Raw genomic sequence first — 57,333 nt, forward strand, 5'->3', positions numbered from 1 at the left:
CGCGCCAGCGGCCCAGCAGCGCTTCGGGCGGGTCGTTGACGAACGCCTGCAGTGCGGCGTTCACCGCGCCGTCGAAGTCCTTCGCGGCGCCCGCGGTCATCGCGGTGAAGCCCTCGGGGTCGGACGCGGCGAGGCCCGCGATCTGGAACACGAACGCGAGATGGCCGACCTGGTGGGCGACCGTCCAGCCCGGCGCCGGGGTCGGCGTTGCCCAGCGGTCCGCTTCGAGCTCGGCGAACAGCGCGTCGAACTCGGCGGCTTCGGCGGTCAGCGCGGCGATCACGTCTGTCACTTTTCCGTCCTCTCACTCGATTTCACGTCATGCAGCAGCCGTTTCCCGAGCGAACGGGCGGCGGAAAGACTCGCCCAGGCGACCAGTTCGACCAGCGCGCCGTCCGACGGCTGATACCGCCGGAACGTGCCGACCACCGACTCGTCGACCTGGTACGAAGCGATCGCGGTGAGCAGCGCGAGCCGCGCGGCCGCCCGTTCGCTCAGCGGCAGTCCCGCGATCGCGGGCTCGACCCAGGACGCGCTCAGCGCGGCCGAGGTGCCCGGCCAGAACGCGAGTTCGCGTTGCACGACCTCACGCACCCGGGCGGGCACGGACTCGCGCGCGGCCGCGTCGACCGCGGCGGTCGCGCGGGTGAACGCGGCCTCGATGGTCTCGTTTCCCTTGGCCCAGTCCAGATCTCCCGGCGGGGGCGCGTCGGGCAGCAGCACCAGTGATGCACCGGGAGAGGCGTCACTGGGCTTCAAGAATTGACCGAGCACGGCTCGGGCCACCCGGCGCGCCGACGCCGGCACCGCTGCTGGAAGCGGCGACGGACCAAGGAAGACGTTGACCATCCGGTTCAGGTAATGGAACGTGACCGCCACGCCGATGAGCTCGGGCAGCAGCTCGGGCGCCACCGACCCGTCTCCCCCGCGCGCCCATTCGGCCAGCGCCCGCGTCGACGGGTCCCCGATCTCCTGGTCGCCGGAGATCGCGGCGGCGTCCTCGGCCCTGCCGAGCGAGCCGAGCGCCATGCCGTGCACCTCGACGCAGTACGGGCAGGTGTTCGCCCGCGACACCGCCGAGGCCACGACCTCTTTGTCGGCACGGGAAGCCAGCCCGCCCGCGACCAGCGACTCGCGCAGGATGGTCCAGCTCGCGGCCAGCACCTCCGGCGCTGGCGAGTGCAGCGCGATCGGCGGGGCGAGCATGCCGAAGTCGCGCTCGACCTGCCGATAGACCTCGCCGACCAGGCCAGCCGCGCGACGCGGCGGGACGGCCGTGACGTACCGGACCTCACGCAGCGCGCCACGCAGCGCGAGCCGGATCGGGGTGGGCGCCATGATCAGCTCCCGGCGACCGTGACGGGCAGGCGGATGACGCCGTCGCGGCCGGCCGTCTCGCCCAGTGGCGAAGGCGCCCCGTACTTGACGTCCACGCCCCGCTCCTGCGCCGCGCGCACGATGCCCGGCACCGACCGCTCGGCGAGCGCCGCGATGGTCATCGCCGGGTTCACGGTCAGCGCGCCCGGCACCGACGAGCTGTCGGTGACGAAGATGCCGGGGTGGTCGCGCAGCTCGTGGTTGGGGTGCAGCGCCGAGGTGGCCGCGTCGTCCCCGATCCGGCAGGACGCCAGCGGGTGCACGGTGTACGCGCCCACCACGTCGTTGGTCCACGGCGCGACCGTGGCCAGCCCGTCCTTTTCGAGGATCTCCTTGCACTCCGCGTCGGCGAGCGCCCAGCCGCGGCGGGTGTTCTCCGTCGGGTCGTAGCGCAGCGGGCCGCGGCCGAGCATCTGCTGGGAGATGCGGTACGCGTTCCCGGTCGGCGGCGGGGTGCCGAAGACGCCCTCGTTGTCGTCCTCGGTCATCTGGAAGATCGTGAGCCACGAGGCCCACTTCTTGATCATTTCCTTCTTCTCCGGGCCGAACCAGGCAGGCGAGTCCAAACCGGGAACCTGCGCCAGGATCGTCCCGAGGCCGGGCGGGAAGTACAGCTGCTCCAAGGAGAACCGCTCGTATTCCGGCAGCGAGCCGTCGAGCTTGTCCCAGTTGGCGACCGTCGGGCCCTTGCCGATCTGGTTGGCGGCATAGGCTTTGCCGTCCTCACGGGACAGTCCGAGCACCTCACGCACCCGGTCCTCGTTGAGCACCGCGGTGTTGAGCCGCTCGCCGTTGCCGGAGAAGTACCGCCCGACGCCGTGCGGCATCTTGCCGAGCGCCGCCTCGGACCGCTGCAAGATGACCGGGGTGGCGCCCGCGCCGGCGGCGAGGATGACGATCTTCGCGTCGATCGTGCCGCTCTCGTGGTGCAGGCGGTAGTCCTCGTCGTCGATGATGTTGTAGTGCACGCGGTAGCCGCCGTCTTCGTTGCGCGTCAGCTTCTGCACCTCGTGCAGCGGGCGGATCTCGGCGCCGTGCGCGATGGCCGCTGGCAGGTAGTTCGTCAGCATCGAGCGCTTCGCGTCGAACCGGCAGCCCGCCATCATCCAGTTGCAGTTGGTGCACTTGGTGTTGTCCACCGCGACCGGCGCCGGGTTCGCGGTCCGGCCGGAGTGATTGCACAGCGCGCCCCAGAGCCCGCCCGCGTACGAGACGTCGCTCCAGTCCTGTTTGTACACCGGCAGCGACTCGGAAACCCGGTCATACCAAGGATCCAGTGAGTCACGGGTGATTTCGGACGGCCACATGCGGCGGCCGATACTGCCGTGGCGCTCAAAGACGAACTTCGGCGCGCGCGGCATCGCGGCGAAGTACACCACGCTGCCGCCGCCCACGCAGTTGCCGCCGAGCAGGCTCATCCCGTCGCCGACGACGAAGTCGAAGATCCGGGTGTACGACGACCCGAGCAGGAAGTCGTGCTCGAACTCCTCGGTCTTCACCCAGGGTCCGCGCTCCAGCACGGTGACCTTCGCGCCGCCCGCGGCCAGGTGATAGGCGGTGATCGAGCCGCCGAAGCCACTGCCGACGATGAGGACGTCTGTCTTGTCGGTCATGCCGGGCTCCCCGAGGGTGTCGTGTCGGGGTGGAGTTCCGCGAGTTTGCGGCCGTAGCCGTACTTCGGGAACTGCCAGAGCCCGTCCTTGGTGTCCGAAAGCGTCCAGCCCATCGCCGTCAGGCCGGGGTGGCCCTGCGCCAGCGCGTCCGCGGTCTTGAGGTGCGGCGCGCTGTCGAAGGACATGTTGCAGAACAACGCGAGCGCGACCCAGCCGTCCTTCTCCGGGTGGCCGGGCGCGGTGAGCTTGGTGACCAGCTTGCGCCGGTACTCGTACGGCAGCGCGACGAACGCGGGCACGTCGGTCTCGAGCTCGATCTCCGACTCCGCGGCGAACGTCTTGGCGTGGTTGTCCAGCGACAGCACGAGGTATTCGAGCCCGCCGGTGACGCCCGTGGCGGGCTCCTGCAGGAGGGTGAGCGCGCCTGCCTCCACCGCGCCGGGGCCGATCCCGACACCCGCGATCGCGCGGTCGTCCGGTGAGCGCTTCTCACCGGGCAGCACCGTGTCCGCGAACGCCTCCAGCGTCAAGGTCTCTTCTTCGGTCACCGCTCAGCTCCTCTCCTGCTTGTGCACGGTCATCGGCAGCCCGCCGCGGACCCGCAGCGACAACATCGCCTCCGGCACCACCTCGTAGCCGGGCACCTTCGCGAGTTTCAGGTCGCGGGCGACCACGGCGAGCACGAAGGCGGCCTCCATCAGCCCGAGGCTGTTGCCGACGCAGAACCGCGGCCCGGCGCCGAACGGGATGTAGGCGTAGCGCGGCGGCCGCGGCACACCCGGAGCGAACCGGCCGGGGTCGAACTTCTCCGGGTCCGTCCAGAACCCGGGGTGCCGGTGCATCGCGTACGGCACCACGACGACGTCCGACCCCGCCGGGATGCGGTAGCCGTCGATGACGTCTTCCTCCTGCGCGATCCGCGGCAGCAGCCACACCGGCGGGTACAGGCGCATGACCTCTTCGATCACCGAGACGGTGAACGTCAGGCTCTTCAAGTCCTCATAGGACGGTGGACGGTCACCGAGCACCTCGACGGCCTCGGCGTGCAGCCGCTCGCCGACCTCCGGGTGCTCGTCGATCAGGTGGAACGCCCAGCCGAGCGTGCTCGCGGTGGTCTCGTGCCCGGCGAGCAGCAGCGTGATCAGCTCGTCGCGCATCCGCTCGCGGTCGTCGGACCCCGAGGTGATCAGCCGGGAGATGACGTCGTCGCGCCCGGCCAGCTCCTCGGCGAACCGCCGCTCGACCAGCTCATCGGCGATCCGTCGCAGGTCGTGGCGCGATTCCCGGAACTTGAGCTGCTTCTTGAGCGGCAGCCACGCCGGGACCATGCCGAGCGTCACCGCTTCGAACATCGCCTGGTCCTGCACGCCCTCGAACGAATGCCCGAGCGACTCGTAGCCGCCGAGCTCCGCGTCGAGCAGCGTCCTGCCGAGCACACCGAGCGTCAGCCCGGTCATCTCGTGCAGTATCTCGATCGGCTCACCGTCCACTTTGGAACGCAGCCGGTCGGCCAGCGCGCCGACCTCGGCGGCGACGATCTCCGCCTGCCGCGCGATCCGCTTGGGCTGGAACACCGGCTGCAGGGTCCGGCGCTGCCGCTTCCAGGTCTCGCCGTCACTGGTGAGCAGCCCGTCGCCGAGCGCGGCCCGCGCCTCACGCAGGCCGATGCCCTTGTGGTAGTTGGCCGCGTTGTCGGCGAGGACGTGCTTGGCCTGGTCGGGGTGGTTGACCAGGTACAGCGACTTCGGCCCGATGGCGATCCGGACCACGTCGCCGTACGCCGCCGACTCGGTCATCAGCGCGAGCCGGTCGGTGAACAGCTTCTTGAGCAGCCCGAAGGTCTGACGGCGCGGCGGGCCGGGCGGCACGGCACGTGCCGCCCGGCTGCCGCTGGCAGTGGTCATGCCGCGGCCGCGTCTTCGCCGGCCTCGGCCTTCCTGGCCGCGATGGCCGAGACCGGTGCGGTCGCGATCTGCGTGCGCTTCTGCTCGGCCTCCCACGCCAGCCTGGACTTGGTGTGGAAGTGCAGGCCCCACAGGAACAGGCCGCGGATGAGACAGACGGTCGCGGTCGCCAGGAACAGCCCGTACGCCACGTGCACGGCGATGAAGAAGCCGTACGCGACCGCGATGCTCGCGCCGAAGAGGAACTGCGCCGCGGGCTTCGACGGGGTCGTGCCGGGGTCGGTGACCATGTAGTTCGTGTAGAGCACGAACGCGATGCCGGTGCCCATGGCCAGCGCGCCGGGGATGGCGGTGTCGAAGATCAGCCCGCGCACCACGGCCTGCACCACGAAGAAGCTCAGCCAGCCGAAGATGAGCCACATGCGCTGGGTCAGCATCGCGTTCAGCACGGTGCCCGAGATCAGGATGATGGCCACGATCAGCCAGCCGCCCCAGGTCGGGATGTGCTCGGAGAAGTGATACGGCGGCGCGATGGACGCCCACGGGAACACCAGCAGGATGATGGTGATGCCGAAGTTGGACGGGTTCATGTAGTGCCGCATCCGGCCACGCAGCGGGGCACGGAAGATCCACTTCGCGCCGACGGCCACCACGACCCCGAACATCATCACCCAGACCCGGTCGTTGACGTAGGTCAGCATGTTGAGCGCGAGGCTGGTGATGTGCGCGGGCAGCAGGAACTCGAGGAAGCCCTTGACCCCGCCGCCGCGGAACCGGACTTCCCGCTCCTCCGAGCGGGCGCCGATGATCTCCAGCACGATTTCGGTGGTGTAGCCGGTGGCCAGCGCGATGAGCGGCCAGGCCCACGGCTGCTCGAAGCCGAGGAACAGGTAACCGATGATGTTGAAGACGCTGATCGAGATGGCGAACCGGCGCAGTGCGATGGTGACCTTCGGATCATGCCCCTTCACGGGTGTCTGCGTTGCCATGCCGATCACTTCTCCTTGGCGACGGAGCCGAGCTGGACGCTGTGCCAGCCGGGGGTCAGTTGCAGGTCTTGCTGGTGCAGAGCGCCGGCGCGGTCACGCCACTGCAGGTGCACCTGCTGCGGCCCGCTGACGTCCCCGAGTCCGATGTGGACCTGGTTGGTGCGGCGGCCGGAGTGGCCGCTGCTGCCGTCGACGCGGTCGATGTACTTGCGGCCGTCGGCCAGCGTGACCGTGACCTCGGCGCCGACCGCGGGCGAGCCGTTCTCGTTCGTCAGGTTGAGCCCGATGTAGCTGCCCTGCGACTTGCCGTTGTTGTGGTAGAAGACCGGCTGCTCGAACTGGCGCGAGACCGCGAAGTCCAGCAGGCCGTCGTCGTCGGTGTCACCGGTGGCGATGCCGCGGGTGGGGACCGGGACGGCGAGGCCGAGCTTCTTGGCGATGTCGACGTACCGGCCGTTCTGCGCCTTCGCGAAGAAGTGCAGCGTCTGGTCACCGCCGATGTCGTCGCCGAGGCGCGCGTTCGGCCACCAGAACGGGTTGGACAGCACGCCGTCGTTCGCGGTCGCCAGCTCCTGCAGCTGCGGCCAGCGGTTGACCTGGCCCTTGACGAAACCGGTGGCCTGGGTGATCACGGACTCGCCGGAGTTGTTGTAGTCGGCGATCTTGACGTCCCAGCCCCAGCCGGACCACGCGCTGCCGGAATGGCCGCTGGCGTCGGAGAACGGCGCCACGCCCTTCTGGAAGTCCTTGGTCAGCTCGGTGTTGTCCTTCGCGTTGTTCATCCACTGGAAGTTGGACTCCTGGATGCCCCACGAGGTGGTGATGTTGCTGACGAACGCGTCGAACATGCCGTCGTGGTTCAGGTCGCCGAAGTCGACGCCCATGCCCTTGAAGGAGTCGTTGCCGATCACCTTCGACTTCGGGTCGCCGGGGCCCTTGACGCCGTTGACGTTGACGAAGTCGATGCGGCCCGGCTTGGAGATGTTGTACAGCAGCCGGTCGGCGCCGAAGTCGTTGGCGATGTAGAGCTCGGGCAGGCCGTCGCCGTTGAGGTCGGTGGCGCTGGACGCGAGCGTCCAGCCGTGGCGGCTGTCGCCAGCCGGGATGGCCTCTTCGGTGCAGTCGAACTTCGCCGTCGGGGTGTCGCCCGCGGTGGCGCCGACGAAGCGGAAGATGAACTTGCCGCCACCGTTGAAGGCGTGGGACATCGACTGGTTCATCGTGATGCCGCCGCTGACCCGGTCGTCGAGCACCCGGCTGCCCTCGGGGAAGTAGTTCCCGATGAAGATGTCGAGGTGGCCGTCGCCGTCGAAGTCGCCGATGGTGGCCGAGTTGGTGTTCCAGATGTCGCCGTCGTAGAGCCCGTTGGTGATCTTCGGGTTCGGCACCAGCTCGACCGGCTGGAACGCCTTCGCGTCCAAGGTGGTCGCGTTCGCCTTCTTCAGGAACAGCACCGGGGTGCGGCCCCAGTAGTAGGCGAGGATGTCGATCTTGCCGTCCTCGTTGAAGTCACCCGGCACGCAGCCCATCGGGGCGATGTACGGGTTGGTCGACGGCGCCTCCAGCTCGAACGGCGCGTAGCGCTTGTCGCCCGCGCCGGGGGTCGGGGTGACGACCACCTGGTCGGTGCGGGTGTCGACGAGGCACAGGTCGTTGTTCTTGCCGTCGTTGTCGAGATCGTTCATCGCGATCGCGGAACCGACCGAGGAGATCCACGCCTCGATGTGCGCGTACTCCTTGTTCACCGTGCGGACCGCCTGGTTCTTCTTGGCGGCGGGCAGCGCGATGGTCAGCGGCGTGAACGAGTACTCCGAAGCGACCTTGTCCTGGTCGGCGGCCGAGACCTCCGGCAGCTTCCCGATCAGGAACATGGTGGCGATCAGCGCGAGCGCCACGATTCCGGCCAGCTGCTTGTGAAGCCAGCGAAATGTCGCGGTCATTTTCCAACACCTCCCAGTGAAAGCACTTCGTCGGCGATTTGCCGTCGCCAGTATTCGAAAGCGGGCAGCTCGCCGTCGACCGGATCGTCGGGGCGGACGTCTTGGGTGATCTTCGCCGCGAGCGCCGATTCGAGTCCACAAAGGATGTTCGTGGCGAGCTCGGTGTGCGGCACGTGCAGCCCGGCGGCGATCCTGGCCTCGGCTGCGAACGCGCTGCCCTGCGCCAGCTGTCCACGATGGACACCGGAGCGGTCGGCGAGCAGTTCCAGCTCGGCCTTTTCGACACCGCCCGCGTAGGTGGCGGCGAGTCCGACACCGGCGTAGAGATCACCGTGGCGGCTCGGGTCGAACCGGTGGAGCATGCTGGTGACCAGCTCTGCGTCGGTGCCGCCGATGAACCACAGCGCCCGGCCGATGCCCTGGTCGATCGCCCGGTTCGCGTACGCCGAGTACTCACGGCTCGGCCAGCTGAAAGCCGGGTCCTGGTACTGCTGGTCGATGTACTTGGCCGTCTTGAAGTAGGCCTGGTGGAAGCCGTAACCGTCGAGCAGCAGCCAGCGCAGCAACGGGTCGAACTCCGTCGGCGACGGCCAGCGGAAGCGCGGCAGCCGCGCCATCGCCCAGCCGACCCCGACGTAGATCAGGTAGTTGTGCGGCGCGCCCGGTCCATCGAGGATCTCCGTGACCCGCTTACGGCCGCCACCGGGCAGCCCGTCGAGCATGCCGAAGCCCATTCCGGCGCCTTCCCAGGCGAACCCGCGGAACCGGGGCGGGATCTCGTCGATACGGGCCGCGGCGTCCGCCGGAATGCGCGCTTCGACCGCGTGCCCGTATCCGTCGAGGAAAATCTTCCCCACCGTCTCCAGCAATTCCTGAGCGGCCGGGCTCTTCTTGTGGAAACCGCGTTTGTCGAGAGAGGTTTCCGATACGTCCGGAGTAAGGATACGGCGCCGTAAAGCGCGCCAGCCTGTGCCCAACGCACTCGCCCCCTTTTTCGGGTTCGGATGATTTCTGCTTAAATGCTCACATGCGCTGGGAGGCGGTAGCGTCTTCACTCTTGCGGGCGGATTTCTCCTGAATTGCGAATTCAGCCGGCGAGCCGCTGCTCGCCGATCGCGAAGTGATCACGGATCCGTTGCCGCCAGAGCTCATAAGCGGGCTCTGGCCCCTCGTGGGCCGTGACCTCGGTACTGTCGGCGATCTCGCGCGCGCGATCGACGGTCAGCCCGGCCAGCACCCGCGCGGCGAGTTCGCTGTGCTCGGGCACGAACCCGGCGAACGTGCGCGCCTTGATCGCGAAGACGACGCCGAGGCCCAGCTCATCGTGGTGCGCGCCGGACGATTCCCGCAGCCTCGCGAGGCCGAGCTCGTCGCTGCCGCCCGCGAAGGTCGCGGCCAGTCCGACCCCGGCCCACAGGTCGGGCCTGCGCTCGGCCGGGAACCGGTCCACCGCGGCGGCGACGGCACGGTCATCGGCGCCGTTGATGAACCAGAGTGCCCGCCCAATCCCCTGGTCGACGGCGCGCTGGAAGTACTCGGGCGCGCCCGCCCACGGGTACGGCGCCGAGACGTGCTGCTCGTCGACCCAGCGCTTCGTGTCGAAGTACGCCCGGTCGAAGCCGTAGCCGTCGACCGCGAGCCAGCTCATCGTCGGGTGATACGGCACGTCGGTCAGCTCGGGCAGCACCTTCTTCCAGAGCACCCTCGGCAGCCTGGCCATCGCGAACCCGATCCCGATGTAGGCCAGGAACACGTGCTGGCGGCCCGGCCCTTCGAGCAGCTTGGCCGTGCGGTCACGCTTGCGGCCCGGCATGACGTCGAGCAGCGTGGCCGCCATCGTGGCGCCCTCGTAGGCGAAGCCGCGCAGCAGCGGCTCCACCATGTCGAGGCGCCGTTCGATCTCCCAGAGCTCCGGGCCCTCGATCCCCCATTCGAACCCCGTGACGACCGACTGCGGGATCGTCTCGAGCCTGGCGGTCGCCTCGGTGGGCGTGACCGCGAAGCCCCGGCCGGCGAAGCCGACCGAGGCCAGTGACGGGGCGAAGATCCGCTTGCGCAGTACGCCCAGCAAACTCGGCATGTTGATCTCGTTCCTTCGGTTCAGGCGACCGCGCGCAGGCCACCAGGGCGCGGGACAGCCAGGCGGTTGCCGTACGGGGACGACGGGGAGGCGAGCGTGATGGCGATCGGCGGGTCGGTCGCCAGCGGCGCCCGCATCGCGATCTTGAGGTGCTCCGCGCGGCCGTCGCGCACGCGGACCGAGTAGGGCTGCATCGCGGTCGAGAAGCGCGACTGCGACGGGCCGGTCGAGTGCTCGCCGACCGCCATGACGACCCAGTCGCCGTCGGGCACGCCCTGTATCTCGAAATCGGTCGAGCGGACGCTGACCTTCCCGGTGAACGCGACAGGGCCACGTTGCGGAATGGCCTCGGCGAACACCCCGATGAGCACGTCGGCGGGCGGCGCGCCCTCCGGCATCACGATGCGACCCGTGATGACCCCGTCACCGACGGTCGACGAGGCGCAGTTGCGGCCGAGGTTGCGCAGGGTCGACAGCGAGGGCAGCCTGCGGAAGTTCGGGGCCAGCGCCAGCAGCAGCTGGCCGACCTCGGGCTCCCGGTACTGCGTCGGCGTCATGCCGACCGCGCGGGTGAACCTGCTGGTGAACGTGCCGACACTGGAGTATCCGACGCTGCAGACGATGTCCGAGACCGTCAGCGCGGTGGTCAGCAGCAGGCGCTTGGCCTCGAAGAGCCGGATCGCCGTGAGGTACCGGCCCGGCGTCACACCGGTCGCCTTCGCGAAGACGCGCGAGAAGTGGAACGGGCTGACGAACACCTCCGAGGCGAGCTCGGTGAGCGTGATCGGATCGAAATAACGCGCGTGCATCGACGCGATCACCTGCCGCACGGCCACCTGCAGCGAGGTGGGCGCGGAACGAATTCTGGGATCTTCCGGTCGTTGCTCCATATTTATCAAACCTCGTCAAACCTCGAATTCACGGGTCACTTCTGCCGGACTCCAGATAACCTGCCGCCGATTTCGAGGCACTTGACGAGCAGTTGAGTTTTGCTCCGCAGGGAGCAAGCCTTGCGGGCGGTCGGCACGAATGGAGAACGGACCGATGACGGACAGTGAGTTTTTCTTTACCCTCCGCTGATTATGCTTTTTGTGAATTCCACAGGTTCGCGCAATCCCGTACACTGGCGGCGCGGTGTGGAACGGAGGCTGGGGAGTGATCCGAATACTGCTTGCCGAGGATATGCATATGGTGCGCGGGGCACTCGTCGCACTGATCAATTTGGAATCGGACCTGAGGGTGGTCGCGGAGGTCGCCTCGGGCGACCAGATCCTGCGCGCGGCCAAGGAATGCAACCCGGACGTGGCGATCATCGACATCGACCTGCCCGGCAAGGACGGCCTCACCGCGGCGGTCGAACTGTACGAGCACCTGCCCAGCTGCCAGACGCTCATCCTCACCTCACTGGGCAGGCCGGGAACCGTGCGGCGCGCGCTCGACGCCAAGGTCAAGGGCTTTCTGCTCAAGGACGCGCCGTCGAACAAACTCGCCAACGCCGTGCGCTCCGTCGCGATGGGCCAGCGCGTGATCGACAGCGATCTCGCGCTCGCCGCGTGGGAAGCCGACGACTGCCCGCTGACACCACGGGAAATCGAGATACTGCGGCTGGCCGCGCGCGGGCGCACCGTCTCCGACATCGCGGCCGAGCTGTTCCTGTCGTCGGGAACCGTGCGCAACTACCTCGCCACGGTCGTCACGAAGCTCAACGCGCGCAACCGGGTCGACGCCATCCGCATCGCGACCGAAGCAGAATGGCTCTAATACAGTGTTTTCGCGAACCGCACTCCCCCATAGCAGACCGCCGCGACTCACATGACGGCAAAAATCACGCCGCGAGCACACATTCCCCGCGCACCGCACGGCTTCCGGCCATCGTGTCGTCCATTTGTGCACGCGTGTCGTCCGTCTGCGTACGCGCGTCGTCCATCTGTGCACGCGTGCCGTCCGGGCCGGCGTACGCAGATGGACGACACCCGTACATGGATGGACGACACGCGTGCCTAGACGGACGACACGCGTGCGTGGATGGACGACGCGAGTTAGGTGACGGCAAAAATCACGCCGAAAGCACGCATTCGCCGAGCGCGACCTCCGCGGGCCAAGTAAGTTCCAACGCACGGTCGACGCGGTCACCGGCGTCGAGCGGCACGGCGTGCGCCGCCATGCCCATGGCCTTCGCGGTCAGATACAAGGTCTGTTGCAGCGCACCGAAATGCAGGAGCGCGGTCGAGTAAGCGGCCCCGCCGAGTGCCCAGGAGGTGCGTTCCAGCCTGGCGGTCACGGTGACGAGCGCCGCCGGGCGGCGATGGCCTGCTCCCGCCACCATCGCCATGTCCAGCACGGCGGCGAGGTCGGCTGGCGCGTCATTGATCAACGTGACCGAATGCCCGAGTGGATCATAATGAAAGATCCCCTGCGGCAGCCCCTGGCACCGGTCGATGGTCAAATACAATTCGAGCTCGTACAGGCAGGCCACCGAAAAATACGGCCGCTGCGAGGCCTCGTGGCTTTCCTGCGCGGGCAGATGGGCCGGTCCCACTGAGCGGACCCGCGCTGCCCGGAAGAGCAGTTCACCCAGCTGCGCCACGGTGATCGGCCGGTCGGGGAATCGCGGGCAGACGTGGTCGGTCTCCAGCAGCTCGGTCAGCGGCGCGTCCTCGACCGCGGCCAAGTCGGGCTGTGGCAACGAGAACCGCCTGCCGCCGGGCACCGGCTTGACGACCGGCGGCGCGCTCGCGCGTGGCCCGCGCACGGATTCCGGGCGGCCACAGGCGAGTCTCGTCCGGCTGCGCGCGTGGAACATCAGCTCGTGGTGACACCAGTGCCGCAGATCTTCGTCGTCGTCTTCGGCGAAGTCCGCGTCGGCGCCGTCGAGCAGCACGACGCCCGCGGCGACGAGGTAGCGCACCGCGTCGGCGACCAGCTGCTCGGCCAGCCCGGTGCCGGCGACGATGTCGTGGATCGTGCACGACTCGGCGAAGGCCGTGGCGATGTGCACCGCCCACGGCCGCGACAGCAGCACCAGGAACGGCGCGTCGGGGCTTTCCAGCAGCATCCCGCCCTCGCCGGTGCGCAGCACGGCGAACCGCGAGAGCCGGATCGCGCGGTCGGCCGCCACCGGCTCCGGCCGGAAGACCGGGCCCGGCCCGACCGGGATCACCGACAGCAACGGCCGTTTGCCGTCCGGCAGCCCGAGCGAGTGCACGACCGAACCGCTGAGCTGGCGCAACACCCGGCGCAGCGCCACGAATCCCGGCGCGAACTCGCCGAGCCACTGGGCGCCCGCGGTGACGTTGCGCAGGCTCACCGGGCCGAGCGCCATCCGCCGCAACGATTCCACCGCCAGCACGCCGGCGTCCTCGACGCCGAACTCGCCCCACCGCGTCATCACCACGAGCGAGCCGTTCTCCCCGATCTCCACCAGAGTGTCCTCGGTGAGCGACCACAGTGGAATGGTCGCGGGCGGCTCCGGTGAATCCATTTACGAACCTCTACGCTCTTTCACAGAAACAGGGGGAAGGGGTTGAGCTCCGAGTAGGCGGTCGGCTCGGCCGAACGGCCCAGCCGGACGGGCACGTCGAACAGCCTGCCAGGTGCGAACCTCGCCCAGAACGTCCGCATGCCCGGCACGATCACCTTGACGACGGGCAGGCCGACGTCCGGCCTGGTCTGGTCCAATACCAGTGTTTCCAGATCCCGCTCGCCGAGCTTGCGCACGAGCGCCTCCACGTCGTCGCGGATATCGGCACGATGTGCGAACCGGAAATCAGCGGGCTTGCGCGCGGGCACGCCACCCATGGGCAGCAGGTACGGCTGGTTCTCCACGGTCGCGCCGCGCAGCCAGCGACGGGCGTCCGGGTCGTCGAACTCGCAGTCGCCGTCGGCGAGCACGGCCAGCATCTGGTTCAGCTCGCTCACCGCGCGCCGCAGCGCCGTGCGCGGATCGAGGTGCGCGCCGAAGCCGAGCATGATGTTCTCGCTCGGCTTGCCCAGCTCGCGCGAGACCGCGACCATCACCGGCACGCCCACATCGGACGTGACGTCCAGCGCCCACAGCTCGCGCCCGATCTCGGCGTAGCGCTGGGTCATCTCCTCCAGCCACGGGTCACCGAACCCGCCGAGGTCGACGCCGGGCATCGGCGTCCGGTTGTACCACCACAACGCGACCGCGTCGCGCTCGATCACTTCCAGGGTTCCCTGCAGGATGGCGTCTTCCACACTGCTGCCCGCGGCGCAGCCGTTGGAATCCGCGCGCAGCGACCGGAGCCCGCGCTCGTCCGGCGCGCCGTAGTACAGCATTTCGGTGGGCAGCAAGCGATGCGTCTGGGCGCTCAGCGACCACACCGGGGTCCAGGCGAGCACCTTGTCCTCGTCGAACGGCTCGCCCACCCGCTGCATGACGCCGTGTTCGCGGTTCCAGGCCACCCGGTCGCGATACTGCTGTTCGGAGTAGAGCATGCAGTCGTTCGGGTGGATCGCGTGGGACCCGAACGACCTCAATGAACCGAAGACGCGGAACTCGTCGCCCTGATAACTGCCCGAAAAGCGTTCCACGGCCTCACAAAGCGCGCCGACCTCGGCGTCGAGCGCGGTCGCGCCCTTGCCGCCGTTCTCCCCGCGCAGGTTCGCGCGCAGGCTCGCCATCCCGGTCATCGAGCGCACGACGTTGACACCGGAGCGGTAGGCGTTGACGAAGGACGGGCTCGACTCGTCGCGGGTGACCTCACGCACGATGCCGGTGACCGGGCTGACCAGGTGCCGGTACTTCTCCAGCATCTGCACGGCGGTGAGCGTGCGGTGCCCGCCGCCGCCACAGCTGGCCTTCTTCGATTCGGCCAGCACCACCGGTTTCATCGCGTGCTGGGCCACCAGGTCGCGGTCGCCGCACTGCGGGCACTGCGGCCGCCGCTGCAGCTGGTGCAGGCGGCCGCGCAGGTCGAGCGAGTCGAGCACCCACACGCAGTGCTGGCCGGGATAACGATATCCCGCAAGCCATTTTGTCACTTCGAGCGAGATCAGGTGCGCCGCGGCGGAGGTCAGCGGCGGCACCGCCGAAGCGGGCCGGGCCGCCGGGCCCTCGTGCCCGAGTGCCGCCTGCACACAGGCTTCCGCGTGCCGCTGCCCCCACAGCCGGTTCGCCAGGCAGTGCCAGCACGCCGATTCCCCTGGCTGGAAAACGGGACCGAGCCACACCTGCGCGCCGACCGGCTTCGCGAGCAGCCACGGCCGTCCGGTCATCCGATGCGTCCGGTCGATCTCGGCGAGGCGCGGATCGAGGTAATCGTCGCACAACACCACGGAAACATCCGCGTCACCACCGGACACGCACAGCCCGCCGTCACGCAGCGCACGGTCCACAAGGGCCGCGTCGGTGCTGTCGCCGAGCGCGAGCACCTCGACGCGCGCGGACTTTTCCCGCTGCTCGGCGGCGACCGGGTCGACGCCGCAGGCATCCCAGTAGGCCAGCGTGCGCGCGTCGATGCCGGGATCGGCGGGCGAGCGCAGGGTGACGAGATCGGCTTCGACGAGCTGGGCCAGCAGGGCCGCGACCTGCTCGGTCTCCATGCCGGCGGGCTTGGCGCGCAGCAGTCCTTCGAAGTCGCGCGTGCCGTCCAGCAGTGACGCCAGCGCCGCGATCTGCGTGCCGCGCATGGCGATCACGCCTGTTTCGGAGAAGAGGTAGGCGCCGTCGCCCTCGCTGATCTCCGCGCGGAGGTGCCGCTTGAAGTCAAGGAACCTTGCCAGGATGCGCTTCCCCATGAGGTCATGGTGGTCGAGCCGCGACGCCCGGGCCAGCGAAACATTCATGTCCCGCCTATGGATTTCGCATACGGCGACCGGGGAAACGCACGAGTACCGCGATGGCACGGTCACTGGTACCCGGTTGGCCACTCTGTCACTGTCGGAAAGCACAGACAGCGGGGGTTCCGGCGATGGATGCATCTGGGGAGGCGCGGCGATGGACGGATACGCACCACTGCTGACCGAGCGCGACGAGTCGACACAGCCGGCGGTGCGGTTCAATGTGCTCGGGCCACTCGAGGTGCTCAAGGACGGCGTCGACTACGCGCCGACCACGCCGAAAGTACTGCGGCTGCTGGCGATGCTGGTGACCAGGCCGGGAAAGATCGTGCACGTCGATTCGATCATGCACGAGCTATGGGCCAATGATCCGCCGCGCACCGTGCGGACCACCATGCACACCTACGTGCACCACCTGCGCCGCTGCATCGAACAGAACGGCCTCGCCGACGACGCGGAGTCGCTGCTCGTCACCAAGCCGCCCGGCTACCTCATGCGCATCGACCCCGAGCAGGTGGACGTCTTCGGCTTCCAGCGGCTGCACCTGCGCGGCCGCGAACTGCTGCGCCGCCGCGAATACGCGGGCGCCGCCACCGCTTTCCGCTCGGCGCTCGACCTGTGGTCCGGACCGCCGCTGTCGAACGTGCACTGCGGACCCGTGCTTTCCGGCTATGTGGTGGAACTGCTCGAACAACGGCGCAGCGCGCTCAGCCTGCGCATCGAAGCCGAGATCCGCGGCGGCATGCACCTCGAGCTCATCGGCGAGCTGCGCACGCTGGTCGCGGGAAACCCGCTGGACGAAAGCCTGCACGGGCAGCTGATGCGGGTGCTCGGGCGCAGCGGCCGCCGCTCCGACGCGATGGCCTTCTACCGCCAGCTCCGCGCCCGCCTGAACGACGAGCTGGGGGTGGAGCCCTGCGACGAACTGCAGCTGCTGCACCACGAACTGCTGGCCGAGGGTGAACATGGCCGCTGAGATCCCTGACAGTCACAGGAAAGAGTGAGGACCCAAGTATGAATGCTCGTAGCTACGGCCAGTTCTGTGGCCTCGCCCGTGCTATCGAGATGATCGGCGAACGCTGGTCGATGCTCGTCGTCCGAGACCTGGTGCTAGGCCCCAAGCGGTTCACCGAGTTGCAGGCAGGCCTGCCGAAGATCCCGGCCAGCATCCTCTCGACCCGGCTCAACGAACTCGAGCACTGGGGCGTCATCCGGCGCAGGGTCACCCCGCAGCTGGACGCCTCCGTGGTCTACGAACTGACCGAATACGGCGGCGAGCTCGACCAGATCGTGCTGCAGCTCGGCATGTGGGGCGCCCGTTCGCTGACCGAGCCGTGCCCCGACGAGGTGATCACCACCGACGCGGCGATCTTGGCTCTCTACGGCGCTTTCCGCCCGGAATCCGCGCTGGACAAGCGAATCACCTTCGAGCTCAGGCTCGGCACACTCACCCTGACCGCGGTCGTCGCCGACGGTTCGGTCAAGGTCGCGGAAGGCTGCGGTGCCGAGACGCCCGACATCAGCATCGAGCCGAAGACCCCGGCCGTGCTCAACCAGTTGCTCAAGGGCGAGGTCAACGCGTCCGCTGCCATCGCGGACGGACGCGTGATCGTCAAAGGCGCACAGGAGTACCTGGAGACCTTTTCGGAGATCTTCCACGTCGACGCGACGCCAGCGCCCTCCGAGGGCCTGGTCGTCCACTGAGTATCCAGCCGGTCCCGTGCGGCCTCTTCCATATGACAAAACGCTAGAAATGCGCGCGGGACCGGCTAGGTGACTTCCCAGTGAGCCGCAGTCGGTTAAAATCCCCTGTGCCGCTCGCCCGGCACGACCTTTTGGGGGTTACGAGCGAGCTGGTGACTGGGGTGCCTATGCCGGACGAAGATCAGATCACGATCACCGCGCAGTCGCGGGGAGCCGCCGGGCCTGACCGGCGGCCTCGCCAAGCAGTGCACCTCGCCAACGCGATCGTCACCGTGGTGTTCGCCGGGTACTTCGCCGTCCAGTTGTTCAGCGCGGCCAAATCCGGGGCCAAGGGCAGCACGCTCATCGCACTGGCGGTGGTGACCGGCACCCTGGTGGCGATCCAGCTGTTCTACTTCGGCCGCCCGACGACCCAGCTGCGCTCTTCGCTGAGCCGTGGCGTGCTGGTGCTCCAGGCGTTGCTCGGCTACCTGCCGATCCTGTTGTTCGGCGGGGACCTGGACGACATGCCCAGCTTCCTCGCGGGCAGCGTCCTGCTGGTACTGAGGCCACTACCCGGCTGGATCACGTTCAGCGCGATCGTGCTGAGCATGATCCCGATCGAGATCTCGCTGGAGACGGGCACACTCGACCGGCTCTACGACGTCTTGGTCGTGCTGGTCACCGGCCTCTACGTGTATCTGCTGACTCAGCTCTCCCGGCTGGTGACCGGCCTGAACGACGCGCGCGCCGAACTCGCCGAGGGCGCGGTCGCCGAGGAGCGCCTGCGCTTCGCCAGCGACCTGCACGACCTGCTCGGCATGGGACTCTCCGCGATCGCGCTCAAGGGTGAGCTGACCCACCGGCTGCTGCGCCGGGCCCCCGAGCGGGCGAGAGCGGTGCTCTCGGACATGACCGACATCGCCAGGCGCACCCTGTCCGACGTGCGCTCGGTCGCGAGCGGCTACCGCGAGCTGTCGCTGGAGGGCGAGGCCAGGATCGCCAAGTCGCTGCTGGCCGCCTCCGACGTCGAGGCCGAACTCGACCTCGACCAGAGCGACCTGCCCGTCCAGTTCCGCACGGTGCTGACGACCGTGCTGCGCGAGGGCGTGACCAATGTGCTCCGCTACAGCGAGGTCAGCACCTGCCGGATCACCGTCCGGCAGACGGACGAGATGGTGTCACTCGACATCACCAGCGACGGCGACGCGCCGGCGGAGTCCGACGACGACTGGATCCCCAAGCTGACCGAGCGGGTCGAGGCGCTGGGCGGCACGGTCACCGTCGACCAGCGCGCGGACGGCACCCGGCTGCACACCCGGCTGCCGCTGCCCGACGAGCACGGGGCGAGCGGGCGGCAGGGGCGGTCCGGGCTTTCGGCGCAGGATCCGGATTCGCATCCGGGCACGAGGCAGACGCGCACCGCGGTCGCCATCGTGTTCTCCGGGATGTGCGTCGCCGCACTCGTCCATTTGCTGTACCTCACCAGCTCGCCATGGCAGATCGCGCTCACCGCGGGCTACCTGGCGGCGCTGCTGGTGCTGCAGCTGTCCTTCTTCACCCGCCCGACAGCCCGTCTGCAGTCCCGGCAGGGCTACGGGCTGCTGTTCGTCCAGGCCTGCCTGATCTTCCTCCCGCTGATCCAGCTGAAGGCCAATTGGGTGAGCCTGCCTGGCTGGCTGGCCGGCACCGCGCTGCTGGTACTCCGGCCGGTCGCGGGCTGGACGGTGTTCGCGGCCGTGGTCGCCGGTGTCGTCTGGGTGCGGGGCGGGTTCGCCGCGGACCCGCAGGGCATCGTCTTCAACGCCGTGGCCACGGTGAACACCGGCCTGATCGTGTTCGCGCTGAGCTGGATGACCAGGCTGGCCGCCGAGCTGGCGGCCACCCGCAGGCGGCTGGCCGAGGTCGCCGTCGCGGAGGAACGGCTCCGGTTCGCCCGTGACCTGCACGATCTGCTCGGGCTCAGCCTGTCGGCGATCGCCCTGAAGACCGAGCTCACCGACCGCATGCTGCCCGTCGACCCCGGTCGGGCGACGGTCGAGCTGGAGGACGTGCTCAACCTGTCCCGCGAGGCGCTGGCGGACGTGCGCTCGGTCGCCACCGGGTACCGCGACCTGTCGCTGGATCAGGAGTCCCGCTCGGCGCAGGCTGTGCTGGCGGCGGCCGAGGTGGAGGTCAAGATGGACCTCCAGCTGGGGGAGCTGCCCAAGCCGGTGACCACCGTGCTCGCCGTCGTGCTGCGGGAAGGGGTCACGAACGTGCTGCGGCACAGCAAGGTCGAGCAGTGCGACATCGCGGTGCGTCAGCTCGGTGACGAGGTCAGGCTCGACATCGTGAACGACGGGGTGGGCCAGGCCGCGCCGCAGCCGGGCACCGAGGTCAGCGGCAACGGGATCCGGAACCTGTCCGACCGGGTGAGCGCGCTGGGCGGGGAACTCACCGCCGCGGTGGCCGAAGACGGCCGGTTCCGGCTGCGCGCCGTGGTGCCGGTGTAGCCGTCTCAGATCCAGTCGGCGTCGCGGGCGATGCGGATGGCGTCGAAGCGGTTCTTGGCGCCGACCTTGGACACGATCGTGGTGAGGTAGTTGCGCACGGTGCCCGCGGACAGGAAGAGCTGGCCCGCGATCTCGACGGGATCGGCGCCGGCGGCCGTCAGCCGGAGCACCTCGATCTCACGCGGGGTCAGCGGGCAGTCCTCGGAGTCCCAGGCGGCGATCGCCAGCTCCCCGTCGACCACGCGGCGGCCCGCGGCGACCCCGCGGATGGCGTTGGCCAGCTTGTCGGCGGGCGCGTCCTTGAGCAGGAAACCGCCGACCTTGGCGGCGAGCGCGCGGCGCAGCGTGCCGGGGCTGCCGAGGCTGGTGAGGATCAAGGTGCGGCATTCGGGCAGGAACTCGTGCAGTTCGGCCGCCGCGCTCAAACCGTCCTTGCCGGGCATGTCGATGTCGATGACGGCGACGTTCGGTCTCGCCGCTCTGGCGGCGGGCAGCACTTCGTCACCGGTGGCCGCTTCGGCGACCACCTCGATATCCGCCTCGAGGCCGAGCAGCGCGACCAGGGCGCCACGCACGATATGCATATCCTCGGCCACCAGGACCCTGATCATAGAAAGCCCCCTCCGCTGAGAACAACATATCTAACACTGTTCCCGATGGGCGGGCATTCCCGGCATGGAACCGGCCGCCGACCGCCCTGGAGCACGGTCGACGGCCGGGGCCTTGGGGTTTCCGCTCAAGCCGCTTCGGCCATCGGCGGAACAAAACAGATGCAGTCGGTGACCGTGTTTCCCGGCATGCGCCAGTTGGTCCACTGGTCGAACCGGTCGATCTCGAGCTTGATGCCGGCGTCCCGGACATCACCGCTGTAGCCGATCTCCGAAAAGAAGACGTTCACTCGCTCAGACTTGACAATGTTCATCGGGAACTCCCCCGCCACTTCGTGAAACATTTGATTGACACGTTGAAGTGTGCTCGGCGTCACCCGCTCCCATCCAGTGGACGCCGCACCACCCGTTCGTGCCTTTCGCATGCTCCAAAAGGCCGCACCGTCAACCCCTAACGTGGTCACCTTTTCGATCATGTATTTCTCATACGGGGAGGCTCAAAATTACATGCCGGACGGTGATCGGGTAACTACAGCGCGAGCGGCGCGAACACTAATCTCCAGTTGACCTGGAACGAATCGGGTCAATGAGGGGAGGCCATGATGGATGAAACCGTCCGATGCGCTGTGGAGCGTGCCATCGGGACCATGCGCGAACACCTCGGCGAGCAGGTGACCATCGACGACATGGCCCGCTCCGCGATGTTCAGCAAATTCTATTTCTCGCGGATGTTCCACCAGGCCACCGGCGTGTCCCCTGGCCGTTTCCTCGCCGCGATGCGCCTGGCCGAGGCCAAGCGCCTGCTGCTGTCCACCTCGATCACCGTCGCGGACATCAGCAACCGGGTCGGCTACGCGAGCGTCGGCACGTTCAGCTCGCGATTCAGCAGCCGCGTCGGCGTCTCACCGACCGCGTACCGCAAGTTCGGCGGCGTCGTGCCGAACGGGGGCGCGCCCCAGCGGACGGCGGCCGGCGGTTCGGTGGTGCGCGGCACGCTCACCATTCCCGCTGGCGTCCCGCCGATGGCCGTCTTCGTCGGCCTGTTCCCCCGGCGGCTCACCGAGGGCAACCCGGTCCGCTGCGCCATCGTCGACGCGCCGGGCACCTTCGAGCTCGACGGCGTCCCCGACGGCTTCTGGCACGTCGTCGCCCACTGCGTCACCGAACCGGCGTGGGCCAACGCGCCCTACGTCGGCTATCAGGGCCCCGTCCAGACCAAGGCCGGTGTCGAAACACCACCCGCCGACCTGAAGCTCAGGGCGAAGCGCTCCTTCGACCCACCCGTCCTGCTGGCCCTGCCCGCCCTCCGCAGGCACCCCCACCCCGCCAAAATCGCCGTTTAAAACCCGGCCTTCGAAAGCCCGAAAGTGGCTTTCGTCAGGTCTCATCTGACGAAAGCCACTTTCGGGCTTTTCTGACCCAGGTCAGGGGGCGGCCAGGGCGTCGACCTCGTCCCGGCGGAACCAGCAGGCCGTGAGGTAGGCCGCCGAGCCGGGGCCCAGGCCGGGGTGGACGCCGGTCACCACGCGCAGGGTGTGTTCCCACGAGCGGCGCAGTGAGCCGTTCGTGGTCGACGGGATGCCGGTCTCGGCCAGCGCGGGACGCAAAGCCAGCCAGCGCGCGGCGCCCGTCTCGACCAGGCCGGCCGCGGTGAACTGGGTCATCGCGCCGTGACGAACCCGGTCGACGGCCAGCGTGACCAGCGCCGGGTCGTCGGCGAGCATCGCCAGGCCGAGCCCGGCCAGCAGGCGTTCGGCGTCCAGGCCCATCAGGATCACGCCAGCCTCGGTCGACGGCGGGTCGTCGACGCCGGGCAGCGAGAACCGGGTGTCGTGGTCAGCCACGCGAGACCGCCAGATCCGGCACCAGCGGCCGGTCGAGCAGGCCTGCCGCCACGGCCGCGGCCACCCGTGCGGTGGCGACGCGGTGGCCGTCGATGTTGCGGGCGGCCGGGCCGAGCACCATGCCCGCCGTGGCGCCGACCGCGTGCACGCGGGGCGCGAGCCGGTACGCGAGCGTGCGCTCGTCGAGGTCGGCCCAGCCGTCGCGGGCGTTGATCACCTCGTCCGGCAGCACCTCCGAGCCGGTCGACGGCGTCGTGCCGAGCGCGAGCAGCGCGAGATCGCCGCCGACCCGGGTGCCGTCCTCGAGTTCGACGGACACCCCTGAGGACACCGCCTTGACGGCCCGGCCGCGGTGCACGATCAGCCTGCCCTCGGCCTCGGCACGCTGAAACCCGGGCCGGAACTCGAACATGATCGAAGCGCGGCGGAACCGGCCCATCAGGGTCAGCCGGTCTTCCCAGCTCACGCCGTCGAACCGGGCACGGCCCTCCGGCCGGAAGAACTTCGAGTTGACGTCCGCGCACTGGTAGCGCTCTTCGGTCTCGCGGATCACCCAGTGCACCTCGGCGCCGTCGGCGAGCGCGTTCGACACCAGATGCGCGGCCGTGAGCCCGGCGCCGATGACGATGACCCGCCCCGCGCCCGGCGGCATCGGCTGGTCCCAGTACCGCACGCCGTCACCGGTCCACCAGCCGTCCGGCGCCTCGCGGCGGGACTCGCCCATGCACAGCACGGCGAACCGCGCGGTGACGGTCGTGGTGTCCGTGCGCACGGACACGGAATCCGCCGACGGCAGCACGTCTCGCACGTTCTGCCGCCAGGTCCGCTCACCGATGTGGTGGCTGGCGACGAGATGCTCGCAGTAGGCCTCGAACACGTCGATCGGGACCACCGACCGGTGCCCGGCCTGCGCCATCCTGATCTCGTTGCGCTCCACCGGGGAGAGCAGGGACCAGTGCATCCGCGCGAAATCGAGCAGCTCGCAGTCGCGAAAGCCTTCCACGCCGGGATGATGCTCGTACGGGGAACGCAGCACCCGTTGCCGCAGCAGGTCTATCCGGCCGAAGAACCGGCCGCACGGGCGGTCGCGGTCGAGCAGCACGACATCGCGGATCCCGTGATGCCACAACGCGGAGGCGACCGCGAGCCCGGCTGGCCCGGCGCCCGCGATCACCACGTCGGCCGAGCGCGGTGGCACGGCCGAGTCGGCGAAAGCGGGCGAGGGCAGCAATCCGGGCCAGTCACGGCCCCGTACGGAGCCGAGCAGATGCGGTTCGGGGACGAAGGAGATCACGTCAGCCGATGATGGTCACCGGGACGATCACTTCGACGACCGGCCGTTCGCCCATCCCGTCGGTGATCAGGCCCTGCAGTGTCTGCTCGGACTGCTCGGCGGTGTCGGTCGAAATCGGGCTGTAGCGGGAGTACGAGTACGTGGGACGGCGGCTGCCCGTCTCCAGCGTGTACACCTTCAGCACCGCTTCGCCGGGGCGCACTTCACCGTCGTAGAAGGTGAGACGCCGCTGGTCCGGTGTCATGAAGGACTTCGAGAACTGCCGCGAGAGCACCAGGGTGTCCTCGTCGTTGACGAAGGTCGACTCCTCATCGGTGACCACCTGCATGGCGACCCAGGTCTGTTCGGTCAGGTTGGTCTCGGACTTGATGATCTGCCAGCGCCCCGGCTCCGGGAGGTTGACGCACACGGACACGTCGTGCCCGGTGGTGTCGATCGCGCCGGAGATCATCAGTACCCGGCGGCGCACATCGGCGACGCCCGCGAGCTGGATGTCCCTCGCTCGCACTCGGGTCGTTACGTCCAGTCCAGGCAACTCGGGTGATGACATAATGCCAATGCCTCCCAGTCAGTAACTGGAGAATTCCACAGGCCAGACTCGCGTGTCAAGATTGTCGTCAAGCGCTGCGACGTGCGGAAACCTGTTGCACCGCAAGCTTTCTCAACGTCGACAACAGAGCGTCACTCAAAACGGTGTCCGGCGCCGAATGTTCGAGCGAGACGTCGATTTCGGCTACGCGCCGCATCGCCGCGGCGTAGTCGTCGAGCACGGCCAGCACGTCTTCCCTGCCGAGCTCACGCAGCCTCGCGAGGATCGCGGCCAACGCCAGTTCCGGCGCCGAACCGGGTTTCGCCGGAAAGACATGCCTTTCCGCCAAATCCTCAACGGTCCGTTCGGCCCATGGCGTTGCGCTGGATACCACCTCCTTGACCGCCGCCAGTGGTAATCCGCCGATCTCGAGCAGTGCCCTGATCACTTTGAGCCGCCGGACATGCTGCTCGCCGTAACGGGCCTGATTGGGCTTGACCCGTTCGCCGGGCGGCAGGATGCCTTCGCGCACATAGAATTTGATCGTCGCGATCGGAACTTCCGCTATCCTGCTCAACTCGGCCATCCGCACAGCGAATCCTTCCCTCCGCTCGTTCTCCCAAGTTACCGTCGGCACACCGCGAAATAGGGCACCTACAAGCGGTTACGGCACTTATGGAGAAACCGCACTATCACCCACCGTCACTAACTGGAGCCGGGATGACGACCTTGGAAGCGGCCACGTCCTCGAAGTGGATCACCGCGCTGAACACCAAGTACCACAAGGTGGCCTTGACCCTCTTCGCGATCGTGGTGCTCGCGCACTGGGCGGAGCACATCGCGCAGGCCGTCCAGATCTACGCGCTGGGCTGGAAACTGCCCGACGCGCGCGGCGTGCTCGGGCTGCCGTTCCCCTGGCTGATCAAGTCCGAGTGGATGCACTACGGCTACGCGATCATCATGCTCGTTCTACTGTGGATGCTGCGCAGCGGCTTCGACGGCCGGTCGCGCCAGTGGTGGAACCTGGCGCTGGGCATCCAGTTCTGGCACCACATCGAGCACCTGCTGCTGCTGATCCAGGCGCAGACCGGCTGGCGCCTCGGCGGCGGCGCGGCGCCGTCGAGCATCATCCAGCTGTTCGTGCCCAGGGTCGAGCTGCACCTGTTCTACAACACGATCGTCACCATCCCGATGATCATCGCGATGGTCGTGCACCGGCGCGCGGCGGCCGACGAGTCGCTGTGCACCTGCTCGGTCCCGCGCGTGCCCGTCGCCGCCTGATGATCGCCAGGCTGCTCGGAGTCATCGGCCTGCTGTTCACGCTCGTCGTGTTCGGCGCGCCGCCGGCTTCGGCACACGTCGAGATCATTTCGACGACGCCGTCGGAGGGCACGCGCCTGCAGGCCGTGCCTCCGCTGATCTCCTTGCGGCTGACGGAGAACATCGGTATCCAGCAGGACTCACTGCATGTCGTCGACGAGCGTGGCACGCGCGTCGACGACGGCCCGGTGTTCCAGCCGGGCGAAGAGTCCGAAGTGGTCGGTATCCGGCTGAAGCCCGGCCTGTCCTCGGGCAGCTACCTGGTGACGTACGGCTTCATCTCGGCGGACTCGCATCCGGTGCGCGGGTCGTTCGCGTTCGTGGTCGGTGACGGGCCACTGCTCACGGCGAGTGGTTCGGTGTCCGCCGCGAACGGCACCAACACCACGGTCGACGTCGTCCACACGGCGCTGCGCTGGGTTTCCTTCTGTGGCTTGGCTTTACTCGGCGGCCTGCTGTTCGTCCTGCTCTGCCGTCCCGGCGGCCGCGACGACCGCCTCGTCCGCCGCGTGATCCTCGGCGGCTGCGCGGCGACCGCCGTCGCCTCGCTCGTCGTGCTCCTGCTGCAGGGTCCCTATGTCGCGGGCCAGGATCTGACGGCGGTGACCGACTTCGGCCTGCTCGGCGCGACGCTCAAACTGTCCTACGGCAAGCTGATGCTGCTTCGTGTGGGCATTTTGGCCGTGGTGGGCTGGCTGGCGAATCGGCTATTGGGGCCGGACACGCCTTTGCGGCCGCGCTATGAAAACCTGACGATGGTCGCGGGTTTCGTTGTGCTGCTGACGTTCTCGGCGACCGGTCACGCCATCGCGGACCCGGTCCCGTTCTTCTCGCTCGCCGCGGACATGGCCCATCTCGGCGGGATCGTGCTCTGGATCGGCGGCCTCGTCCAAATCGCGCTCTGCCTGTGGCGTCCCGCGAGCGGCGAAGATCTCGCGCAGGTGCTGTCGCGTTTCTCGATGGTCGCCTTCGTGTCGGTCGCGACGATCGTGGCGAGCGGCGCCTACCTGAGCTGGCGTTCAGTCGCCTCGTTCTCCGCGCTCTTCACGACCACGTACGGCGTGCTCCTGCTGATCAAGCTCGCGGGCTTCGCGCTGCTGCTGGCCGCCGCCAATGCGAGCCGCAACGCCGTCCGCCGCCGCGCCATCGCCGTCGACTCGGGCGGCTCGGTCGCCACCGACCTGCGCACCCTCCGCCTCGCGGTCACCGCCGAGGTCGCGATCGCCTCGGTCGTCCTGGTCCTCGCGGCGATCCTCTCCTCCACCGCCCCGGCCCGTTGAAAGCCCGAAAGCCACTTTCGTCAGGTCCTATCTGACGAAAGTGGCTTTCGGGCTTTCGACCACTGGGGTCAGGTGAGGGATTCGGCGGCGAGGCGGGTGCCGTCGACTCGGGCCTGGATCTTGGCGAAGGCTATGTCGCGGGAGGTAGAGGTGTCGTCGGCGAAGGGTGAGAAGCCGCAGTCGTCGCAGGTGCCCAGGCGGTCGGGGCTGATGTACTCGGCGGCCTGGAGCACGCGGTCGCGGACTTCTTCGGCGGTCTCGACGCGCGGGTCGATCGGGTTGGTGACGCCGACGAAGATGCGCTGCTCCGGCTGGGAGTACTCGGCGATCGTGGCGAGCACCTTCCGAGGGTCGTCCTCGCCCGCCAAAGCGATGTAGAAGTTGCCGGCGTGGAGCTGGAAGAGCGCGGGCAGCAGCCCGGAGTAGTCGACGTCGAGGCTGTGCACCGAGTCCTGGTCGCCGCCGGGGCAGGTGTGCACGCCGATCTTTTTGCGTTCCTCGGCCGAGAACCGGTCGAGCACCGCGTTGTTCAGGTCCACAAAGGATTGCAGGAGCCCGCCGGACGGGTCGAGCTTCAGCGAGAGCCTGCCCTCGGTGAAGTCGATCTGGACGCTGTCCGCGCCGCCGTCGAGCGCTCGGCGGATGTCGGCGGCGGTGCCGTCGACCAGGTCGGCGACGAACTGCTCGCGCGAATAGCCGTCGATACCGTCCGCCGGATAGATCAAGCTCAGTGCCGAGGCCGCGATAACGGCCTGCTTGACCGGCTTCGAAGCGTGCACGAGCGCTTTCGCCAAATACGTGTCGGCATAAATACCGTACCGGAACGGCCCAGCGGTCAATCGCGGTAGCTGACGGGTGTGACCGTCCGCGAACGGGATGACCGCGCCGTCGGGCGCCAGGTCCAGCCCCGCCAGTGGATAGGTCGCGAAGCTGGGTTTTCCTTGCTCACCATCGGTGATGACCGGTGAACCGGTTGCTTCGAACCGGGTGATCGTGTCGACGAGTGCGGACTCTTCGAGTTTCGCAAGTGCTTCCGCGGTAATTTTTCCGGCCGCGAAGTCACCAAGTCCCTCCAGCAGGAAAGCGGGACGCGGGATACTGCCGATGGGCTCTGTGGGAATGTGCATGGCGAGAATGTTTTCTCGATCTTCGATCACCGCGGTACCGCCGAATGCGCTACACGTCCTTTCTTACTTCCTGCGCACAATGACCTACCGCCTTGCCGCCCGCGAGCCGCGCTGTCACCGTGGACCGCGTGGAACCGTCGATCACCCGCAGCATCCACATCGCCGCCGACCCGCTCACCGTCTGGTCGCTGCTGAGCGATCTCCCCCGCATGGGCCGGTTCAGCCCCGAGAACGTCGGCGGCCACTGGGTCGACGCCGACGGGCCCGCCGTCGGCGCCCGGTTCCGCGGCACCAACCGCAACGGCAAGAAGCAGTGGCACACCAGGGTCAAGATCGTCCACTGCAGACCGGGCCTGCGGTTCACCTTCGACGTCCGCTCCCCGTTCGGCGTCCGCGTCTCGCGCTGGGAGTACGTGGTCACCGCGACCGCCACCGGCTGCGAGCTCACCGAGAACTGGTACCGCGTCGGCAGTGTCTTCGTGCGCCGCTTCCTCGGCCCGAAGGTCACCGGCCGCGCCGATCGTCCCGGGTTCAACACCTTCTCCATCGAGTACACGCTCGCCGCGCTCAAGGCCGAGGCGGAGATCCAGTGGGCAAGAAGGAAGACGTCCGCGGCTTAGCGCCTGTCGGACGATGCTCTGGGAACGCCGGGCACCACCTGGCCGAACTGGAGGAGAATCTTCATGAGCGTGGACGAGACCGCCCTACGAGAACTGGTCGAGACCGTCGGCAAGGCATGGGCCGCCAACGACGGCGACGCCTTCGCGGACGCCTACACCGAGGACGCCACCCTGACGCTCTCCGGTGACCGTTTCTTCGCGGGGCGCGAGGTCATCCGCGCGGTCTTGACGCAGCAGTTCGCCACCGCGCACAAAGGCACGACGCTGCTGCAGAACATCACCAAGGTGCGCCCGCTGGGCCGCGACGCCGCGTTCGTGATCACCGAGGGCGGGGTGCTGGCACCGGGCGAGACCGTGCCGGCGCCCGAGCGCGCCTTCCGCGCGATCTGGGTGATGGTCAAGGAAGAGAACACCTGGCTCATCGCGGCGTACCAGAACACCCGCACCGCGGACACCACTCTCCCGGGGGCGTGAGTCATGGCGCTCAAGTACAGCATCTTCCTGCCGCAGGGTTTCGTGCACGAGCTGGGCGCGTTCTGCGACCCGATCGAGGCGTACGAGACGCTGACCGCCGTCGCGCAGACCGTGGAGGCGTGCGGGTTCGACACCGTCTGGGTGGCCGATCACCTGCACACCGCGACCTCCGAGCAGCATCACCTGTTCGAGTCGTGGACCACGGTCGCGGCGCTGCTGCGGGACACCAGCCGCATCCGCATCGGCCAGATGGTCACCTGCAACGACTACCGCAACCCCGCGCTGCAGGCCAAGATGGCGTCCACTGTGGACGTTCTCGGCCACGGCCGGTACACCTTCGGGATCGGCGCGGGCTGGCACCAGCCGGACTACGACGCGTACGGCTACGAGTTCCGTGCGGCCCCGGAGCGCCTCAAGCGCCTGCGCGAGGCCGTGCAGATCATCCTGTCACTGTGGACGGAGCTGGAGACCACTTTCGACGGTGAGTACTACCAGGTCAAGAAGGCGATCAACCAGCCGAAGGGCATCCAGCAGCCGCACATCCCGCTGATGATCGCGGGTGAGGGCGAGCAGGTCACGCTCAAGCTGGTGGCGCAGTACGCCGACATGTGCAACATCACGCAGGACCCGATCGGGATGCGGCACAAGTTCGAGGTGCTCAAGAAGCACTGCGAGGCCGTCGGCCGGAACTACGACGAGATCCACCGCACGGTGCAGACCCACTGCGTGTTCGCGGACTCCGACGAGGAGGCCCAGACGCTGGTCGCGCCGTGGACGCCCGCGGTCTTCCCCGGCGACGTCCGCGACTACGGGCTGGTCGGCAACGCCAAGACCATCCGTGACCGTCTCAAGGCCTACGAGGACGCCGGCGCGCAGGAGCTGGCGATCAGCTTCGCCTTCCCGGAGAACCCCGACACGTACCTGCGGTTCGCCGAAGAATTCATGGGCGGGTGAGCCATGGAGATCGGGATCGCTCTGCCCGTCAGGGAAATCGCGATCAAGGGCGCCACCGACGCCGCGCCGCTGCTCAAGATGGCGCGCCAGATCGAGGACTTCGGCTTCGATTCGCTCTGGACGGGTGACTCGTTCGTCGCGCGGCATCGGCTGGAACCCTTGACACTGCTGGCCGCGCTCGCCTCGGTGACCGAGCACGTCACCGTCGGCACCGCGGCGCTGACCGCCGTGTTGCGGGACCCGATCCTGCTCGCGCACACGATCGTCACACTCGACCAGTGCAGTGGCGGCAGGCTGAAGCTCGCGATCGGCACCGGGAACCCGTTGCCGGTCAAGGCGGAACGCGACGCGGTCACCATGCGGTACGACGAGCGGGCCGCCCGCGTCGACGAGATGATCAGGTTCTTCAAGCGCGCATGGCGTGGCGAAGACGGCGACTACGTCGGCGAGTACCACGACTACCAAGCTTTAAGAGACCAGTCGCCACCTTTGCAACAGGGCGGACCGTCGATCTGGCTTGGCAGCAATGGAAAGCCGAAGGCCGTCGCCAGGACCGGCAAGCTTTACGACGGCTGGATGCCCGTGCTGAGCACCCCGGCCAAGTACGCCGAGTCTCTCAAGGCCATCCGCGACACCGCGTGCATCACCGGGCGTGACCCGGCGGCGATCAGCACGTCGGTGTACGTCACGGTGAACCTGAGCAACAGCAAGCAGGACGCGATGGCGGGCCTGGAAGATTTCACGCGCCGCTACAACAACCTGCCGCTCGCGCCGATGTCCGCGTACCAGCTGTACTTCGGCGGTTCGGCGCCGGCGTTCATCCGCTGGATCAGCGACTACGCCGACGCGGGCGCGCGCCACATCGTCATCAGGGTCGGCTCGTTCGACCACTACGACCGGCAGGTCAGGACGCTGGCCGACGAGGTCGTCCCCGCGGTGAAGGGGGCCTGACCATGCGGTTCGACGGCAAGGTCGCGCTGGTCACCGGCGGCGGCACCGGCATCGGCAGGGCGGCGGCGCACGCGTTCGCCGCCGAGGGCGCGACCGTGGTGGTCGCGGGCATCGACGAGGAGCCGGTCAAGCAGACGGCCAAGGAGATCGACGCGACCTACGTGGTCGCCGATCTCACCCAGGAGGCCGACGCCGCCGCGATGGTCGCGGCCACGGTCGACCGGCACGGCGCGCTGGACATCGCGTTCAACAACGCGGGCCTGATGGTCGGCGGCCCGCTCGCCGATCTCGACCTCGACTCCTGGTCGCGCGCGCTTTCGGTGGCCACCTGCACATGGCTGTCGATGAAGCACGAGATCCGCCACATGCGCTCACACGGCGGCGGGGTGATCGTCAACATGTCCTCGATCATCGGCTCGCGCAAGGGGATTCCCGGCACCGGCGCGTACGGCGCGGCCAAGGCGGCGATCACCGCGATGACCAGGACCGCCGCGCTCGAGAACATCGGCGCGGGCATCCGGATCAACTCGGTCAGCCCCGGCCCGATCGCCACGCCGTTCTCGCTGATCCGCGGCGAGAACGTGGACCAGCAGACCGAACGGCTCAAGACCGCCGTCCCGATCGGCCGGGTCGGCAGCCTGGCCGAGGTGGTCGGCACCGTGCTGTGGCTCGCTTCGCCGGACGCGGGCTACGCGGTCGGCTCGGACATCGTGATCGACGGAGGGAGCACGGCATGATCCTGGTGATCGGCGCGACCGGCGTGGTCGGGCGGCACGTGACGGCCCAGCTGCTCGAAGCGGGCGAGGACGTGCGGGCGCTGGTACGCGATCGCGAGGCCGCGCTCAGCCCGCAGGTCAAGGTGGTCCAGGGCGACCTCGGTGACCGGGAGTCGCTGGCGGCGGCGCTGTCCGGGGTCGAGAAGGTGTTCCTGCTGACCACCGGCGGCCCGGAAACCCCGCTGCACGACGCGAATCTCGCGACCACGGCGGCCGACGCGGGCGTCAAGCACATCGTGAAGCTGTCGATCATCGGCGCCGAGTACGGGTTCAGCGACCTCGTCAGCACCTGGCATCTCGCGGGCGAGCGGACGCTGCGCCAGGTCGCCGCCCGGCCGGGCGGTCCGGCGTGGACGTTCCTGCGGCCCGGCGAGTTCATGTCGAACGTGCGGCTGTGGGCCAATCAGATCAAGACGCAGGGCAAGGTGTTCTGGGCCAGCACCGAACCCGCGGTCGCGGTCGTGGATCCGCGCGACGTCGCCGCGATGGCGGTCACCGTGCTGACCACGCCGGGCCACGAGGGCAAGACCTACCGCTTCGGCGGGCCGGAGGCGCTGACGGTCGCCGAGCGGGTCGGCAAGATCGCCGCCGCGCTCGGCCGGGACATCGAGCTGGTCGAGGTGCCGATCCCGGCGCTGCTCGGCGCGGTCAAGAAGGCGGGCCGCCAGCCGCTCGTGGTCGAGACCACGCTCGGCAACCTGGGCCGCGAGGAGTTCCGGATCCAGGCCAAGAAGGTGCTGCCGGTGTTCGCCGAGGTCGTCGGCAGGCCGCCGCACACCTTCGACGAGTGGTTAGCCGCGCATCTCGACATATTCCGGTGACTTGAGCCCGGCGTAGGCGATGGCGCGTTCGCTGCGGCAGCCGGTCTCGATCGCGATGGCCAGTGCCTCGCGGTAGTGACCGGCCGCTTCGGCGGGCTCGCCGCGCGCCTGCGCGAGCGCGCCGAAACTGTTGAGCACCCGGGTTTCCACGCCGCGGTCCCCGGTTTCCTTGGTGATCGCGAGCGCGTCTTCGAGGTGTTCGAGCGCCTCGTCGAACCGGCCCTGGTCGCGGTACACGTCGCCGATGTTCTTCAGCGCGACGCTTTCGTTGACCCGCCCGCCGGTTTCCCGCGCGATCTTCAGCGCCTCGTCCAGCTGCGTCAACGCCGTGTCGTAGTGCCCGAGCGCGCGATAGATGTCGCCGAGCATGCCGCGCGCGTAGCCGACGCTCGTGTGCGTGCCGGTCTCACGGAAGTGCTCGATGCCCTCCTCCAGCAGCTGGATCGCCTCCTCGCGCCTGCCGAGCGCGCCGAGCACGTCGCCGAGGTTGACACGCGCGTAGCCCTCGCTGGTCTTGTCCCCCATTTCCAGCGCGAGCTGGAGCGCGCGCTCCAGATGCGTGACAGCCTCGTCGAAAAGGCCCATCCCCCGGCAGCCGCAGCCGAGCACGACCAGCACGAGTCCCTCGCTGGTGCGGTCGCCGGATTCCCGCGCGAGTTCCAGCGCGCGCCGCAGGTAGAGCAGCGCGTCGCCGAACCGGCCCAGCCCACGGCACACGAGGCCGAGTGTGTTGAGCACGTAGCTTTCCCGGTGCACGTTCCCGGTTTCGCGGGCGATGGCCAGCGCCTGCTCCAGATGGCGCAACGCTTCCCGGCACCGGCCGACGCGCCAATAGCCGAGCCCGAGCAACGTCAGCGAGTCCACTTCGCTCGCGCGATCGCCGGTCTCCTGCGCGATCGCGGAGGCGTGCGTGTGCAGTTCGAGCGCGTCCTCGTGATAGCCGCCGACGTCGAGGTAGTGCCACAGGATCCCGGACAGCTGCCTGAGGTAGCCGGTGCCGGTCCCGGCGACCGCCAGCAGGTTCGCCCGCTCGGCCTCCAGCCAGGCGTGCGCGGTCGCGCGGTCGGGCCAGTCGACGATCTTGTTCTCCGGCAAGGGAATGTTTGGCCGCAGATGCTTCTCCTGTGGCACGACCACGTCGACCGCCCGTGACGCGGCGTAGACGTAGTAGTCGCACAGCCTGCTCAACGCCTCGCGCCCGTCGACGGCCCACTCCGCCGCCAGCTCGCCAGCGTAGACCCGGAGCAGGTCGTGCAGCTGGAACCGGCCGGGCACGGTCTGCTGCACGAGATGGGTCCTGACCAGCAGATCCGTCAACCGGCTCGCCTCGTCGACGGCCACACCGGCCAGCGCCGCGGTCGCCGGCGTGCTGAAATCCCGCCCGGGATGCAGGCCCCAGAGCCGGAACACGCGTGCCGCGTCCGCCGGAAGATGCCGGTACGACCAGGAGAACACCGCCCGCACGGCGGTCTGCGGATCACCGCCCCCGTCGAGCAGATCGAGCCGCCGCCGCTCGTCGGCGAGTTCGGCGGCGAGTGCTTCGAGCCGCGCGCCCGGCCTGCTGATCGCCAGCTCCGCGACCAGCCGCACCGCCAGCGGCAGCCGGACGCAGTAGTCGACCAGCTCGCGGGCGGCGCGCGGTTCGGCGTCGACCCGGTCGTCCACCAAGGTCTTCAGCAGGCCTAAGCCCTCATCGGGTTCGAGCAGGTCGACGCCCACCCGTCGCGCGCCGTGCCTGGCGACCAGGCCCGGCAGCGTGTCGCGGCTGGTGACCACCACCGAGCACGTCGGCGTGCCCGGCAGCAACGGCCTGATCTGGTGCACGGACCCGGCGTTGTCCAGCACGAGCAGCACCTTGAGTCCATTCAGGACGGTCCGGAACTTCGCGGCCCGCTCGTCCGGCTCCGCCGGGATGTCCGCGCCGTCGACGCCCAGCGCGCGCAGGAACCCGGACAGCGCGTCACCCGGCTCGACCGGCCGTTCGGGGCCGTATCCGCGCAGGTCGAGGTAGAGCTGCCCGTCGGGGAACCGTTCGCGGACGCGGTGCGCCCAGTGCACGGCGAGCGCCGTCTTGCCGACCCCTGCCGTCCCCGAGACGACGGCGATCCGCACGGCCTGCCCGTCGTCGACGAGCAGCCGGTCCAGCTCGGCCACATGCTCGGCCCTGCCGGTGAACCCCGCGACGTCGCCCGGCAGCTGCGCGGGCCGTTTCGGTCCACTTCGGACACTGCGGCGCAGCACCCGCAGCTGGGCTTCCTGCAGCTCAGTACCAGGCTCGATCCCGAGTTCCGTGGCGAGCCCGCGCCGCATGTCGTCGAACAACCGCAGCGCCGCCACCTGCTGCCCGGCGCCCGCGAGCGCGAGCATCAGCCGCGCGTGCGCACCCTCGTGTAGCGGCTCCTCGGCGGTGATCGCCCGCAGCTGCTCCGCGGCCTCTTCATACTTTCCCAAGCTCAGCGCGATGTCCGCGTACGCGAGCACCGCCGCGAGCCGCCGCCCGGCGACCGCCCGGCACACCGGATGCTGCCGGAACCGGTCCTCCCCGGCCAGCACCGGACCACGCCACACTTCGAGCGCGGCGCGGTAATGCCGCTCGGCCGCGACCGGATCCTCGGCGGCCTCACCGCGCGCCACCTCCGCGTCGAACCGCAGCAGATCCAGCTGATCCTCGTCGGCTTCGAGCCGGTACCCGCCGCCGGTGGTCACGATCTCCTGCCGCCCCAGCGCCTTGCGCACCCGCGCGACATAGGTGTGGACCAGGTTCGGCCAGGTCGCGGGCGGATCGTCGCCCCAGATCAGCTCGACGATCTCGGCCCGCCGCACCACCTGGTTCGGCTGCAGCGCCAGCAAACCCAGCAGCCAGCGCTGTTTCGCCGCGCCGAGTTCCACCGGCGTGTCCCCGCTGCGCAGGGTCAGCGGCCCCAGCACACCGATCCGCACGGCCTCGTCCTCGCCGAGCACCGCCAGCAGCCTGCGCGTGGTCTCCGACCGCGAGCGCACCACGCTGCCCAGCTCGGCGTTGCGCAGCGCGCGCAGGCTCACGCCGGCCCGCTCGGCCAGCTGCGACTGGGTCAGCCCCGCGCCGATCCGGCGCTCCCGCAGCCAGTTGTCCGCCATGTGCTTCCCATCGTGTGCCGCGACCCTGCCGCTGCAGCATCACCGAAGATGCCGGTCCCGCGCCACCGCCAATCGAGTCCTGTGCCTATTTCCGCAGATCAGGCCCAGCTGTGTGGCGAGGTGACGACGTCCAGCGCCGGTACAGGGTCGCCTCCATCCCGGTTGCTTAACCTCAAGGGGCGCTTGGGACGGGAGACCCGAGGGCGGAGCGCGACACCGAGGGCCAGCCGTGGCGTGGGGTACGACGGGTGCACCTCACTACGGGCGTCACGGCTCGAGACGGAACCCGTCGGCCACCCAGCCAGGTCGACGGGCTCTGTTTTATGCGCGGAGAAAGGCATCGACCAGCTTCGCGGTGGCCTCGGCCGGGATTTCGTGGCCCGCGCCGCCGGGCACCTCGACATGCTGAGCCCGCGCGAGGTGCGCGGGGAGCGCCTTCGTCGCGGTGCGCACCCCTTCCCAGGACTCGGCGCCGCTGAGCACGAGCGTCGGAAGATCCAGCTGAGCCATTTGAGGTGTCGGCAGGTTCGGCGCGCGGGTGATGGTCGCGTCGTAGACCACGGTCTGTGCCAGTGCTTCGAGCCGGGGCCACAGCGGCGAACGCCGGATCTGCTCCACCAGCTCCGGCGGCAGGCCGACGCCCTCGATCTGCATGGTGGCCACCGCGTCACCGGGCCGTCCGTCCGCGATGAGGGCGGCCAACCGGCCGGGGAGGCCGTCCCGCGCCGAACCGGCGAGCCCGCCGAGCGCGAACGGTGGTTCGTACAAAGCCAGCTTGGTGATCGGCGCCCCGGCGGCCGCGGCCATGAGCGCCAGGATCGCGCCGGACGAGAAGCCGAACACCGCGGCGTCGCCACCCTCGGCCGCGATGACCGCCTCCAGGTCCTCGATCTCCCGCTGGACGTCGTAGGACGCGGCGTCCGACGGCGCGATGACGTCCCCGCTGTCGCCGCGGCCACGCCGGTCGGGGCACACGACGGTGTAGCGATCGCGCAGGTGCTCCGCGAGCGCCGCGCACGTGGTGCGGTCGTTGAACACGCCGGGAACGAACACGATCAGCGGTCCGTCGCCGGCCCGGTCATAGGCGATCTCGGTGCCATCGGCGGAGGTCACGGTAGGCATGAGCGGGTCTCCCTTGATCGATTGTTCTATCGTCTCGCCACGACGACGAACCACCAGGACCGGGATGGACACCTCAGCCGAAACTTTTCGCGAAAAGGAGGACGACGGTGCGCTACCTGCTGATGATCAGCGCGGATGAGACCGAGGTCGGGGACGAGGTGAGCGAGGAGGGCATGCGGGCCTTCGGCGCGTGGATGGACGACCTCGTCGAGCGGGGCGTGATCCGCGCGCACGAAGGGCTGCGGCCCAGCCGGACCGCGACGACCGTGCGCGTGCGCGGCGACGAGGTGCTGCTGACGGACGGTCCCTATATCGAGGCCAAGGAGCAGATCGGCGGGTTCGCGCTGATCGAGGTCGACAACCTCGACGAGGCGATCGAGATCGCCGCCGCGCACCCGGCGTGCTCGGTCGGGCAGGTCGAGATCCGGCCCGTGCGCGAGCCATGACGGCTGTCTCCGACGCGCTCACCTCGGCGTTCCAGGAGGAGTGGGGTCAGCTGGTCGCCACCCTCATCGGCTGGGCGGGCGATTGGGACCTCGCCGAGGAGTGCGCCCAGGAGGCGTTCGCCCGCGCCTTGCGCACCTGGCCGCGCGACGGCGTCCCCGATCGTCCCGGCGCGTGGCTGCTCACGACGGCCCGCAGGCTCGCGATCGACCGGCTGCGCCGTGCCACGCTCGGTGAGGCGAAACTCCGGCAGCTCGCCGTGACCGAGGAGCCGTTCGCCGCCGATCAGGACGAGAGCGGGATCGGCGACGAACGGCTGCGGCTGATCTTCACCTGCTGCCACCCCGCGCTCGCGTTCGAAGCGCGGGTGTCGCTCGCGTTGCGGACGCTCACCGGCCTGTCCACGGCCGAGGTCGCCCGCGCGTTCGGCGTGCCGGAGGCGACCATGGCCAAGCGCCTGGCCCGCGCGAAGCAGAAGATCCGCGACGCCGGGATCCCTTACCGGATACCGCCCGCGCACCTGTTGCCGCACCGCACCCACGCCGTGCTCGCCGTGATCTATCTGGTGTTCAACGAGGGTTACGTCGCCACCTCCGGCGCGGACCTGCTCCGGCCGGACCTGGCACACGAGGCGATCCGCCTGGCGGCACTGGTCGCCGAGCTGGTGCCGGACGACCCGGAAGCCCGCGGCCTGCACGCGCTCACGCTGCTCCAGCACGCGCGGGCGGCGACGCGCGTGTCGCCCGACGGCGCGCTGGTCCCGTTGGAGGAGCAGGACCGCGCCCAGTGGGACCAGTCCATGATCGCCGCCGGGCTGACCGAGCTGCGCCACGCCGCGCGGCACGAAAACGTTGGGCCGTATCAGCTTCAGGCGATGATCGCGGCCTGCCACGCCATCGCGCCGACCGCCGCCGACACCGACTGGGCACGGATCACCCTGCTGTACGACGCCTTGTCGGCTCAAGTCCCGTCGCCGACGGTGGCGCTGAACCGGGCCATCGCGGTGGCGATGTCGTCGGGGCCGGACGCCGGGCTGGCGTTGCTGGACGACCTCGGCCGCCGTGATCACCTGCTGCACGCGGCCCGCGCCGATCTCCTGCGCCGCGCGGGCCGGTCGGCGCCCGCCGCCGAGGCGTACCGGACGGCGCTCGCCCATACGTCGAACGAGGCCGAGCGCGGCTATCTGCGGCGCCGTCTCGGAGAACTCGAAGCCGGTGGCTAGGATTGCCTTTCGCTGAGCGAGAGGACGCTTTTTCGTGGCTACTTGGGGAGATCTGGCTACGTTCATCCGGCAGAGCTACCGGGTGGTGCGGGATTCGCCCGATGAGATCCGGATCCGGATCTCGTTCGGGCCCGACGAGGACACCGAAGAGCGGGCGCAGGTGATGATCATCGCGCGCGAGATCCTGGACCAGAAGGAAGACTGGGTCCAGATCGCCACGCCGTTCGCCACGGTCGACCAGGTGGACCTGCTGAGCGTGCTCGAGGAGATCGGCAACACGATCGTCGTCGGCGGCGCGGCCGTGATGGGCCAGCACGTCGTGCTCCGGCACTCGCTGCCGTTGATCAACCTGGACATCAACGAGTTCCTTGATCCGCTCGAGCTGGTCGCCGGCGCGGCCGAGATCCTGGAGCAGACGTTCACCGGGCGTGACGACTACTGAGTGATGTGATGTCTGGCCGTCATTCGCACAATATGGACGGCGATATCACCCGATTCTCCAGGGCTTTCGCGTAGATACATCGGATGGATACTCTGTCGGCCGTGGCTCGGCCAACGGAGGAGAGCGTCATGGACGGTGTTCGGCGCACGATCAGAAGGCGACGCTCACGGGGTGTCCGCCGGGCCATGGCGACCGTGGCGCTGCTCGCCGGCGTCGCCGCCGCAGGCACCGGAGTTCCCTCCGCCGCAGCTCAGAGCCCCGGCGACACGATTCGCTGGTCCGTGGAGAAGGCACCGTTCCGTCTCTCGTTCACCTCGCACGGCCGTCCGCTGATCGCGCAGAGCGCCGGTGACACGGCCGGGCCCGGCGGCCGGATGGCCTATCAGACATCCGACGGCACGCCCCATCGGCTGACGAACCTGCTGCGCCGCGACGGTGCGACGTACACCGTCGCCACGGACGAGCCGAGCCGCACCGCGCGCGTCTCGGTCAAGTCGACCCCGCGCGGCGTGCGGGTGGAATGGCGTTTCGAGCCGTCCGCCGGGGTGACGCAGGTGTACGAGTCGCTCACCGGGAACGACGCCGAGCACTTCCTCGGCGGCGGCGCCAACGCGCTGTACACGGATCTGCGCCACAAGGTCCTGATGAACAAGGCGCTATTCACCAGCGCGGGCACGCTCAACCGCTGCAACCGCAGCGGCATGCCCAGCCCGTTCTTCCTGAGCAACCAAGGTTATGGCGTCTTCCCCGAGACCGACGCGATCGGCCGCATCGCCATGCCGAACGCGGTCGACGACCCACCGCACTGCAACACCAGCCCGCCGCCGTGCCCGGTGCTGCTCGGCCAGCCCGACCGCACCCAGCTGTGCTTCAAGACCGACCGGCTCGACTACGAGCTTTACGCGGGCAGCGTGTCCGACGTCGTCCGCGCGTACACCGCCAAGGCCGGTCACCCGACCATGCCGCCGGTGCGCCAGTTCGCACTGACGCACTGGCGTGACACGGTCGCCGACCAGGCCACCGTCGTCGACGACGTCAAGCAGATGATCAGCCGCGGCATTCCCATGTCGACCGAATGGATCGACAACCCTTGGGAGACCTCGACAAAGCTGCCCGAGGAAAGCCAGAACTCCAAGTGGGCCTGCAACGGCACGCTGACCTTCGACCCGGTCCAGTTCCCCGACCCGAAGCAAATGGTCGCCGACCTCAAGGCCATGGGTGTCCACTTGGGACTGTGGATCTCCCCGCACGTCCGCGAGGTCGCGGGCGGCCGCCCGTGCCCGCCCACCGACTACCCGCCGGGCTCGTTCATCCAGACGACTCGCACCACGGACCCGTTGCAGCTCGACCTGACCAACCCGGCCACGCTCGCGCATTTCAAGGCCAAGCTGGAAAAACTCTTCTCACTCGGCATCGACATGGTCAAGGGCGACCGCGGCGAGGAGTTCGAGCTCGAGGACGCCAAGTTCGCCGCGGGCACCGGCACCGACCTGATGAACACCAACCCGACCCGCTACGCCCAAGCCACAGTGGACGTGCTGCGCAAGCTCTACGGCGACCAGTACACGATGCTCTGGCGCGGCGGCTACACCGGTGTTCCGTCCATTGTGAACGGTGTGTGGGGCGGCGACCCGCAGGCCACCTTCGACGGCATGCGCCTGTCGGTGACCCGCGGCCTCAACATGTGGCTCACCGGCCACCCGGTCTGGGGAACCGACACCGGCGGCTTCAACGGCGGCCCCTCGGGCTACCCGAGCCCCACGCTTTTCACCCGCTGGAGCCAATTCTCGGCGGTTTCGCCGATCTTCGAGGTCGGCGGAGCGGGCCGGAACGCGACCCCGTGGAAGTACGACGACGCGACGGTCGCCCGCTTCAAGAAGAGCGTCCTGCTGCACTACGCCCTGTTCCCGTATCTCTACGGCCTCGCCCAGCAGGCATCCCGCACCGGCGAGCCGATCGCCCGTCCCCTCGCCTACAACTACCCGGCCGACGAGCAGGCCTGGACGGCCGACCAGCACATGATGGTCGGCAAGGACCTCCTCGCCGTCCCGGTTTCCGCCGACCGCAACGAAGCCGACGCGGCAGCGGGCCAGCCCACCCCGGTCGACGTGTACCTGCCCGCCGGCAACTGGATCGACCTGCACACCGGAGCGGTCGTCACGGGTGGCCAGCGCTTCGTCCGAAACTCCACTTTGGACGATTTCCCGCTCTACCTGCGCGCGGGCGCGGCCATCGGCTTCAACCAGCGCATCGACGACGTCTGGCCGCAGCCGTGGAACGTCAACGACCTCGACCGCGAGGACCGCACCGGCTGGACCTACGCGCCCGGCGAAGGCCTGACCCACGCCACCAGCCCCACCGGCGGCACGTTCCTCGGCCACACCGCGCACGGCACCACGAACCTGGTCCTGACCGGTGCTCCCCGCGAAACCCAGGTCATGGTCGCGACGCAGGCGAAGCCTCGCCTGGTCTTGATCGACGGCCGCCCGATCCCTGAAACCACGGCCTCGCTGTCGGACAAAACCGTTGGCTGGTCGATGAAACCCGGCCCGTTCGGCGGCCTCCTCCTCAAGCTCAGCCCTCACTTCGGCCTGAGCACAGTCACCCTCGTGTCGTGAGTGGTAACTCTGCTGCATCTAACGGAGCAGAGTCACCACTCGCGCAAGCTTTTCACGCTCGAACGAGGGGATCCCCCGCTGCGTTCAATGCAGCAGGGGATCCCCTCGCCCACAGCCCGGCCACGGGAGCCGGGATCGTGAGTGATGCGGCCGGTTCTAACCGGTCTAAGCACTCACGACCCCGGGGTACCCCGCCGTTCGTCGGATCTTCGCGAAACGGTCTTGCGCGGGCTGACGACGAGGCGAAAGACTGGCCGGACTTTCGCTGGAGGTGGCTCTTGTCGCGTTCTGCCCGTACCGCGTTCTTGGCCTTGCTGCTGGCCGTCACCACGGTCGCCGCCCCAGCGCAAGCGGCGCCGCCCGGGCAGCTTCCGCCCCGTGAGCCGGCCAACGGGCCTGACCGCAACGAAATCCCGGCCACCGGCACACCGTTCGGCGCGCTCGTCGCGGCGAGTGGTGAGAACAAGGCCGGGGACCGAGCGGGATATCCGCGTAAGACCCAGCTCCGGACTTATCCGGAGAACCCGGCCGACAAGTCGATCAAGCTCGGGCTCGCGCCGTATCACTCGCTCGCGCCCAAGCTGAATGCCTTGCAGGCCAAGAGCAACCGGGTCTCGGTCGAGGTCGCCGGGCAGTCGGGGCTCGGCCGCGATCTGTACCTGGTCACGCTCACCGCGCCGGAAAGCCCGGCGGAGACCTGGTTGCAGGACCGCTGGCGCGCCGAGATCGAGAACGATCCGGTGCGCGCGGCGCGTGATCCGTTCCTGAAGTTCGGGTACAAGACGCCGGTCTGGATCAACAACAACATCCACGGCAACGAATGGGAAGGCACCGACGGCGCGCTGCGCGTGATCGAGCGGCTGGCCACTTCGAACGACACGACCACGCGGGAACTGCTGCGGCGCAACCGGTTCTACTTCAACGTCACCGCGAACCCGGACGGGCGGGTCGCCGGGGTGCGGCAGAACGCGAGCGGGTTCGACCTCAACCGCGACTTCGCCACCGGGTCGCAACCCGAGTCGAGGGCGATGCGGCAGATCGTCGAAACCACGCAGCCGCTGATGATGCTCGACGAACACGGCTACGTCACCAACACGCTGATCGAGCCGACGACCCCGCCACACGGCCAGAACTACGACTTCGACCTGTACATCAAGCACAGCTACGCCAACAGTCTCGGCATGGAGCAGGCGGTCAAGGCGCTGGGGCACCCCGAAACCGCCAAGCCGGAGATCCCGTTCCGCGACTACCCGGAGGGTGTCTGGGACGGCTGGGCGCCGATCTACACCGCGCAGTACTCGATGTACCACGGCGCGATCTCGTACACGATCGAAATCCCGATGGACGTCAACAGCGACTACGAGACCACTCCGGCCGCCGAACTGCAGCGGCGCGCGCGGATCAACATCGATGTCGTCGAGGCGACGATCGGCACCACGATCGGCTATGTGCACCAGCACCGGAGCGAGCTGATCTCGAACCAGATCGAGATCTTCCGGCGTGGCGCCGCGGGTGAGCCACAGCGGGAGATCCCGGACGGCTTCGTGCCCGGCTTCGGCCCGGAAGACCGCTACCGCACCGAATTCCCGCGCGCGTACGTCATTCCGGCGGGCGCGGACCAGCGCTCGGCGACGGCCGCCGCGCGGCTCGTGGATCACCTCCTCGTCAACGATGTGCGCGTGAAACAGGCCGAGCGGCCGTTCACGCTCGCGGGCCGCCGCTATCCGGCCGGTTCGTACCTGGTCGACATGCACCAGCCCAAGCGCGGGCTGGCCAACGTCATGCTCGAAGCCGGGAGCGACATCTCAGCCAAGGTACCCGTGATGTACGACATTTCCGGGTGGAGCCACCGTTTGTTGTGGGGCGCATCGGTCGACATCGTCAAAGACGGCGGGCTGGACGTCCGCGCGCACGAGATCAACGCGGCGTCCCCCACTGGCGGGATCGACGCGGCGCCCGGCCGCGATCTGGCGCTGAATCTCAGTGACGGCAAGGAAGCCGCCGCCAACGATCTGCTGAACCGCGGGATCCAGCTCAAGCGCACGGCCGACGGCACGATCGTGGTGCCCGCGAACGCCCGCCCGGCGGCGGCCGAGGTCGCCGACCGCTACGGCGTCCGGTTCACCGAGGCCAGTGGCGCCGCGGCACCGCTGACGCGCAAGACGCTCGCGGCGGCTGTCGGGCCGGATGAGCTGAAGGTGTTGCGGGACATGGGCTTCGACGTCCGGCCGGTATCGACCGCCGTGCTCAACGCCGGGTTCGACTTCTCGCGTGTCGACCTGCTTTTCGTGTCGTCGGGCCTGCGCTACGACCAGCTGACCCCGGCGGCGAAAGAGTCGGTGAAGGCGTTCCTGGCGCGCGGTGGCGTGATCACGCGCGGTGCGACCGGCGCGAAGTTCAACACCGACGCGGGCCTGCTCGCGGCGCGGCCGGTCGCGGGCTGGGAGGACGGCAACGGCGTCGTCTCCGTGGTCAACGGCGGCGGCCCCGTCGGCACCGGCGCGCTGACCACGTCGTTCGTCTACGGGCCGTTCTGGTTCACCGACCTCGGGCCGGGCGTGCACGCCGATCAGCGCTACGCGGCGGACAAGCCGCTGGTCGCGGGGCACTGGCGACCCCGCGACAACGGCACCGGCGGCCAGCAGGAGGCCGCTGGCCAGGCGGCGGTCGTCTCGGGAACGTCGGCGCTCGGCGGCAAGGTGGTGTTGTTCGGCACCGAGCCGATGTTCCGCGACCACACCAAGGGCCTGTACGCCCAGGTCGCCCGCGCGATCTTCTGGGCAGCGGGATAAAGCGGGCTTTATCCCGGGTGCTTTTCCCGGGATAAAGCCCGCTTTATCCCGGGCCTACCCCGCCATGCGTTCCTGGGCCTCGGCGAGGTCTTCGGGCGTCGGGGCGTCGTCCTGGGTCAGCTTGAGCCGCCAGTACCCGGCGAACTCGATCGACTTCTTGTCGACGCCCCGCGCCACCAGGTCCCGCCGCAGGGTCCGCACGATCCCGGCTTCCCCTGCCAGCCAAGCGATTTCGGGCAGATCGGCGGCGCGCACGGCGTCGGCGAGCAGCGTGCTCCGCCCGGCCGGGACGTCCCCGCGGTGCAGCCAGTGGACCTCGGCGTCCAGCTTCTGCTCTTCGCGTTCGTCGGCGACCTCGATGAACACGTCGGCGTGCGCGCCGGCGGGAAGCGACTCCAGCAAGGTCCCGATGGCCGGGAGCCCGGTCTCGTCGGCGGCGAACAGGTACCGATCGGCCTTCCCGAGCGGCCTCGCGTAGATCGCCGACGGGCCGTAGCGGCCGAGGGTGTCGCCGGGCTTGGCAGACATCGCCCAGAGCGAGGCCGGGCCGGAGTCGCCGTGCAAGACGAAGTCGACGTCGATGGTCCCCGCGGCCGGATCCGAGCCGCGGACGGTGAAACTGCGCATCCACGGCCGCTCTTCCTCGGGAATGGCCGTGAACGCCTGATACCAGCGCATCACGTCGGCGGCGTCCTCGGCCGGGAGCGTCGGCTTGGACTGGCCAGGCCGGGGAAAGCAGAGCTTGAGCTGCTGATCCGGCCAGGTCGGGAAGTCGCGCAGGCCGTCGCCGGTGAACGTCACCCTGGTCATCCGGGGCGTCAGCCGCCGGACCTCGACGACGTCCAGCAGACCGGCCAATGATTCCGCCATGAGCTCTCCCCTGATACTTTATGCCGTAAAGAGTTAGCCAAGGCAGGTTACTTTACGGCGTAAGGAGATGCAATCTTGGTCGTCTTCGCGGGTCAGGGCGATGCCGGTCACTCGATGGCCTTGCTGTGGCGCACCACCGAACCGGCCAGCCGTCCCGGCCCGAAACCAGGACTCAGCGTCGAGGCGATCGTCGAGGCCGGAATCGCCGTGGCCGACGCCGAAGGCATGACCGGCCTGTCGATGCGCGCGGTCGGCGACCGGCTCGGCCGGACTGCCATGGCGCTCTACACCTACGTGCCGAACAAGGGCGAGCTCGTAGACCTCATGTACGACGCCGCGCTGGCCGAACTCCCCACGCACTACGACGGCGACTGGCGGACGGCGGTGACCGCGTGGGCCGACGACCACTGGGCGTTCTACCTGCGGCATCCGTGGATGCTCCAGGTCTCACAGGCCCGGCCGGTGCTGGGCCCGAACGGGTACGTCAGCCTCGAGACGCTGCTGACCATCCTTTACCGCAGCGGCCTCGGCTCCCCTGAGGTCCGGCGGCTCGCGGGCGCGCTGACCCAGCATGTGCGCGGCGGTGCGCAGTCGGTCGCGGAGGCGCGGGAGGCCGCGAAGGCCACCGGGGTGACCGACGAGGACTGGTGGATCGCGCGGTCGTCGCTGCTGCAGGAGGTCGCGCCCGACTTCGCGGACCGGTTCCCGCACGTGACCCGGCTCGAAACGGAACGCGACCCCGTGAGCCTGGAGGAGCGCGAGAGCTTCTGGGAGAAGGAATTGAGGAAAACCTTCGAATTCGGGCTCACCGCGCTCCTCGATGGGGCTGGAGGGTCAAAAAGCTCGTGAGTGTTCCGGCCGGTTCTAACCGGCCGGAACACTCACGACTCGTGTTTGGCGAACTCGGAGAGCGCGGCGCGGTCTTGCTGGTTCGACTTGGCCATGAGGCTGGCGACGTGCTTTTCGACCGTGCGCGGCGAAATGTGCAGGCGTTGCGCGATGTCCTTGTTGCCCATGCGATCCGCCAGCAGCTGCAGGACCTCGTATTCGCGGACGGTCACGCCCGCCGCGCGCAGCTTGCCCGGCACCCGCTCCAGGCCGGTCCGCCGCTGCTGGACGGGCGCGCCGATCTTCCGCAGCAGGCCGCGGCACGCGCTGCCGACCGCCGGGATCGACACCTGGTGGAAGTACTCCTCGGCCTCCTTGAGCCAGGTCACCGGGTCACCCCAGCCGTCGGCCGCCGCCGACTCGGCGACCAGCCGCAGCCCGAGATGCCGGGCCATCGGATACAGCGACGACGCCTCCATCGCGGCCGCCGCGGCCTTGTTCGCCTGCTCGACGTGCCCCTGCCGCCCGAGCAGCACCGCCTGCGCCAGCCCGACGAACTGCCGGTTCCAGCGCATCCGGCTCACCGCCGAGGTCACGAACCGATGCTCCCCGAGATCACCCGCCAGCACCTCCATCAGCACACGCAGCCCATGCTGTCCCGACAGGTGGAACCGGCTCGGGTTGGCCGCCTCCAGCTCGACGACCTGGGTCAGCTCGCGGACGGCGCGATCGGCGTTCTCCTCCAGCAGCGAGCAGAACACCCGCGCCAGCCCGATGCACAGCACCATCTCCTGCGCCGACTCACCGCCCGCGCGGTGGAAGTCCTCGAGCGCGAGTTCCATGTCGTGCCGGTTGCCCTGATGCGCCGCCGCCATCGCCCGCGTCATCTGCGCGTACTGCGACAACGCCGTGAGCTGCAGGCGCGCCAGCACGGCCATGTTCTGGTCGAGCAGCTCCAGCGCGCGCGGGAACTCGCCGCGCATGATCGTGTGCAGGATGCGCACCGAGTCGACCGCGCAGGTCAGCGGGATCGCGCCGGTCCGCTGTGCCTCCGCGCGCGCCAGGTCGAGCGTGCGCTCGTCCCCGTTGGCCAGCACCTGGTGCCCGCCGAGACGCACCAGCACCTGGGTGCGCCAGTGGTGCAGCTGGTTGTCCTCGGCGATCCGCCTGGCACGCTGGAAGTACTGCTCGGCCTCGTCGAGGTCGCGTTCGAGCGCGACCATGCCGAGTGCCTGCAACGCCTGGCACGCCACGATCGGCGAGTTCGCGCGCTCGGCGTAACTCCACGCCTGCCTGGCCAGGTTCTCGGCACGCCTGGTGTGGTCCGGGCCGGGCACGTCGAGCCAGAAGTTGGCCTCCACCGCGTCGATCGCGGCCTGCTGCGCCTCCGACATCTGCGCGCCCAGCGGGGCGCGCGCGGCCTCGATCTGGTTCATGCAGTCGTTGTGCCTGCCCGCCATGTAAGCGACCCAGGCCAGCTGGGTGTGCAGCCGCGCGGCGCGTTCGAGCATGCCGATCTCGACGAAGCTGGGCGAGAGCTGCACCGCGCGGTCGAACTGCCCGACCTGGCCGAGCGCGTGCAGCAACGACTCCAGCACGTCGGCGCGGTCGGTCGGCGGCGCGCCCGCCAGCAGCTCACGCGCCTTGGTCAGCAGCGTCACGGCTGAATCCGCCGCGCCGGTCTCCAGCGCGCGGCGCCCGGCGTCGGCGAACAGCCGCCCTGCCGCGTGCTCCTGGTGCGCGGTCAGCCGCAGCGAGGCGACCAGCACGCAGAGTTCACCGGGCAGGCCCGGATACTGGGATTCGACGGCGTCTGCCGCGCGCTGCGCCAGGTTCGCCTTGCTGGCCGGGGAAAGCCGGGCCAGCAACGCTTCCGCGGTCAGCGGATGCCGGAACGCGTACCAGCCCAAAGTGGTCTCGTCGGTGGTGACGAGCTGCGCCGCCACCCCGGCGCTCAGGTGATTGTGGAGGGTGCGATCGTCCATTCCGGTCACGGCCTGCACCACCGACAGCGGGAACCGCCCGCCGACGATCGCGGCGACCGCGAGCAGCGTCTCCCCTTCCGGGCCGAGCTGGTCCATCCGGGCGGCGATGCTGTTCACCAGCGCGGCGGGCACCCGCGCGCGCAGTTCGCCGACGACCTGCCAGCCGTCACGCCCCTCGACCAGCAGGCCGTCGTTGAGCATGCCGTGCAGCAGTTCCTCGACCACGAAAGGGATTCCGGCACTGTTGCGCCATAACAGGTCCGCCGCGGCCGCGGGCACCCGGTCGGGCTCGATCTCCAGGCAGGCGCCTGCCAATCGTCGGATGTCCCCGCGATTCAGCCTGCTGAGTTCGAGCATGGTGCAGGTTCGGCGCTGTTCGGCCGAACGGGCGAGTCTCAGCGCCTCACAGGGTTCGTTGCGCATGGTGCCGACGAGCAACGCGCCGGTGGACGCGAGATTGTCCACTAAGTACTCGAGGATGAACAGGGTCTCCGCGTCGGCGTCCTGCAGATCGTCGAGCACGATCAGGCAGCCACGCTCGCGGCCGGTGACCGACAGCAGCCGGAACACCGCTTCGGCCAGCACCACCAGCGAGGCGCCCGGCCGCTCGCCCCTGATCCAGTCGGGGACGAGCTGCGCCAGCACCGGGATGTAGGCGTCGAGTTCGGGCACGTCCGGCGGCCGTCCGCCGCGGAAGTGCGACAACAGGGCTTCGGCCAGCGGCCGGAACGGGACCATCGGGCCGATCGAGCTGGCCCGGCCGCGCAGCACCGGCATGTCGGCGGCCACGGCCCGGCTGACCGCTTCCGCGGCCAGCCGGGACTTCCCGATCCCGCCTTCGCCGACCAGGAACACCGCGCCACCCCGCGTGGCACGTGCCTCGTCGGTCGCTCGCCGGAGCTCGCCGAGTTCGCTGTCCCGGCCGATCACGCGTGGCGAACGGATGCCCATTTTTGCGACTATATGCGACGCCCAGGCAACTTTGGGACCGGTAATTGGCGGCAGGTCAGAAGATGACCGAGTTGCTGACGACAGACGGGTCGTCGATGGTGGCCACCGTGTTGGCGCTCAGCCTCGGCCGCGAGCCGGACAGCGCGTGGTTGCGGATACCGACCCGGGAGGCGGTGGGCAGCTCGACGTCGCCGACGGAGGTGGCGGCCGCGTGCAGGTCGTTCTCGAACATTGATATTTCTCCCTCTTTTGTGTTAGTGCAACGTAAGCACGGATGGGACGCGGTCGGCGAAGCCGAGCCGCAGCAGGCCGTAGCCGATGCCGGCGAGGCCGGTGAGCAGACCGGGTGAGGAGACGGCGCCGGGTGTCCCGCAGCGCGCGCCGTGCTGCTCGATGGCCGAGACAAGACGACCCGCTCTGCGGTTGACAGCGGCGGCGGCGGCCGGATGGCCACGTTCGGCGAGCACGGACAGCACGTCCACGATGCCGAATTCCCCGTGGCACAGGCTCAGGTCGCGCAACGGCGCCTGCTCCGCCAGAACCGGGACGAAGTCGCCCGAGTCCGCGAGAGCCAAGCCCGCCAAGCCCGAGCACCAGCCGTGGCCGGTGACCGAGTGGGCTCGGTCGCCCGCCACGCCCGTAGTAAAAGAGGCGCCCAGGGCCCACTGGATACCTGCCGAGCCGCGCGCGAAGCCAGTATTTTCAACGGTTTCCGCCTGCTTGAGCGCGGCGGCGTACTCGCTGGCCAAGCTTCCCGCGGCGTCGAGCCCGGCATACGAGTGCACGGCCGACATCGCCGCGATCCCGCCGGCGAGCCCGGTGGTGAACTGCGGCGGCAGGTCCGCGCGCGCGGCGGGCATGACCGCGACCGCGCGCTCGGTGAGCTTGAGCAGCGACGGGTCGTCGAGCAGTTTTGCCAGTCGTGCCAACGCGTACGCGACGCCGCCGAGTCCGAGCAGGCCACCGCAGCCCGCGGCTTCGGCGAGTTCGGGATCGGCCTCGAGCTTGTCGAGCAGCCCCGGAATCGGGCTGAGCGCACGGAAAGCGAGTTCGTGGTAGGTGCCGAGGCCGGTCAGCTCAGCGAGCTGCGCGAGGAACAGCGCGACGCCGGTGTAACCCTCGCCGAGGCTCGCGCCCATCGGCAGCACGGTCCAGTACAGCTCGTCGACGAGCTCGAGGCCGAGCCAGTTCGTGCGGTGCTCGTCGGAGAACGCGCGCGCGACGATCTGATCGGCGACCCCGCACGCGGCGGCGAGCAGCCTGCCCGGTTCCGGGGACGCGGTCAGGCCGGTCTCCGGCATGGTTTCGGTGCTGTGATGGACGATTCCGGTCGGCCGGGTCGCCAGCGCGGCCGAGATCAGCCACTCCTGATCACGCCGGTCGACGGTGTTGAGCGAAGCGAGCTTGCGGCCGACGACCGTCAGCGGAGCGTCGGCGAGCACGTCGTCAAGCCGCCGCTCGGCCGAATCCCACAGGTGCCGCGCGCCGGGCTTCGCGGTGAACATCGGGACGTCGCCGTCCCAGAGATCGGCGATCTCGCTGGGCGCCAGCCGCTTGCGCGTGGCGTCGCCGACCGAGTCGTCCCAGACCAGCGCGAACGCGCGGTCGCGGGCGGCGGCGTCGCGCAGCAGATCGGGATGCGTGGTCTCGTCGAGGAGCCTGGCGTAGAAGTTGGTGGGGCGCGCGAGGACGCGGATGACGTCGTCGGCGCACTGGTCGAGCAGCTCGCGCAGTTCGGCGGCGCCGCTTTCGATGGCGTCGTACCCGATCCGGAAGCCCGCGAGCAGCGCGGCGCCGTGCTCGCCGGGCTCGATGTCCCGGTCATCGAGAGTCGGCCGGTTGAGCGAGGCCCCGAACTCACCGGGCGCGCGGGTGATGCGCATCCGGTCGGTGCCCGCGTCGAGCCATTCGACGTGGTCGGTCGGGAACGTGCCGCCCTTGCCGCCGCCGAGGCCGGAGATGTCGACCGCGCCGTGCTCGCCGACGAACATCTGCGGCAGCAGGCAGGTGCGCAGCACCGAGCGCGACACCGCGCCCGCCGCCGGGTCGGTGGCCTCGCCGGTGACCGGCAGCGCCGGGTGGAAGAGGGTCTCGATGTCGATCAGCACCGGCTGGCTCGCGCGGGCGATCAGGTTCTCGAAGTGCACGTCGGCGCCGTCGACGGCGTAGAGCAGCGCGAGCAGGATGCCTTCGCGGCGGTAGAAGCGGTCGACCTCGGTCAGGTCGGCGCACGGCTGGTGCTCGACGAACCGCAGCCAGCCGTAGCCCGGACGGACCAGCGCGTCGACGGCTTCGAGTTCCAGCCCGGGGATGCGCTTGTTAAGCCACCTGACGACTTCGGCGAAGCGAGTGTGCAGCTCAAGCGGCCGAGGCTTGTAAATGACCTGCTGGCCGCTGGAGAACTCAAGCAGCTTCACGGTGCGGCCACGCTGGTGCGGGTCTCCGCCCCCAGAGACCTTGATAAGCGTGCCGAGTTCGTCGACGACGGTGCCTTCAAGCGCTTCACGGTCGTCCGCGAAGCGCTTGAGAAGCTCGAGGTAAGCCTCGGAAGCGTGCAGACAGGCCTGGCTTACCAGGCGTCCGAGCACCGGGTACGCGGTGAACAGCTGCGGCAGGTTCTCCCCCGCCTGGCGCACGAAGTCGCGGAAGCGGTCTTCGGCGGTCTCGCCGGTGAGCTTGCCTCTCGCGCGGGCCTTGTTGAGTTCGAACACCAGCGTCCGCGCGGCGAGCGAGCAAACCCGCAGGCTGAGCTGCTCTGCCAGGCAGCGGCTGACGGCTTCGAGGTCGACACCGGCGACGTCCGCGGCCTCGATCGGGCGGCGGGCCGCGTCGATGAGGGGACCGAACACGGACGCGAAGGCGGCACGCCAGTCGGCGGGCACGGGCCGGGGTGACACGTCGAACGGACCTTCGGCGAAGGCCGCCCAGTCGGGGCGTCGATCGGCCGGCTCGTGCGCCGCCAGGCCGTTGGCCCACCACGTTGAACTCACGCCGTAGAGACTGCCATCGGGAGACGCCGGTCACATGGGGGTGAGTCCCCCATGTTTTGCGCGCGGCGGCGCCCGGGGGTGGGTGTGGGGGCGCGGGCATGGGGGAAAGTGACCTCCGCGTGCCCGGGCGAACACGGCGTGTGCTCCGTAGTGCCCGTTTCGCCTGGTAGCAAATGTAGGGTGCGCACCCCGATGTACGGCAACTTCAAACTTGCCACTCTGTCATCAGCCGAATCCTTGGGGAGTACGAGATGACGGAAACTCGCATAGTGCTGGTCGCGGACGACTCGTTCGTCCGTGGTGGCATCGGCGCGATCCTCGGGAGCGAGCCGACGTTCCGGATCGTGGGGGAAGCGGGCACGCTGCGTGAGGCGTGCGCGCTGGGCGCGCGGCTGGCGCCGTCGCTGTTCGTGATCGACATCGGCTCTCTCAAGGACAACATCGTCGAGACCGTGAAGGAGCTGAGCGCGAGCGGCCGGTCGGGGCCCATCCCGGTGGTGCTGCTCCTCGGCGCGGACACCGCGCAGCTCGATCTCGACGTGCTGCGTCTCGGCGGCTGCGCGATCATCCGCCGCCGCACCGCCGCGGCCGAGCTGGTCGCCGCCGTCCGCATGGTCGCGGCCGGCTATCTGCCGATCGAGCGCGCGCTCGCCGAGCGCCTGGCGCTCACGCTGCCGCAGCTCGACACACACGCCCAGGCAGGCGCCCAGCTCACCAAACGCGAGCGCGAGGTGTTCCTCTTGATCGCGCGCGGCATGTCGAACGCCGAGATCGCGGCCGCGCTGACCGTCGCCAGCTCGACGGTCAAGTCGCATGTGCAGGACATCTTCAGGAAGCTCGGCCTGCGCGACCGCGTGCAGGCCGTCATCTACGCCTACGAATCGACCATGGCCTTGAGCGGGAGTGTGGGATGACCGGACGCTGGCTGCTGCGCAAACCCTCCGCCGACGCCACGGCGCGCGTCTTCTGCTTCCCGTACTCGGGAATGGGCGCGTCGATGTTCTCCCGCTGGCCACGGTCACTGGGCGACGTCGACGTCTGCCTGATCCAGCCGCCCGGCCGGGAGAACCGGTCGCGAGAGCCGCACTTCGGCGACTACGCGTCCTTCGCGTCGACAGTCGCCGAGTACTTGGAGCCGTACCTGGATGTGCCGTTCGTGTTCTTCGGGCACTGCGCTGGGGCGCTGCCCGCCTTCGAGACGGCTTACGAGCTGGCTTCGCGCGGTCTGCCGACGCCCTCGAGGCTTTTCGTGTCGGCTCAGGTCGCGCCGCATGACTGTCCGCATGACCGGTTCCTGGACCTGAGCGACGCGGAACTCAAGGCGGAGCTGGAAAACCTGGCCGTCCTGCGTGGCGGCTCGCCACATCCGGCGTTGATTGAACTCGCGCTCGAAGTGCTGCACCAGGATCTCGAGGTCAACCGGGTCTACCGGCGCTCCGAGCCGGTGTCGATCCCGAGCCCGATCACGGTCGTGCACTGGTCGGCCGACGTCGAGGTCACGGCCGCGCAGCTCGAAGGCTGGAAGGACTACTCGGCCTCGACGGACTTCGTCACGCTCGACGGCGGCCACTACGAGTTCCTCGCCGCCCCCCAGGCTTTGCTGGACCTCCTTCAGGGCTCGTGAGTGTTGCGGCCGGTTAGAACCGGCCGTACCACTCACGACCCCCATCGGCCGCCTTCCCCGAGTTCCCCTGCATGAAGGCTCCCCTCATACAGGCGCGTTGTATGAAGGCTCCCTTCATGCAGCTATACGCGATGAAGGCTCCCTTCATACGGTCCCGAGTGGATGAAGGGAGCCTTCATACGCTCAGGCTTGATGAGGGGAGCCTTCATACAGCCCAGAGGTCGCGGAAGTAGCCCGGCCTCGCACATGGCCTGCCGGGGGTCGTGAGTGTTGCGGACGGTTCTAACCGCCCGCAACACTCACGACTCCCCTAGCCTGATCGCGCAGCGAGGGGACCCCCGAGTGCGTACTACGCACCCAATGGCCCCCTCACTTCACAGCCCAACGGGGGTCGTGAGTGGTATGGCCGGTTAGAACCGGCCGCAACACTCACGACCCCATTACGCTGTGGCGGCCAGGGTTTTGGCGTCCGCGGGGGCTTGCAGGACTCCGGCGATGGCGTCGATCGTGGTCACGTCGCGGACCAGGGCGCGGTCCGCCGGAGACATCATGCCTTCCCGGACCGCGTGGTCGAGCAGGCCGAGGAGGCCGTCGAAGAAGCCGCCCGCGTTCAGCACGATGACCGGCTTGCTGTGCAGGTCGAGCTTGGCCCAGGTCGAGATCTCCATCAGCTCGTCGAGCGTGCCCATGCCGCCGGGCAGCGTGACGAAGGCGTCGGACAGGCGGTACATCAACGCCTTGCGCTCGTGCATCGAGCGGACCACGACCAGCTCGACCTGCTGCGGCTGGTCACCCTCGGCGCCGAGCAGGTGATGCGGGACGACGCCGGTCACGTACGAACCGGCGTCGCGGGCCGAGGACGCGACGGCTCCCATCAGGCCCGTGCTGCCGCCCCCGTAGACCAGGTCCATCCCGGACGCGCCCAGCCAGGTTCCGAACTCCTCGGCCAGTTCCAGGTACTGGGGTTTGCTCGGCTTGGCGCCGCAGAACACGCCGATCCGCCGATATTTCGGAAGCATCTCACCACTCCTAATGCAGGTAAACGGGTTTCGGCAGGGTCTGCTCGATCTCGACCAGTGTTTCCAGCAGTACTTGCGCGCCTTGGACGAGATACGCGTCGTCGGTGTGCTCGGCGGGCGAATGGCTGATGCCGCCGGTGCTCGGCACGAACAACATCGCCGTCGGCACCTTGGAGCTGATGACGCTCGCGTCATGCCCGGCGAAGCTCACCAGCCTCCCTGTCGGGACGCCCTGACGCGTGCACGTCTGGTGGATCAAGTCCACATAGGACTCGTCGAACCGCACCACCGGCTTGTGCGACAGGCGCGACACCTCGACCGAGCACTTCTGCTCGCGGCCGATCCGCCGCGTCAGCGCCAGAGTGCGGTCTCCTGCGGCCAGCAGCGCGAACTCCGAGGCCGCGCGGAACTCGACCGTCAGGTGCGCCTCGCCGGGCACCACGTTCGGCACGCCGGGGTGGAACTCCATCGCGCCGACGTTGACGACCATGGTCTCGTCGACCTCGTCGGCGGTCTCCCACAGGTGCGCGGCGATCTTCGACGCCGCGCGCCCCGCGTCGTGCCGGTTGATCATCGGGGTGGTGCCCGCGTGGTTGGCCTCGCCACGGATGACCAGCAGATACCGGTCGACGCCGACGATGCCGTCCACCACCGCGAGCTCCAGCCCGGCGTCCTCCATCCGAGGCCCCTGCTCGATGTGCAGCTCGACGTACCCGCTGATCTCCTTGATGTGCTCGCTGACGCTCAGCGCCGTCGACCCCACCAGGCCACCGTTGGACGTCGGCAGCACGCCTTCCTCGTCCCAGAACGCGACCGTCTGCAACGCCGCCGCCGACGGATGCCCGGCCTCGTGCAGCGTCCGCAGCACCTCGATGGCCGCGAGCGCGCCGTACGCGCCGTCGAGCCTGCCCGCGGCGGGCACGGTGTCGGTGTGCGAGCCGGTGAGCAGCCACGGGCCGCGTGAGCCGCGCTGCTTGCCGAAGACGTTGCCGATCGGGTCGGTCCACGATTCCAGGCCTGCCGCGGTGATCCGGTTGGCCAGCCAGGTCCGTGACGCCAGGTCCGCGGGCGAGCCCGCGATCCGGTCGACGCCGCCGTCGTCGCGCCCGCCGAAGGTGGCGAGCTCCGCTAGGTCGTTGAGCAGGCGCTGGGGAGAAATCCGCAATGAGCTCATGCCATCCCAATCTCAGGTAAGGACATTGCCGTTGTCTTCGCGGATGAACCGCGAGCGGCGGTGATCGACATGGACGAAAGCCCGCTGCAGCCAGCGGTCCTGCCCGTCATAGCGCGGGACGAAGGCGGTGCGCCCGTGCAGGGTGACCCGGTTGTCGACGACCGCGAGATCGCCGGCGGAGAGCACGATCTTGGTGCGGACGGCCTCGATCGCGTTGCGCAGCGCGAGGAACGCGGCCGCGGCGGCCTCGTCCCTCGGCCGCGTGTTGCAGAAGTCCACGCGGATGTCCGGGTCCTCGAAGGCGCCGTTCAGCACCGCGTGCACCGGGTTGCCGCCCGCGCCGCCGAACGACGACGGCGGCATCGACTCGAACCGGGGTTCGCCGAGTATTCGGCGCTGCACCATGGAAAGCAGGGGTAAAGCGTCCCTGATGGACGCCACCTGCAGGCCGGCCTGGTCCTCGTGGTCGTTGCGCAGGCAGAGCAGCGAGACGAAGTCGGGGCGGTGCTCGTGGTGCACGTTCTCGACGTGCATCTCCAGCATGATCGACCCGGCGTTGCTCTGGTGCGTTTCCTGGCCGGGCACCGGGACCACGTTCTGGACCAGCGCGCCTGACTTCTCGTTGCGGAACGCGATGACCTCGCCGAGCGAGAGCATGCAGAGCGTCAGCACGGCCGCGGACAGCGTCGCGGTCCGCTCGACCGAGCCGGGAACGTTCGGCGTCGGAACGTCGGGGCGGACCGGCAGGCCACGAAGGTGCAGCACGCCGTGCGGGCCGGGATCGGCACGGAACCGGCGGATCGTCTCGCGCAGCCGTCCCGGGATGTGGCACGAGTAGTCGCGGGCGGTGGCGAGCCAGTCGAGGTCGTCGACCAGGCCCGGCGTGATCGTGGTGAGCTGCTTGGCCAGCAGCTCCATTTCGGACTGTTCGCTGGCGTCGAGCACGAAGGTGCCTGCGTCCAAAGACAAAGTCATTGCTCTCACATCTTTTCCGTAGTAAGCGAGCCGCCGATGATCGCCCGCATCCAGTGCCCGGCCCCGGCCACCCAGCGCAGCTCGGGGTGGCTGCGGGCGACCGAAACGGCCACCCGGTCGATCACTTCGGCGCCGTTGTCGCCATTGGTCATCACGACCAGGCCGGTGCCGGAGGACAGGTCCGAAATGGACATCGAGCGGAAGCCACGGTTGTCACCGACATGCCCGAACAGCGGGCCGCTCTCGTCGAGCACCGTGCCGAGGCCGTAGCCGAAGCCGACCTGATCGGTCAGCATTTCCTTGAGGAGCGCGGGACCGAGCAGCGCGGGCAGTCCCATCGCGAGCCGGGCGAGGTCGCTCGGCGTCGTCCACAGCCCGGCCGCCGCGGCCTCCGGGATGACCCGCCAGTCGCCGGTCACCTCGGCCACGAACGGATGCGCCGTGTCGAAACTGCTGTGCCGCATCCCGAGCGGCTCGAACACCAATCGCTGGGCCAGCTCCGCGAACGTCTCCCCGGTCAGCTCGGTGAGCACCTGCTGCACCACCGAGAAGTGGCTGCCGGAGTACCGGAACACGCCGACCTGACTCGAGTCGACCCGAACGGCCGGAGTGTTGCCTTGTCCATTAAGGACGTCCACAAGCGACGGCCACGGACCGGAGCTGTCATACCCGTCATACC

Annotated in this window: 50 protein-coding genes (2 of these 50 running past the window's edge); 21 read left to right on the forward strand and 29 right to left on the reverse strand. The window is 69.0% G+C overall.

Annotated elements, in window-relative coordinates; genetic code table 11:
• The 10 genes from BLV57_RS15070 to BLV57_RS15115 form a co-directional block, all read right to left on the reverse strand.
• Positions 1-292, reverse strand: partial view of a TIGR03084 family metal-binding protein gene (locus BLV57_RS15070; RefSeq protein WP_091289371.1) — the 5' end (the start) only. The gene continues 494 nt to the left of window position 1, outside the view; 292 of the gene's 786 nt are visible here — the first part of the coding sequence; its start codon is at positions 290-292; its stop codon lies beyond the left edge, outside the window.
• Complete coding sequence (locus BLV57_RS15075; protein ID WP_091289372.1) at positions 289-1,338, reverse strand: carboxymuconolactone decarboxylase family protein; 1,050 nt, start codon at positions 1,336-1,338, stop codon at positions 289-291. Before BLV57_RS15075 ends, BLV57_RS15070 begins: the two co-directional genes overlap by 4 nt.
• Positions 1,339-1,340: 2 nt before the next feature.
• A complete protein-coding gene (locus tag BLV57_RS15080) occupies positions 1,341-2,990 on the reverse strand; it encodes an FAD-dependent oxidoreductase (protein WP_091289373.1) in 1,650 nt (549 codons plus the stop codon).
• Complete coding sequence (locus BLV57_RS43670; protein WP_091289374.1) at positions 2,987-3,538, reverse strand: DUF5987 family protein; 552 nt, start codon at positions 3,536-3,538, stop codon at positions 2,987-2,989. Before BLV57_RS43670 ends, BLV57_RS15080 begins: the two co-directional genes overlap by 4 nt.
• 3 nt (positions 3,539-3,541) lie before the next feature.
• Positions 3,542-4,894, reverse strand: a complete 1,353-nt coding sequence (locus BLV57_RS15090) for a cytochrome P450 (protein WP_091289375.1) — start codon at positions 4,892-4,894, stop codon at positions 3,542-3,544.
• Entirely contained in the window at positions 4,891-5,883 is a 993-nt protein-coding gene (locus tag BLV57_RS15095) for an enediyne biosynthesis protein (RefSeq protein WP_091290365.1), read from the reverse strand. The genes BLV57_RS15090 and BLV57_RS15095 overlap by 4 nt, the downstream gene beginning before the upstream one ends.
• A gap of 5 nt (positions 5,884-5,888) precedes the next feature.
• On the reverse strand, positions 5,889-7,823 hold the full coding sequence (locus tag BLV57_RS15100) for a CRTAC1 family protein (protein WP_091289376.1): 1,935 nt from the start codon (positions 7,821-7,823) through the stop codon (positions 5,889-5,891).
• Positions 7,820-8,800: a DUF1702 family protein gene (locus BLV57_RS15105; RefSeq protein ID WP_091289377.1), complete on the reverse strand. Its 981-nt coding sequence runs from the start codon at positions 8,798-8,800 to the stop codon at positions 7,820-7,822. The genes BLV57_RS15100 and BLV57_RS15105 overlap by 4 nt, the downstream gene beginning before the upstream one ends.
• Before the next feature lie 110 nt (positions 8,801-8,910).
• On the reverse strand, positions 8,911-9,903 hold the full coding sequence (locus BLV57_RS15110; RefSeq protein WP_091289378.1) for a DUF1702 family protein: 993 nt from the start codon (positions 9,901-9,903) through the stop codon (positions 8,911-8,913).
• Positions 9,904-9,923: 20 nt separating this feature from the next.
• Positions 9,924-10,793, reverse strand: a complete 870-nt coding sequence (locus BLV57_RS15115; protein ID WP_091289379.1) for a helix-turn-helix transcriptional regulator — start codon at positions 10,791-10,793, stop codon at positions 9,924-9,926.
• A 265-nt stretch (positions 10,794-11,058) separates the two neighbouring features.
• On the opposite strand from BLV57_RS15115, the gene BLV57_RS15120 reads away from it, so the two are divergent.
• The gene (locus tag BLV57_RS15120; RefSeq protein WP_091289380.1) at positions 11,059-11,664 is read left to right on the forward strand and encodes a response regulator transcription factor; all 606 of its coding nucleotides are present in this window, start codon (positions 11,059-11,061) and stop codon (positions 11,662-11,664) included.
• 295 nt (positions 11,665-11,959) lie between these two features.
• Here BLV57_RS15120 and BLV57_RS15125 read toward each other — a convergent pair whose 3' ends face one another.
• Positions 11,960-13,384: a SagB family peptide dehydrogenase gene (locus BLV57_RS15125; RefSeq protein WP_091289381.1), complete on the reverse strand. Its 1,425-nt coding sequence runs from the start codon at positions 13,382-13,384 to the stop codon at positions 11,960-11,962.
• A gap of 20 nt (positions 13,385-13,404) precedes the next feature.
• Positions 13,405-15,663: a TOMM precursor leader peptide-binding protein gene (locus BLV57_RS15130; protein ID WP_091290366.1), complete on the reverse strand. Its 2,259-nt coding sequence runs from the start codon at positions 15,661-15,663 to the stop codon at positions 13,405-13,407.
• A gap of 199 nt (positions 15,664-15,862) precedes the next feature.
• Between BLV57_RS15130 and BLV57_RS15135 the strand changes: the two genes are divergently transcribed.
• The 3 genes from BLV57_RS15135 (at position 15,863) to BLV57_RS15145 (ending at position 19,883) form a co-directional block, all read left to right on the forward strand.
• Positions 15,863-16,681 carry an AfsR/SARP family transcriptional regulator gene (locus BLV57_RS15135; RefSeq protein ID WP_091289382.1) on the forward strand — a complete coding sequence of 273 codons (819 nt, stop codon included), beginning with the start codon at positions 15,863-15,865 and terminating at the stop codon, positions 16,679-16,681.
• Between the two features lie 38 nt (positions 16,682-16,719).
• Positions 16,720-17,409, forward strand: coding sequence for a winged helix-turn-helix transcriptional regulator (locus BLV57_RS15140; RefSeq protein ID WP_091289383.1), 690 nt, complete (start codon positions 16,720-16,722; stop codon positions 17,407-17,409).
• Between the two features lie 167 nt (positions 17,410-17,576).
• The gene (locus BLV57_RS15145; RefSeq protein WP_091289384.1) at positions 17,577-19,883 is read left to right on the forward strand and encodes a sensor histidine kinase; all 2,307 of its coding nucleotides are present in this window, start codon (positions 17,577-17,579) and stop codon (positions 19,881-19,883) included.
• 5 nt (positions 19,884-19,888) lie between these two features.
• Here the strand turns inward: BLV57_RS15145 and BLV57_RS15150 are convergent, their stop codons facing one another.
• Both BLV57_RS15150 and BLV57_RS42835 read right to left on the reverse strand, forming a co-directional pair.
• Positions 19,889-20,494 carry a response regulator transcription factor gene (locus tag BLV57_RS15150; protein WP_091289385.1) on the reverse strand — a complete coding sequence of 202 codons (606 nt, stop codon included), beginning with the start codon at positions 20,492-20,494 and terminating at the stop codon, positions 19,889-19,891.
• A 125-nt stretch (positions 20,495-20,619) separates the two neighbouring features.
• Positions 20,620-20,967 (reverse strand): hypothetical protein, encoded by a 348-nt coding sequence (locus tag BLV57_RS42835; RefSeq protein ID WP_143047064.1) that lies wholly within the window; start codon positions 20,965-20,967, stop codon positions 20,620-20,622.
• Positions 20,968-21,093: 126 nt separating this feature from the next.
• Here BLV57_RS42835 and BLV57_RS15155 point away from each other — a divergent pair, with 126 nt between their 5' ends.
• A complete protein-coding gene (locus BLV57_RS15155; protein WP_091290368.1) occupies positions 21,094-21,834 on the forward strand; it encodes an AraC family transcriptional regulator in 741 nt (246 codons plus the stop codon).
• A gap of 81 nt (positions 21,835-21,915) precedes the next feature.
• On the opposite strand, the gene BLV57_RS15160 is transcribed toward BLV57_RS15155, so the two are convergent.
• The 4 genes from BLV57_RS15160 to BLV57_RS15175 all read right to left on the reverse strand — a co-directional run bounded on the left by BLV57_RS15160 (position 21,916) and on the right by BLV57_RS15175 (position 24,744).
• Positions 21,916-22,335, reverse strand: coding sequence for a DUF6187 family protein (locus tag BLV57_RS15160; protein WP_091289386.1), 420 nt, complete (start codon positions 22,333-22,335; stop codon positions 21,916-21,918).
• Positions 22,328-23,629: an FAD-dependent monooxygenase gene (locus BLV57_RS15165; RefSeq protein ID WP_091289387.1), complete on the reverse strand. Its 1,302-nt coding sequence runs from the start codon at positions 23,627-23,629 to the stop codon at positions 22,328-22,330. The genes BLV57_RS15160 and BLV57_RS15165 overlap by 8 nt, the downstream gene beginning before the upstream one ends.
• A gap of 1 nt (position 23,630) precedes the next feature.
• Entirely contained in the window at positions 23,631-24,137 is a 507-nt protein-coding gene (locus BLV57_RS15170; protein WP_245757329.1) for a DUF6423 family protein, read from the reverse strand.
• Between the two features lie 109 nt (positions 24,138-24,246).
• Entirely contained in the window at positions 24,247-24,744 is a 498-nt protein-coding gene (locus BLV57_RS15175; RefSeq protein ID WP_342741186.1) for a MerR family transcriptional regulator, read from the reverse strand.
• A 134-nt stretch (positions 24,745-24,878) separates the two neighbouring features.
• Here BLV57_RS15175 and BLV57_RS15180 point away from each other — a divergent pair, with 134 nt between their 5' ends.
• The gene (locus BLV57_RS15180; protein WP_091289389.1) at positions 24,879-25,439 is read left to right on the forward strand and encodes a hypothetical protein; all 561 of its coding nucleotides are present in this window, start codon (positions 24,879-24,881) and stop codon (positions 25,437-25,439) included.
• Positions 25,400-26,758, forward strand: coding sequence for a copper resistance CopC/CopD family protein (locus BLV57_RS15185; protein WP_245757330.1), 1,359 nt, complete (start codon positions 25,400-25,402; stop codon positions 26,756-26,758). The genes BLV57_RS15180 and BLV57_RS15185 overlap by 40 nt, the downstream gene beginning before the upstream one ends.
• A gap of 68 nt (positions 26,759-26,826) precedes the next feature.
• Here BLV57_RS15185 and BLV57_RS15190 read toward each other — a convergent pair whose 3' ends face one another.
• On the reverse strand, positions 26,827-27,885 hold the full coding sequence (locus BLV57_RS15190) for a cobalamin-independent methionine synthase II family protein (protein WP_091290374.1): 1,059 nt from the start codon (positions 27,883-27,885) through the stop codon (positions 26,827-26,829).
• Positions 27,886-28,013: 128 nt separating this feature from the next.
• On the opposite strand from BLV57_RS15190, the gene BLV57_RS15195 reads away from it, so the two are divergent.
• The 6 genes from BLV57_RS15195 (at position 28,014) to BLV57_RS15220 (ending at position 32,481) form a co-directional block, all read left to right on the forward strand.
• Positions 28,014-28,505, forward strand: coding sequence for an SRPBCC family protein (locus BLV57_RS15195; RefSeq protein ID WP_176968633.1), 492 nt, complete (start codon positions 28,014-28,016; stop codon positions 28,503-28,505).
• Positions 28,506-28,568: 63 nt separating this feature from the next.
• Positions 28,569-28,979 (forward strand): SgcJ/EcaC family oxidoreductase, encoded by a 411-nt coding sequence (locus tag BLV57_RS15200; protein ID WP_091289390.1) that lies wholly within the window; start codon positions 28,569-28,571, stop codon positions 28,977-28,979.
• Between the two features lie 3 nt (positions 28,980-28,982).
• Positions 28,983-29,933: an LLM class F420-dependent oxidoreductase gene (locus tag BLV57_RS15205; protein WP_091289391.1), complete on the forward strand. Its 951-nt coding sequence runs from the start codon at positions 28,983-28,985 to the stop codon at positions 29,931-29,933.
• Positions 29,934-29,936: 3 nt separating this feature from the next.
• Complete coding sequence (locus BLV57_RS15210; protein WP_091289392.1) at positions 29,937-30,884, forward strand: LLM class flavin-dependent oxidoreductase; 948 nt, start codon at positions 29,937-29,939, stop codon at positions 30,882-30,884.
• Between the two features lie 2 nt (positions 30,885-30,886).
• The gene (locus BLV57_RS15215) at positions 30,887-31,621 is read left to right on the forward strand and encodes an SDR family NAD(P)-dependent oxidoreductase (protein ID WP_091289393.1); all 735 of its coding nucleotides are present in this window, start codon (positions 30,887-30,889) and stop codon (positions 31,619-31,621) included.
• On the forward strand, positions 31,618-32,481 hold the full coding sequence (locus BLV57_RS15220; RefSeq protein WP_091289394.1) for an NmrA family NAD(P)-binding protein: 864 nt from the start codon (positions 31,618-31,620) through the stop codon (positions 32,479-32,481). Before BLV57_RS15215 ends, BLV57_RS15220 begins: the two co-directional genes overlap by 4 nt.
• Here the strand turns inward: BLV57_RS15220 and BLV57_RS15225 are convergent.
• A complete protein-coding gene (locus BLV57_RS15225) occupies positions 32,452-35,598 on the reverse strand; it encodes a tetratricopeptide repeat protein (RefSeq protein ID WP_091289395.1) in 3,147 nt (1,048 codons plus the stop codon). The genes BLV57_RS15220 and BLV57_RS15225 overlap by 30 nt on opposite strands.
• A gap of 321 nt (positions 35,599-35,919) precedes the next feature.
• Entirely contained in the window at positions 35,920-36,720 is an 801-nt protein-coding gene (locus BLV57_RS15230; protein WP_245757331.1) for an alpha/beta fold hydrolase, read from the reverse strand.
• Between the two features lie 107 nt (positions 36,721-36,827).
• Here BLV57_RS15230 and BLV57_RS15235 point away from each other — a divergent pair, with 107 nt between their 5' ends.
• The 5 genes from BLV57_RS15235 to BLV57_RS15255 all read left to right on the forward strand — a co-directional run bounded on the left by BLV57_RS15235 (position 36,828) and on the right by BLV57_RS15255 (position 44,238).
• Entirely contained in the window at positions 36,828-37,166 is a 339-nt protein-coding gene (locus BLV57_RS15235; RefSeq protein ID WP_091289396.1) for a YciI family protein, read from the forward strand.
• The gene (locus BLV57_RS15240) at positions 37,163-38,386 is read left to right on the forward strand and encodes an RNA polymerase sigma factor (RefSeq protein WP_091289397.1); all 1,224 of its coding nucleotides are present in this window, start codon (positions 37,163-37,165) and stop codon (positions 38,384-38,386) included. The genes BLV57_RS15235 and BLV57_RS15240 overlap by 4 nt, the downstream gene beginning before the upstream one ends.
• Positions 38,387-38,420: 34 nt before the next feature.
• The gene (locus BLV57_RS15245; protein ID WP_091289398.1) at positions 38,421-38,828 is read left to right on the forward strand and encodes a hypothetical protein; all 408 of its coding nucleotides are present in this window, start codon (positions 38,421-38,423) and stop codon (positions 38,826-38,828) included.
• Between the two features lie 128 nt (positions 38,829-38,956).
• Positions 38,957-41,446, forward strand: coding sequence for a glycoside hydrolase family 31 protein (locus tag BLV57_RS15250; protein ID WP_176968634.1), 2,490 nt, complete (start codon positions 38,957-38,959; stop codon positions 41,444-41,446).
• Between the two features lie 278 nt (positions 41,447-41,724).
• Complete coding sequence (locus tag BLV57_RS15255) at positions 41,725-44,238, forward strand: M14 family zinc carboxypeptidase (protein ID WP_091289400.1); 2,514 nt, start codon at positions 41,725-41,727, stop codon at positions 44,236-44,238.
• A 54-nt stretch (positions 44,239-44,292) separates the two neighbouring features.
• On the opposite strand, the gene BLV57_RS15260 is transcribed toward BLV57_RS15255, so the two are convergent.
• Complete coding sequence (locus BLV57_RS15260; RefSeq protein WP_091289401.1) at positions 44,293-45,108, reverse strand: siderophore-interacting protein; 816 nt, start codon at positions 45,106-45,108, stop codon at positions 44,293-44,295.
• 75 nt (positions 45,109-45,183) lie between these two features.
• Here BLV57_RS15260 and BLV57_RS15265 point away from each other — a divergent pair, with 75 nt between their 5' ends.
• Positions 45,184-45,957 (forward strand): TetR/AcrR family transcriptional regulator, encoded by a 774-nt coding sequence (locus tag BLV57_RS15265; protein ID WP_091289402.1) that lies wholly within the window; start codon positions 45,184-45,186, stop codon positions 45,955-45,957.
• 32 nt (positions 45,958-45,989) lie between these two features.
• Here BLV57_RS15265 and BLV57_RS15270 read toward each other — a convergent pair whose 3' ends face one another.
• From BLV57_RS15270 to BLV57_RS15275, 3 genes are read right to left on the reverse strand one after another with little or no spacing between them, the layout of a single operon-like run.
• A complete protein-coding gene (locus BLV57_RS15270) occupies positions 45,990-48,872 on the reverse strand; it encodes a helix-turn-helix transcriptional regulator (protein ID WP_091289403.1) in 2,883 nt (960 codons plus the stop codon).
• A gap of 55 nt (positions 48,873-48,927) precedes the next feature.
• Positions 48,928-49,104, reverse strand: a complete 177-nt coding sequence (locus BLV57_RS43260) for a hypothetical protein (RefSeq protein ID WP_176968635.1) — start codon at positions 49,102-49,104, stop codon at positions 48,928-48,930.
• Positions 49,105-49,126: 22 nt separating this feature from the next.
• The gene (locus tag BLV57_RS15275) at positions 49,127-51,862 is read right to left on the reverse strand and encodes a type 2 lanthipeptide synthetase LanM family protein (RefSeq protein ID WP_091289404.1); all 2,736 of its coding nucleotides are present in this window, start codon (positions 51,860-51,862) and stop codon (positions 49,127-49,129) included.
• Positions 51,863-52,113: 251 nt separating this feature from the next.
• Here BLV57_RS15275 and BLV57_RS15280 point away from each other — a divergent pair, with 251 nt between their 5' ends.
• Both BLV57_RS15280 and BLV57_RS15285 read left to right on the forward strand, forming a co-directional pair.
• Positions 52,114-52,776 carry a LuxR C-terminal-related transcriptional regulator gene (locus tag BLV57_RS15280; protein ID WP_091289405.1) on the forward strand — a complete coding sequence of 221 codons (663 nt, stop codon included), beginning with the start codon at positions 52,114-52,116 and terminating at the stop codon, positions 52,774-52,776.
• Positions 52,773-53,486, forward strand: a complete 714-nt coding sequence (locus BLV57_RS15285) for a thioesterase II family protein (RefSeq protein ID WP_091289406.1) — start codon at positions 52,773-52,775, stop codon at positions 53,484-53,486. The genes BLV57_RS15280 and BLV57_RS15285 overlap by 4 nt, the downstream gene beginning before the upstream one ends.
• A gap of 440 nt (positions 53,487-53,926) precedes the next feature.
• On the opposite strand, the gene BLV57_RS15290 is transcribed toward BLV57_RS15285, so the two are convergent.
• The 4 genes in view from BLV57_RS15290 to BLV57_RS15305 are tightly spaced (at most 12 nt apart) and all read right to left on the reverse strand, a layout consistent with a single transcriptional unit that may run on beyond the window.
• Positions 53,927-54,505, reverse strand: a complete 579-nt coding sequence (locus tag BLV57_RS15290) for an LOG family protein (RefSeq protein WP_091289407.1) — start codon at positions 54,503-54,505, stop codon at positions 53,927-53,929.
• A 10-nt stretch (positions 54,506-54,515) separates the two neighbouring features.
• The gene (locus BLV57_RS15295) at positions 54,516-55,679 is read right to left on the reverse strand and encodes a M20 family metallo-hydrolase (RefSeq protein ID WP_091289408.1); all 1,164 of its coding nucleotides are present in this window, start codon (positions 55,677-55,679) and stop codon (positions 54,516-54,518) included.
• Positions 55,680-55,691: 12 nt separating this feature from the next.
• Complete coding sequence (locus tag BLV57_RS15300; RefSeq protein WP_091289409.1) at positions 55,692-56,654, reverse strand: TauD/TfdA family dioxygenase; 963 nt, start codon at positions 56,652-56,654, stop codon at positions 55,692-55,694.
• Positions 56,655-56,659: 5 nt separating this feature from the next.
• On the reverse strand, positions 56,660-57,333 hold the 3' portion of the coding sequence (locus BLV57_RS15305) for a non-ribosomal peptide synthetase (protein WP_091289410.1). It continues 7,798 nt past the right edge of the window; only the last 674 of its 8,472 coding nucleotides appear in the window; its start codon lies off the right edge, out of view — the gene reads right to left on this strand; the stop codon is at positions 56,660-56,662.

Source organism: Amycolatopsis xylanica, from assembly GCF_900107045.1.
In the GTDB taxonomy this organism is placed as follows: domain Bacteria; phylum Actinomycetota; class Actinomycetes; order Mycobacteriales; family Pseudonocardiaceae; genus Amycolatopsis; species Amycolatopsis xylanica.

Bases quoted from the DNA above. Each gene is read 5' to 3' on its own strand.
- BLV57_RS15180 (WP_091289389.1), top strand. From the start codon at position 24,879: ATGACGACCTTGGAAGCGGCCACGTCCTCGAAGTGGATCACCGCGCTG.
- BLV57_RS15285 (WP_091289406.1), top strand. From the start codon at position 52,773: ATGACCGGACGCTGGCTGCTGCGCAAACCCTCCGCCGACGCCACGGCG.
- BLV57_RS15080 (WP_091289373.1), bottom strand. From the start codon at position 2,990: ATGACCGACAAGACAGACGTCCTCATCGTCGGCAGTGGCTTCGGCGGC.
- BLV57_RS15125 (WP_091289381.1), bottom strand. From the start codon at position 13,384: ATGGATTCACCGGAGCCGCCCGCGACCATTCCACTGTGGTCGCTCACC.
- BLV57_RS15135 (WP_091289382.1), top strand. From the start codon at position 15,863: ATGGACGGATACGCACCACTGCTGACCGAGCGCGACGAGTCGACACAG.
- BLV57_RS15270 (WP_091289403.1), bottom strand. From the start codon at position 48,872: ATGGGCATCCGTTCGCCACGCGTGATCGGCCGGGACAGCGAACTCGGC.
- BLV57_RS15100 (WP_091289376.1), bottom strand. From the start codon at position 7,823: ATGACCGCGACATTTCGCTGGCTTCACAAGCAGCTGGCCGGAATCGTG.
- BLV57_RS15215 (WP_091289393.1), top strand. From the start codon at position 30,887: ATGCGGTTCGACGGCAAGGTCGCGCTGGTCACCGGCGGCGGCACCGGC.
- BLV57_RS15225 (WP_091289395.1), bottom strand. From the start codon at position 35,598: ATGGCGGACAACTGGCTGCGGGAGCGCCGGATCGGCGCGGGGCTGACC.
- BLV57_RS42835 (WP_143047064.1), bottom strand. From the start codon at position 20,967: ATGATCGAAAAGGTGACCACGTTAGGGGTTGACGGTGCGGCCTTTTGG.
- BLV57_RS15095 (WP_091290365.1), bottom strand. From the start codon at position 5,883: ATGGCAACGCAGACACCCGTGAAGGGGCATGATCCGAAGGTCACCATC.
- BLV57_RS15210 (WP_091289392.1), top strand. From the start codon at position 29,937: ATGGAGATCGGGATCGCTCTGCCCGTCAGGGAAATCGCGATCAAGGGC.
- BLV57_RS15220 (WP_091289394.1), top strand. From the start codon at position 31,618: ATGATCCTGGTGATCGGCGCGACCGGCGTGGTCGGGCGGCACGTGACG.
- BLV57_RS15130 (WP_091290366.1), bottom strand. From the start codon at position 15,663: ATGGGGAAGCGCATCCTGGCAAGGTTCCTTGACTTCAAGCGGCACCTC.
- BLV57_RS43260 (WP_176968635.1), bottom strand. From the start codon at position 49,104: ATGTTCGAGAACGACCTGCACGCGGCCGCCACCTCCGTCGGCGACGTC.
- BLV57_RS15110 (WP_091289378.1), bottom strand. From the start codon at position 9,903: ATGCCGAGTTTGCTGGGCGTACTGCGCAAGCGGATCTTCGCCCCGTCA.
- BLV57_RS15240 (WP_091289397.1), top strand. From the start codon at position 37,163: ATGACGGCTGTCTCCGACGCGCTCACCTCGGCGTTCCAGGAGGAGTGG.
- BLV57_RS15205 (WP_091289391.1), top strand. From the start codon at position 28,983: ATGGCGCTCAAGTACAGCATCTTCCTGCCGCAGGGTTTCGTGCACGAG.
- BLV57_RS15155 (WP_091290368.1), top strand. From the start codon at position 21,094: ATGGATGAAACCGTCCGATGCGCTGTGGAGCGTGCCATCGGGACCATG.
- BLV57_RS15260 (WP_091289401.1), bottom strand. From the start codon at position 45,108: ATGGCGGAATCATTGGCCGGTCTGCTGGACGTCGTCGAGGTCCGGCGG.
- BLV57_RS15280 (WP_091289405.1), top strand. From the start codon at position 52,114: ATGACGGAAACTCGCATAGTGCTGGTCGCGGACGACTCGTTCGTCCGT.
- BLV57_RS15200 (WP_091289390.1), top strand. From the start codon at position 28,569: ATGAGCGTGGACGAGACCGCCCTACGAGAACTGGTCGAGACCGTCGGC.
- BLV57_RS15295 (WP_091289408.1), bottom strand. From the start codon at position 55,679: ATGAGCTCATTGCGGATTTCTCCCCAGCGCCTGCTCAACGACCTAGCG.
- BLV57_RS15250 (WP_176968634.1), top strand. From the start codon at position 38,957: ATGGACGGTGTTCGGCGCACGATCAGAAGGCGACGCTCACGGGGTGTC.
- BLV57_RS15300 (WP_091289409.1), bottom strand. From the start codon at position 56,654: ATGACTTTGTCTTTGGACGCAGGCACCTTCGTGCTCGACGCCAGCGAA.
- BLV57_RS15140 (WP_091289383.1), top strand. From the start codon at position 16,720: ATGAATGCTCGTAGCTACGGCCAGTTCTGTGGCCTCGCCCGTGCTATC.
- BLV57_RS15150 (WP_091289385.1), bottom strand. From the start codon at position 20,494: ATGATCAGGGTCCTGGTGGCCGAGGATATGCATATCGTGCGTGGCGCC.
- BLV57_RS15230 (WP_245757331.1), bottom strand. From the start codon at position 36,720: ATGCCTACCGTGACCTCCGCCGATGGCACCGAGATCGCCTATGACCGG.
- BLV57_RS15190 (WP_091290374.1), bottom strand. From the start codon at position 27,885: ATGCACATTCCCACAGAGCCCATCGGCAGTATCCCGCGTCCCGCTTTC.
- BLV57_RS15075 (WP_091289372.1), bottom strand. From the start codon at position 1,338: ATGGCGCCCACCCCGATCCGGCTCGCGCTGCGTGGCGCGCTGCGTGAG.
- BLV57_RS15290 (WP_091289407.1), bottom strand. From the start codon at position 54,505: ATGCTTCCGAAATATCGGCGGATCGGCGTGTTCTGCGGCGCCAAGCCG.
- BLV57_RS15090 (WP_091289375.1), bottom strand. From the start codon at position 4,894: ATGACCACTGCCAGCGGCAGCCGGGCGGCACGTGCCGTGCCGCCCGGC.
- BLV57_RS15115 (WP_091289379.1), bottom strand. From the start codon at position 10,793: ATGGAGCAACGACCGGAAGATCCCAGAATTCGTTCCGCGCCCACCTCG.
- BLV57_RS15175 (WP_342741186.1), bottom strand. From the start codon at position 24,744: ATGGCCGAGTTGAGCAGGATAGCGGAAGTTCCGATCGCGACGATCAAA.
- BLV57_RS15145 (WP_091289384.1), top strand. From the start codon at position 17,577: ATGCCGGACGAAGATCAGATCACGATCACCGCGCAGTCGCGGGGAGCC.